Origin of the sequence: Orenia metallireducens (genome assembly GCF_003001995.1) — a bacterium.
Taxonomy (GTDB): domain Bacteria; phylum Bacillota; class Halanaerobiia; order Halobacteroidales; family Halobacteroidaceae; genus Orenia; species Orenia metallireducens_B.
In genome coordinates, this window is sequence record NZ_PVNB01000026.1 from 1 (window position 1) to 48,470 (window position 48,470).

Genomic DNA, 48,470 nt, shown 5'->3' on the forward strand with positions numbered 1-48,470 from the left:
TCGAAAGTAGCAAAATTTATTCTAAAGTTCAGAAAGCTATTAGTTCTTTTCTACGAGATGACAAGATTGCATAGTCAAACTTGTAAAGTGGTGTATTATTTTATCTTGTATAGTGAATTTTACAAGTTACCAGTCTTATACTAAATATTTAAACGCACTAAATCTTATACTTAATAGTATTATCTAACATGCTGCAGTTTTTATAAAAAAACATTGTCTTTAGGTAGTTATACTAATCATTCCCTTAAGTATACTAACATTTAGCTTACAGTAATATCCGTTTCTATTTCTCTTTAACATCTTTTATAAGATTCAATATTCTTACTAGTATTTAAACTATTAAAATTAATGTCGAACTGTATATTTTAATAAAATAAATATTATAGCTGTATAATTAACATTATTTGCTAAATTCGTTTTATCCACTTATTTGTTACCTAATAATAATTCTAACTCTCTTTGCTACTACAACATCATTTAATTTCTCATATAACAACATTTTATTTTGCCAATCATATGTTCAATAATATTTGTTAATTTTTTCTTTAAAATATAAGAGAACAAGGTACTTCTACAAATTTGTAGAAGTATCTTGTTCTTAAGTGTTTTTTATTTGATTATTTAGCATCCTTTTTAGTAATAAACTTTATCCATATTTAACTTCTAGATATATAATTTTTAACTTAGATATTGTTATAGATTAATTTTGTTCTTTCAACATATTTAAAATATCTATATTACTCATATTAGAATTTAACCCTTTTTCAGCCTCTAGCTTAACACCTTTAACCTCCTTACTATTGTTATCAATAATATCGTTTAAATCTAAACCTTTCTCTGAAAACTTATCTACATACATCTTAATTCTATCTTCATTTCTTAAAATCATAAATATTAATACTCTATGTAATCATAAATCAAAGAATATCTATATGGTCCGATACCCTTAACCTTTCTAATCTCTTTTATATTTTTAAATTTCTCATTTTCAGTTCTATAATCAATAACTCTTCTAGCACAGACTTTACCAATACCCTCTAACTTTTGAAGGGCTTCTAAGCTAATAGCATTAATATCAAGTTTCCTATAATTAACTGTAATTTCTTCTTTTATTAGGTTATATTTTCTTCGCCCAATTCCTTTAATCTTCTTTATTTCATTTATTGTTTTGAACCCATTATTATCAGTTCTATATTTAATAATTTTTTCTGCATATAAAGGGCCAACTCCTGTCAGTCTTTCTAATTCTTCTTTTGTAGCCTGATTAATATCTAATCCCTTCTTATCTTCTTTTACTTCTTCTAGCATAAATTGCTTAGATTTAGATATAATTTCTGATTTCAATCTATTATTTAAATTATCTATACCTGATAATTCTTTTAACTGATCTATATTATTTTCAATATCTCTAAATTTAAATTTTCTAATAATAGGGGTTAATTCAAAGTCAATTGTATCCTTATTTAAAGAAGAAAAATTAACTAATAAATTATATAAGTAAGCAGAAACAGAAAATAAGTTTCTTTCTGCTAAGTCTATACTACCAAAATATTCTTTATTCTTTAAATGTTTTAACCATTCATCTCTTTGCTTTTTCCAATCATCATTTGGAGTATTTAACTTATCTAACTGTGTTCCTACTACATATATCCTATCAGATTTATACTCTCTAGTTGCAAAAACATTATAAATAGTACTTAATTCTTGTCCTGTTAAAGAGTCTCCTTTAATACAGACAATTATAGCATCAGCCTTATTGATATACTTTTGGGTAATATCAGAACGATATTTTACTGGATCATCAAGTCCAGGTGTATCTACAAGCAATATATATTCAGGGTAATTTAAAGCTTTTAATCCCACCTCGACTTCCTTTACAAAATAGTGAGTATCCCCTTTAGAAGAAGTCCATCTCTTAATCTCGTTAATAAGGTCTTGGTCATTATCAAATTCCATATACTTTTCTTTAAAACCTATCCATTTACATTTTTGAGCTTCAGCATTAAGTTCAATATATTCTTCTTTAAAAATATTAGAATGTGAATTTTCGATACTTTTCCATAATTTATTCCATTCCAATTGAGTGTGAAATTTAATCTTTACATAGTCTTTTTCTTTAGATGCCCTAAATTTAGTTAAAACTGCAGTCTCAGGAGTAACGGAAACAGAAGACACTTCTTTCCCCAGTAATGTATTGATTAGAGTAGACTTTCCTGCTTTAATTGCTCCAATAAATGCTATATGAAATTCTTTAGCTTGAAATTTATCTTTAGATAAATCTGATACCATTTATGCAGTACTCCCTTCTTACCTTTTCTTAAAAATTTATTCTATATTATCTTCAATTGTATCCATTAAATCATTTACCCAAGTTATTTTAATTAGCTGCTGTATTATATCTAAAGTCTTTTGTAAATCTTGAATTTTATTCTTCTCATCTTCATTTAATTCTTTTAAATTTTCTATTTTTTTATAGTTTTCTAAGTTATAATTTTCAAATTTCTCCTCATATCCTTTCACCTTACTTAATAATTGATCTATTTGATTCTGATATTTATCTAATATTTCTTCTTTAAACATACTAATATTTTCTATAGTATTGATGTTTCCTTCTTTTAAGGAATATAAATCCTTTTTCTGCTCTTCTAACCTATCTTCCATCGTCTCAAATATCTTTTGATTACTCTTTTTAATTTCTCTTTCTAAACTATTTAATTTATCTACTAACTCTTTACTTTTAGTTTCTACTAAGTCTTGTTCTTTATTTATTATATCTATTTTAATATTATTAATATTTTTAACAAGAGATTTATTAGACTCTTTAATCAAAGAACCTAACTTTTCTTGTTGTAACTTTAATAGCTCTAATTCATTATTAGATTTAATTTCAAAAGCTTTTTCCATATTATCTATCTTATCTATAGAAACTTCAATTTTATCTTTGATTAAAGCCTTTAAATTATTATTTGTACTTAGAATTTGTTTATCTAACCCTCTATGATTTTCTTGTAATATATTCTTCAATCCACTTTCATTATGTGATATAGTTTCCTTAATATCTTTATTACCTTTTATTAAGTTATCTTCTATTACATCTAACCTATTACTATTATTCCGCATAATTCTGTCTAATTTAGCATCTAATTTCTTATAATCATCTTTACTTATCAGCCCAAACAGATTCCATAGATTCACAGCCTTCACCTCTTATAATTTAATTTCTTTAACAGCTAATTGACAAATATCTATAGTTAAATTAATTTCTGATTTTTTCATTTCATAATCTTTTCGATTACTATCAATTAGTTCTTCTATTTCTTCAACTTCAGATAATTTTTTCTTATTATTTTTAATTATTTCATCAATCTTATCATTAAAAATATCATCTAAATAATCTTGTTGTTCCTCAGTAATAACTTTGATACTATCACTTAACTCAAATAGAGTCTCTTTTATAACTTCCTTAGCAAACTCTTTCATTCTGCTTTTTTTACGTTCGCCTTTTGACATTGCTAAAATTTCACGACACTCATTGTCAGCCAAAGAGACTCTTCTAGAGATATGACGCTTTGAACTTCCTCTGATTTCTTTTTCTATATCCTTTATATATCTCTTAAACCTTCTAGTATTAATCTTAATATTATATTTTTCTTCCATTTTGTCCATCTCATCAATAAGGTAATTAAAGTACTCTTGACTCTCATTAATACAACTTTCTTCTAAAAGGTCAATCTTATCTTCTATTCTTCTTTTATACTCATCTAAAATTTTATTTATATGAATAGTTTCATTTAATTCAGCATTATTCATATCATAAGAATCAGTATTTCCTGTATCTTCCGCTAATTCATCATTCTTTTTTCCACTCCCAAAAATCATATCAAGTACCTTTTTTAAAGTACCACCTGGATTTGGCCATGGTACTGGGGAAGGCAAAGGCCCACCCGGACCAGGAAAGGGAAAAGGATTACTAATAATTTTTTTAACAACAGTTTTAGCCACATTAACTAGACCTGATAATAATCCCACTTTTTAACCTCCTAAATTTCTAATTTATTAATAGCAAACTCAGAGATATCAATTGTTAACTGTACATCCGCTTTTTTAGATTCATAACCTTTTTGGTTACTATTCATTAAACTTTCCACCTCTGAAAATTCAGACAACTTCTTCTCATTACTCTTTATTATCTCATCCATCTTATCATTTAAAACATTTTCCAAGTAATCTCTTTGTTCGGAAATTATCCCTTTGATATCTTCACTTAAATGGCTAAGACCTTCCCTAATAACCTTCCTGCTAAAATTATCCATCTTCTTTTCTTTATCTCTTCCAGAAGGCATCTTTAAAATCTTTAAACATTCACTATCATCTAAAGAGACTCTTTTAGCTAGATGTGACTTTAATTTACCTTTTATTTCTTTTTCGATTTCATTTCGATATCTGTTTATTCTTCTAGTATTAATCTTGATAATCCCTTTTTTATTCTGTTTTTCTATTTCATTCATTAGATTATCAAAGAAACTCATACTTTCTTTTATACTTTTTCTTTCTAATTCATCCATTTCATCTTTAAGTTGATTACTAAAATCTATTAATATTTTATTAATACGTTTAGTCTCTTCAACCCTAGCTCGTTCTTTATCATATTCATTAGTTCGACCAGTTTGTCGCGAAGTTTCAGTACAAACATCTTGAATAGCTCTTCCTGCATTCTCAATTGTTTCACTACCAAAAACTTCTCCTACTGTTTCTACTGCTTTTCCAACTTTTCTACCTACACTTCTAACAATATTTCCAAACCAACCCATTATAACACCTCCTAAATTAATTTAATCTATCCCTGTTTTCTCATATTTCTTATAGTTTTGTATAATTCATTAGCTCTCTTAGTAGTCACTTCTTTAATATATTCTAGTGTTTCTTCCAATTCAGCCTTCTCATTCTGACTCTCTTCTAGTTTTTGTAGACTCTGTTCTCTTTTCTTTCTTATCTCATGTATATCTTGATTAGCAGTTTCTAATAAATCTTGTTGTTCATTTCTAATATTATTAAAGAAGTTAATAAGGTCTTCTTTATTATCTAGATACCCTTGTTTAAGATCATCTAATAATATCTTTTGGTGTTTATTTATAATTTCTTCTCCTAGTTTAAAGTTTAAAGCATCCACTCTAGTTATTTCCTTTAACTTATCCATATTCTTTTCTATCTTTCTCACTCTAAACTTTCTTGCAATCGGTTCTACATCAAAATAAATAGTATCTTCATCTAACTTATCATAGTTATTTAACAAACTATATAAATAAGCTGAAACTACAACTAAGTTTTTTTCTGCTAAACTTATACTTCCAAAACAATCTTTCTGTCTTAAATGCTTTAACCATTCCCTTCTCTGTTCTTGCCAGTTCTTTTCTGGATTATTTAAAGTATCAAGCTGAGTTCCTACGATATATACTTTTTCAGGATTATATCTGGTATTAGCAAAAACACTATAAATAGTAGCTAATTCTTGTCCAGTCATAGCATCAGCCTTTACACAAACAAGAACAGCATTTGCTTTATCTATATAATCTCTAGTAATGTCAGAACGATACTTTACAGGGTCATCAAGACCTGGCGTATCAATAAATACAACCTGTTCAGGTAAATTGAAATCTTTTAAGCCAACTTCTACTTCTTTGACAAAATAATGAGTGGCCTCTTTAGAAGAAGTCCATCTTTTAATCTCATTAATAAGATTTTGGTCATTATCAAATTCTATATACTTATCTTCAGAACCTATCCATTTTCTTTTTTGATTTTCAGCATTAAGTTCAGAATATTCTTCTTTAAAGACCTCTGCATTTGAATCTTCTACACTTTTCCATAATCTATCCCATTCATATTTATTATAAAATTTAAGTTTTATATAGTCTTTACCTTTAGAAGATCTAAATTTAGTAAGTGCAGCAGTTTCAGGTGTAACGGAAGTGGATGCTAATTCTTTTCCTAACAAAGCATTAATTAAAGTAGACTTTCCTGCTTTAATTGCTCCAACAAAAGCTATATGAAATTCTGGAGTTTTACACTTTTCTACAAAAGTATCTAGATTTTTCATTAAACCATCAGTAGCATACTCTTCAATATTTTGATCTTTAAGAATTAACTTCATCTTATTCATAGTCTGAACATAATTATTCACTGTTTGATTCCACATGATTTTTTCTGAATAATTTGATAAATCATTAACTTTATTAACAACCCCCTTTAATCTCTTTTCATATTCCTTTTTAACTTCTGGATATTTATATTCCATATTATAATTCCTCCTTTATTATTTCTTCTATCAATAATTATAGCTTGTCCTATTGGACAAATAATGTCTATATAAATAACAATCACTAATTAATAGTAAAAATTAATTAATTTTTTGGTTCTCTTTCAAATGTTATGCACAATATCTTCTCTCAAATTAATTAGTCATAGTAGTTTTTGATTAATTTAGATTAGAGCATTAAATACTCTAGGTTAAGATTAATTATATTATTAAACTCTTCAGCGAAACCATTAGTTACTTTAGTTTCAAAGTAATTTACAATTTCTATTTCTCAGTTTCAAATTCCTCTTTTAGCTTCATTCAACAAGGTTATTTGAATATTAATAACTCTTTTATACCATTGATATAATGCTAATTTTACTTCATTAATATTATTTTCATTTTTGCAAGTTTATTTTTCACAAAAGTCGTGTAGGAACCTTATTTTTTAAAAATCAATCTATTGTCAATCATTGAACACACTTTAGTAAAAACTTCATCTTGATTACTTTTAGAAGTATCCAGACGGATTACATCATCTAACTCTTTTTCTAGCCAATCATAATAAGTTTTTTCTTTAAAAAAACTTTCTTTACTAACTTGGTCTAGATTTTTCCCTATATCTGTCTTAGAGTTAATCCTAGCTTCACATACTTCATAGTCAGCATCTAAGATGATAATAATATCAGGAATAGGTAAAAACTCACTACCTTTGGATACTATTGATAACAGAAAGTCGATTCGCTCAAAATCAGCAATCCAATTAACTGCTAAAGTAGACCAAAAAGAGCGATCCATAATCACAAGGTCATTGCAAGAAAGTTCATTGTCTAACTCCCTTTTTATCTCCATTGTCCCAGAGAAGAAGTATAATGCTGAAGACAGCCAAGAGGCATCAAAAATCATTCGTTTTTTTATATCATACTCCATCCATTTATCTGGTGTGCTGAAACAGTATTTAGCGTTAAATTTTTTAGAGATTCTCTTACAAAGGGTGCTCTTTCCTACACCATTTGGACCTTCCACAGCGATTAAAAAGGGACTATTTTTATCTCTATTCTCTTTTAAGACTTTGGGAATACTAAATTTATTTATGGCCAAATTATGTTCTTTTAATCTCTCCTCCATTCTTTCTCTCCCCTTTATTTATCAAATTCAGTTATTGAATATTTATTTAAAGGTGTAGTATAAATATAATCACTTCCACCTTTACTTTGATCACTAGAAACATAGCCAGCTTTATTTAAAGAATCAATAGTATCTTCTAATAACTTTAGATATTGTGATTGGCTCAGATAATCAAAGCTTATATTACGGTTTAACCCTCCATAACAGAATTCTTTGAAATCTTTAGGATCAGCAATATTAATTCCATATTTACTAGGGTTATTATAATATTCGGTACCAGGAAAAGGTATTAATTGATGAATAGAAATCTCATTTGGTTTTGTCTCCAACATTAAAGAGATTGACTTATACTGTTCTTTTAAGTCTCCTGGCAAACCATAAACCCAACCTGTTTTAACCCTTAATCCTGCTTCTTTGGCATATCTTATTCCTTGAATTATCTTATTACGGTTAAATCTTTTTCCTATATTTGTCAGTATCTTATTAGATCCTGACTCAACACCAAAATATATCTTTTCGCAATTGGCTTCTTTTAATTTATAAGCAATTTCTTCATCGATAGTATCTACTCTCATTTGGCCAATCCAACTAATATTGAAATCTTTTTCAATGATACTATTACAGAATTCTAATATTCTTGATTTTTTAAGTAAGAAGATATCATCTACAAAAAAGATATTTTTAGCCCCATAGTGTTGATTTATATAAATCATCTCTTGAATGACATTCTCTACACACCGTACTGAAAATCCTTTGTTCAACATAACCCCTGAATAATTACAACAGAATTTACATTTATAAGGGCAACCTCTCGAGCCTACCATAGAGTGATGGGTATATAAATCTAAATTATAGATACTTCGATCAATTAAAGGTAACTCATTAACATCTGTTAAAATCTGCTTCTTATTATTCTCCATAATTCTATCATTGTCTCTATAAACTATACCAGGAAAGTCAATAATGCTTTTACCAGTTTCTAAGTTCTTAGCCAAGGGAACAATTATTGTCTCTCCCTCACCTTTCATAACAATATCAAAACCATCTTCTACTAAATCTTTAGGGAATAACGTAGCATGAACCCCACCAGCAATTAAGTGTGACTCACAACCGTCAGCTTTTAATAAATCAATTATCTCTTTTGCGGTTGGGTAGGTTGGCGTAATAATTGAGAATCCTATTAAAAATGGGGCATATTTATCTAATTCTTCTACTAACCTTTTATTATTACGAAATTCTAGATTCTGATCAAAAATTCTTACTTCATATCCTGCATCTTTTAGTAAAGTACCTATATATCCAACACCCAATGGATATTCACTATAAGTTCGCTTAGGATTATAAGACCGTGGCACTACTAAAGCGATTTTTTTCATAAATCCTACCTCCATTAATTTTAAATAATTATTAGTTAATCTAGAATATTATAAATATATAATTAATATAAATCACTTATCCTTAATAGCTAATATTTCAAATTCTATTGTTCCTACTGGAACTTCAACTTTAACAATATCTCCTACTTTATTATTTAATAAAGCCTTCCCCATAGGAGTATCATTAGCTATTTTACCCTCTTCTGGGTCTGATTCTGTACTACCTACAATCATATAATCAATAGTATCACCAAATTCTAAATCTTTAACTTTAACAGTAGTTCCTATCCTAACTTTATCCGTACTAACATTAGTTGTACTAATTATTTGAGCATTTTTTAAAGTGTCTTTAAGTTCTCTTATTCTAGCTTCCACCATATTTAACTCATCTTTAGTATATAAGAATTCCGAATTTTCTCTTAGATCACCATGTTCACTTGCTTCCTTTAACTTTTTTGCCAGCTTCCTTTTCTTAGGTCCTTTTAAATATTGCAACTCTTCTTGTAATTTATTGTACCCTTCCTGTGTAACAAATACCTTATCTTCTGTCATAGATTAACATCGCTAATTTAAAGCGATTTCCTCCCTTCAAATAACTTAATATAGATTCTATAACTATAGCTAATCTTGTAAAAATTATAAATATATTCTCTTAAGAAGTGTTTATTGCAGAAAGCCTACCAAACCCCACTTCCAATTATTGTAAAAACCATGATAATCATTGAATTTATTGCCATTTATACTTATTATTCTATATATATCTTATATATCCTTTAATGCTACTATTATTAGTTAATTTAATTATAATTCCCCATCATCTTCTCCACAGTCTCTTTCATCTCCTTACGAAAACTAAGTGGCTCTATTACCTCTAAGTACTCTGCTTGACTTAATAACCACATCTTAATACCCTCTCCATAAACCTCAGCTTTTACAATATATTTATCATCTTCTTGAGCAACTATCTCTGCTGTTGGCAATCTATCTAATATAGCTTCTATAGATCTACCCCAGAACTTAAACTTAATATTCATCAATTTTCCTGTATACATAAACTGTACTCGCTTTCTAAACTCTCCTTCTTTAAAATCCTTAACATAAGGAATCCTAAATCTCTCTGCTTTAATTTCATAGTTCTGAATTCTATCTAAACGATATACTATCGGAAAATCTAAGTCTGAATCACATATATAAGCAATCAGATAAAAGTAGAATTCAGAGAATATAACTCCTACTGGCTTTAAGCATCTTTTCTTTACTTCTGAAGAGGTAGCCTTAATATAATCAACCTCTACAACCTTCTTTTCCCTAACTGCCTTACTAAAATCCCAAATAACTTCAAATAAATCCTTACCATGCTCTAGTGGATTATAATAAAAACGCTCACTTTTAATTACTTCTGTAATATGCTTCCTTTCTTCAGGCTCAGCTTGTAAAATCAACTTATCTAATAATTGATTCATCTCTGCTTCATTGAAAGAACGACTTTCTAATAATACCTTACTAATAGCAAGTATCTCTTTTTGTGTTAACCAACTACTATCCTCTCTCTTTAATCTATACCCTTTCTTCTTTCTATCATAGATTAACTTAATCTTGTCATTATAATTATAAGCACCTACAAAGTAATTTCTAATCTCCTTAATATCCCTTTGAATAGTTTTTTTATCTACCGAAAATCGCTCAGCTTCTTCGGCTTTATTTAAAATTTTACCTTGATTTAATCTTTCAAAAATAGATAATAATCTTAATGGCTTTGATGAATCTCCTCTATTAATTATACTCACCCTCTTTTTTATAATTTTATTTAAAATATCTTAACTTATTATTTGTTTATTTTTATTATAAAATTTCTATATAAAACATTAATTTCCTTTATATAAGATAAAATTAATGGCTAATATTTTGCTATTAGCCATCTCTAATTGTTATTTTAATTATTTTAGAAAATTATACTATTTTAAGATAAATTATTACAAATGTTCTTCAACCCTCTAATTAGTTTATAAATCTTTTTTTGAGAATGATTTGCCATAAATTTTATAGGATTTACAGTCCCTTCCTCATAGTACAGAGAAGATAAACTCTCAAAATCTATACCAGAAATCAAGTAATCCTCTACCCATTCTTGTGGTACTTTACATTCAACATTCTTCTGGTTATAAGTTTTTAAAGTTACTTTATAATAGATCGCCGACTCATCTAAACCTAGCTTAGAAATTATTGCTTTTTGTAAGCCACGATCAGTAAAATTAACCATCACTTGCTCTTGTAGAGAATATTTAAATCTAGTCCTCTTACTATCAACGCAGTCTTTATTATCATGATGATTCTCCTTACTTAAAACAGAATATAAATGCTTCATTGAAAATTCTAAGTCAGTAAATTGCTCTTCAAATTCTTCTCCTAAATTTATTGAATCTTTGATTTTCTTAAATCTTTCATAAAATACTCCATATTCATAACAAGCAACTTGGCATAATTTCCTCCTATAAGCCTCACCAAACATCTTATTACCCCCTTAGAATTTAATATTATTCTAGATTATCTAAGACTGAATCTATTTTTAAACTTCTGACTCTGCTTCTGATACCACTCGAAGTCTTCAAAATCAGATAGCTCTTTAGTACTACTACATATCTTAGCAGAAAGATATTCTCCTTTAGGGTTATAGCATACATTTAAGGCTACCTGACACTGCCCAAAGTGATCTCTAATTTCCTTAGGTGCATCTAACAATAGCTGATACATCTTTTGATCAAAATTATCTCTAATAAACTCCTCAATTCCAACCTCATCTTGAATATTATATAATGATTTTATAGCTTCTAAATCAATTTTACAGCCAAGATAACCTGATAACGATTCAGCAGGTAATCTATATTCTCGCTCTTGAGTATCTGTTTGTATTAAAACTTGATACCATAGCCCCTGTTCATCTACTTCTAAATTTATAATTCTCCCTTTAAACACATTACAGGATGGAAAAGTAACGATAACCTCATCACCTACACGATAATTAAAGCGAAATTCAGTCTGCTTAGTTATCTCCTCCCATCTGGTTCTGATATAGCCAGAATCAACTGTCCAACTTAATTCTGCCATCGTATACTCTAAATCATAGAGCTTATGCTTAATACCACTATCTTCTTTATCAATTTCGTCTATATACCTATGAAATTGATCATAAAACTCCATATATTCATAATAACATTCTCTGATTCTTGAATATAAACTTTCCATAAATACACCTCCACAAATTAATTAATAATTTACTATACAATCCTTACCCTTTTCTTTAGCTTGATAAAGTGCTGTATCTACTCTCCTTAAAGCATCTTCAGTCTTTATACTATTCTCATCTAATGTATAACAGCCAATAGATACTGCAAAATTTATCTCTTCATCAAAAATTGAAAGAGAGGCTTGACTAATCTTATTATGTAATTTCTCTCCTACTACCTTAGCTTCTTTGGCTGAACAGTTAAATAAGGCAATAATAAATTCATCACCTCCATACCTAGCAACTAAATCTGTTTTACGTATAACTGATTCAGCCTTATTAGCTATATCCTTAATCACCATATCTCCTACCTGATGACCATATTGGTCATTAATCTCCTTGAAATTATCTATATCTAACATAAGTAAGGAGTATGGTGTATTGTTTTTCCTTAACTTAGATACAAGATACTCATAATTATAAACTCCAGTCATTCCATCTCTAATTGCTCTTTGATACATCTTTTCAGCTTCTGTTTTATAGTAGTTAACCCTATTTCTTAACTTAAGATTATTTATGATAAGAAGTAATAAAACACCAATTAAAATAATATGATAAATCATTATAATCCACCCCAACTTATAATTTTAATAAACACATCCCCACTTCTTGATTTATATAATACCATTAGGTGATGGACAATTTATGTCTAGATCATATAATTTAAGTAATTTTTATATAATTAGCAGAATAAAATGGGCACCGCCCAGTATTTTATAATTAAAATCTTCAAAGATTAATTCAAAATATTTTTTTGCAACCAATCTCGCCAATTTACACGAATTTAAACCAAGACCTTTTTAAAAACCTAATTTAAATTGAACTTTATTTTTAATTCGTACAATTCGCGTTAATTCGTTGCTACTTTCTCTTTGTTTTAAATACTTTAAAAAGTTATCCACAATCTCTAAAAATGCATACTTTCCTGATATTATAAAATATTAATATCAATAAAAAAGGACTCTATTAATAGAGTCCTTTTGCAAAAATTTTAATCTTTACCTAGTTATGTATTTGAACTTTTTATAAATTCACCCTTCTCTATATCTCTTTCAACCTCTCACCTTTCTCACCATCGACAAGATAAAGATATCCCTTTACTTCTTCCTGTCCACCTATCTCTTTAACTACCTGTTGATATATCTTGACTTGTTCTCTATAATTCTCTAATAAATAAGTTATATCTTCTGGCTTATTAATTTTATTCGTCTTCCAATCAACTACCGCTAATCTTCCATCTTCATCTTTAAAGATTAAATCGATGGTTCCTCTAATCTTCTTGTCTTCAGTTTCTAAATAAAATGGCACTTCTTCTCTGTACTTAGCCTGAATTATCCTCTTAAATTCATCACACTCTTCTAGTCTAGAGATTGTCTTAACTACTTCTCCTCTTAGATTTGTATACTCTTGATGTTGAGGATATAAGTTAAAAAGATAATCTAAATCTACTTCTAAACCTTTGGCCATTAATTCAATAGCTTTATGAACAATACTGCCTTTTAATCCTCCATAATTATTATTTAATAACGATAGATTAAGAGTTTGATTGCCTTCAACTTCCCCTTTATTCTTTAATAATTGGGAAGGGGTCACGACCTCTTTACCATAGTTAAAGTCCTCGGACAGATCTAAGCTAATCTCTTCCTTAAAATCTTCCTCTTTTGCATCTTCGCCCAAATCTAGCTCCTTTTTACCTTTACTAATCTCTATAAACAACTCTCTATCTTTTACCTTAATTTCAATCCTATCACTATTCTCTTCACCGGCTAGAAATTCTGCTAAATCATACTTTAACCCATCCTCTATTAACCACCTAAAGCTATTGTAGAACTTAGGCTTATCCTGATCTACTACCCCTGATAAAAATAGCATCTCTTCTGATCTAGTAACTCCTACATAGAAGATCCGCTTTTCTTCCATCAATTCTTTATCTTCTATTTCTTTTCTTAAGATACCATAAGCAAAGTTCTTTTCTTTATGCAGTTGATCATTATAATACCTTAAACCTAGATAATCTTTATTTTCTACCTCATCACAGATAATAGGAGAGGCATTAATTCTTGGTTTACTACTAATATTAGCTAAAAACACTACAGGAAACTCCTTACCCTTAGAGGCATGAACAGTCATTAATTTAACCTTGCCCCTCTCACTTCTATCTTCAACCTCTCCTGTTCCTTCCTTCTCCTCACTATTAATTAAAAGTTCTAGCTCTTTAAGAAATTTATATAAATCTCCTTCACTACGATAACTAAAATCAGCAGCCTCATTTAATAGTTTCTCTATATTAGCCAAACGTTGCTCACCTTTAGCCCCTGCTAAATAACTACCATAGGCTCCACAATCTATTAAAATAATATTGATTAAACGGTCTATACTCACTTTATTCTTTAATTCCGACCATTTATTAAATTTCTCTTTAACCTCTGGTTTTACCTTAAAGACTCGCTCTAACAAACTATCATCTGTAAATCCATAACCTTTACTATCAACGGTCAAGCTAAATAACTGATCATCACTTAAAGCAAATAATGGACTTCTCATTAGTCCAAAAGAATTTAAATCATCTTGAGGAAAGACTAAACTCTTTAAGGCTACGTAGATATCATAGATCTCCTGTTGCTGATAAAAACCTAAGCCGCCTACTGTTTGATAAGGAATATCATACTCTTCTAAAGCTGCCTCATACTCTTTTAATCTACTTCTACTTCTCATTAAGATAGCTATATCTCCATAAGTAACAGGTACTTGCTCTTTTTCTTTAGCTATCTTCTTACCTGAATTAGTAACTAACCACTTTATCTTTTTTGCAATATTTTCTCCTTCTATTTCTGCACTACTATAATCATCATCACTATCAGGCTTACTAGTAACTAATATCTCTAAATGCGACTCTAAGTTCTCCCTAATTTCCTTAGAAAATGTAACACCGCGACCATATTCAAGGCCTTCATAGGCAACATCATAGTCATTCTCTTCTATCATTATCTCTTTAAAGACAGTATTTACAAAGTCAATAATCCCTTGATTAGAACGAAAGTTATCCTTAAGCTTTATAATTCTATCTTCAGTTCTATCTGGTGAAATCTGATCTAAGACTTGATTAAAAATTCTAATATCTGCCCTTCTAAAGCCATAAATACTTTGCTTAGGATCTCCTACTACAAATAGCTTGTTTTCATCTAATTTCTTATAGTCACCATCCCTAGTGACCAAAGGACTAATAATCTTCCATTGTAGTGGGTTAGTATCTTGAAACTCATCAACCATAATAAAGCTAAGCTCATTTCTTAACTCTTCTACCAAATCATAATTTTCCTCGAATAGTTGTACAGTCTTTTCTTCTAAATCTAAATAATCTAAATATCCTTTGCTATCCTTTAAACCCTGATACTCTTCTTTAATCAATTGATAAATCTCCAAAAGTGACTCTAATATTTCAGGATCTACTAAAGTATCATTATCTTCATCAACTATAATTGGAGTTTTATTATTCTTAGGCATTAAAGCTAAGATAGTACTCTTAAACTCTTTATGTAAATTATTAACAGCTTTCTTGCTCTCATTACCACCTTCCCAGTCCCCAGCTTTCATCTTTCTATAAATACTCAGTTCTTTTCCTTTATCAAAATCATAACAACATCTAATCAAGCCAAAGTGTAATTCTAATAATTCTAGCTTGGTTTCAGTTTTCTGATTCTTAGAGTACTTACTTAGCTTCTTAGCTATCTTGGGATATAAATCAATTATCTGATTAACTACCATAACCCCTTCTGATTCTTCTTTAGGATAGTAGTCTCCTAAAGCTTTGACAATTTCTTGAACTTCTTCCTTCTGTAAATAATTTTTTATCACTCTCATATTAATACTATAAACTAGCTCTGCTAAATCACCGTTGACATTAGCAATATCTCTACTGCTCAAGACTCCATCTAATCTATCTCTTATACCTAACATACTCTTAAAAATATTAATTAACCTTGCTTTGCCATAGATAAAAGTTAAGTACCAGAGTTTTTGATAAAGCTCTTTATCTGATGAATTTCTAATCTTATCTACAACATTGATAATTGCCTCATCTTCTAAAGCTCTCTCCTCTACACCTTCTAAGACTTTGAAATCTGATCTAAGCTTCGCCTTAAAGAAATATTTCCTTAAAGTTTCACTACAAAAAGAGTGGATAGTAGAGATTCTCCCTTGATTCAAATTATCTAAGATATAAAATACCCATTCTGACTCCTTTGAGCTTAAATCACCTCTATTTTCGCTAAGATACTTCTCAAACCTCTTTCTAATTCTATCCTTCATCTCTCCTGCTGCTTTTCTAGTAAAGGTAATCGCCATAATCTTATTTAAAGCCTCGGGCTGATACATTAAACCGCCTTCTTCAACAGGTCTTAATAATATCTCTAGATAACGTTCAGTCAAAACTCTAGTCTTACCACTACCTGCTCCTGCATTGATTGCTAAATTCTTATCTAAAGTAAGTACTGCTTGTGCCTGTTTATCAGTAAAGACCATCCCTCGAATCTCTTGGACCATTTAGAACTCCTCCCTTCTACAGATCATCTGACTTTGACAATAGCTACATCCACTCTGTTTATCTCCAATGGAGTAGTGACCACCTTTTATCCCCTTAATACAAGCTTTAATTAACTCTTTAGTCTCTTCTAATTTTTCTCTAAATTCTTCATTTCTCTTCTCTTGATTACTCTTTTGCATTACTCCACTATGGATTACATTCTTATAACCGATCTGATCATCAGGTTTTAATCCATAATAGCTACCAAAGGCAACCTCTTTCTCAAATCTTTTCTCTACTGCTAGAATATAAAGAGGAATTTGAATCGGGTTAGTAGTTAGGGTTTTATTTGAAACTTTACCACTCTTATAATCGATTACACCATATGAACCCTTATCTTCGCTATGGTCTATCCGATCGACCCTTCCTGTAAACTTATAACCTTCAATTATCTCTAAGTCTTTAAATTCCCACTCTGCTCGTTCAAAGCTAAAGTCATCAATCTTTGTTCTTCCTAACTTGGCCTTCTGCTCTGCTTTTAAAAATTCTTCAAATACGGGACCTAACTGATTTTCCTGTAAATAACGGTGCCCTTCTGCTTGCCAATAAAAATTATGTTTAAATAATGGATAAGAGGAAATGACCTCATTAGCCACCTTAAATAGCTTCTCTTGAGCTTGCTTGTAATTGTCCTGATTGACCCGCTCACCTAACTGATCATAGAACTTCTCTACTATCTCATGTAAAATAGCTCCTCTTTCAATAGGGTGTAGTTCTTCCTCATACTCTACCTCACCCAATTTAAAGATATAATCAAAGAGAAAGGCAAAGGGACAGCTTCCATAGCTCTCTAATAAATAGGCAGAATAATTAAAGTCCTTATCAAATTTATCCTCTAACCACTTTAGATTATCTTCATCTTGAAGTATTCCTTGATAATGACTAAAGTCTTCGCTCTTTCTCTCTTTATTTAACTTCAAGCTCTTCTTTAAATTTTTAAGCCACTGATATTCTTCAGCTAATTGTACTTTAGCTTCTTTATCCAACCTAGTTCCTATAGCCCTTTGAGCCTCCTTGATAGAATAAAAGACTTCATCCTCCCTTTTATATTTCAGCAGAATCTCTTGACTGTCTACTACTCTAAAGAGTTCTTGTAAATATGAAGTCAATAAAGGCTCGTCCTCATCTTGAGCTGCAGAATAGGTAACAACTACCTCTTTTTTAGCAGCTAAGATATTGTTAAAGAGGATATATCTATCTTTAACCTGCTTATCCTCTAAATGAATCTCTAATAAATCTAAATATCGCTGTAATGGATTTTTAATTAATGCAGGGTATTGGCTATGGCTCATCCCGATTAAAAAGATATAATCAAAGTCACCTGCCCTTAGCTCTAAATTACCTGTAACAGTAATCCCTTGCTTATCTGTTAGCTTGTATTTACCTTCTAGGATAGCTACCTTTAATAGATCAATCCATTCTCCCAGTTCCTTCTGCTCTGTTACAAATACCTTATTTAAGCTTTCAATTGCCCCTTGTATTCCTTTCCAAGCCGCTAATAAATCATCATTCTCTTCTAAACCTACTTTTATTCCAAAGTTTAAAGAGGTCAATAGCCCACTTATCTCTTCAATACATTGGCTAAAACTAACTTTCTCTTTTAAGTCCCACTCTAGATAATCTCTAAATAGCTTTAATATCTCTTTTATTTCTTCTTGTTCAACCTTTTCACTTTCCACTTCCATTTTACTAACTAGGTTCCAGCCTTTGACCTCAAACCTTAATCTTTTTAGTATCAGCTCTAGCTCATCAGTCAGTGGTTTTTCTAAGCCAAAATCTATAAGACTATTATCTACTACAACCAATAATGCATCGTTATCAAAGTTCCCATCTAAAACCTCCAATAAAGCTAAGACTGCTTTAGATAATGGAGAAGATATCAAAGGAAGAGAAATGCCATTAGTATAAGGTAACTGATAATCACTGAATACCCTAGCCAAATTTGGTAGATAATCTTCTGGACGTGAAAAAGCTACTCCAATCCTATCAAGTGCTACACCTTCTTTCGCCAATCTCCAGATTTCTCTAGCCACAAAGTTCAATTCAGCGATACGACTATTAGCCTCTACTATCTTAAATTCATTCTCTAGATATTCTTGCCACTTGTACTTCTCTTCTTTGATCTGATTGGAGAAGATATCTTCTAGCAAGAGATTACCTTGACTAGTTTTATTATCTATAATAAATCCTTCTGCTTTTAATCTAGCTACTACACTATCTAGATTAGCAAATAGTTTCTTTTTATGTTGATGATAATCTAGTAAGATTACGCAATTCTCTACATACTCTGCTACCTTCAAAATTAACTCTAGTTCTATTGCTCTAATCACATAAAATCTATCTAAAAATATCACCTCAATACTAGGGTATAGATATCTAAAATCTTCTTCTGTTAACTTATCTAATAGCAAACAATAGGCTTGCCATTTGCTAATCAACCCTTCCTCTTCCAATCTCTTTTTAAATGAATGATAAATCTCTACCATCTCTGTTAATACTGAATCTTCAATTTTATAGCCTGACAAGTCTATCAACTCTGCATCAATATTATTGATAAAATCTAATAGATACTTAGTAGAATTCTGATCAAAATAAACATACTCTTTCTCTACTAATACTTCTTCTAATATATATTTAAGCTCATTATCCTCTAATATTTGATAGCTACCATCAACTTTGAAATATAACTCTTTAAACAGATGGTCAATAGAAGTGATACTCTTTACTTCTACCCCTTCTCTAGCATTATTTCTTAAGACCTTTTCTTCGATGGTATTCTCCATCTCATAATAAGGTACTACATATAATAAATTATCTTCTTTTAAATAATAATCCAATCCTATATCTTGCAATGGATTAATATCACTATAGATTAATTTTTTCACCAAATAGATCACCTCTTATAGTATTTCTAAGAATATTATCTTTCCTTACCCTCCAAATTCTATACTTTGATTAATTATCCTGTTAAAAGATTACCCTTAAAAATAACTTAATCAGCCTAAATAATAATCAAAAGGAATCCCACATTCTTTAAAGATAGCAGATAATCCTGATATATACTGCATTATTTTAAATTCCCTTCTACTTGTTACTGTGAAAATATTGCCTTGTTTATGGTGTAAACTAGATATTTTATAAAATTTTCTCCAAAACATCTGCTCATTCCTAAGTTCTAAACTTAAACCTAAAATCTTATCAATTTCTTTCTGCAACACCTTCTCTTTAAACTCTTTTAATAATTCTTTCCTAGCAATCTCTATTTTTTCTTCTCCTTTTTTCAAAGTTAACCTTATTCCCTCAGACTCTAATTGATAATTTAATTTCCTTGCAACCTTATCATAATTCATTATATAAACTCCTTTTTTTCCATGTATAATCTTTACTGACACTTATAAACCATCCATTGTTATTAACTTATCATTATGTAGTATATAATTATAAAAAATTATCTTATATAGTTAAATTTTGTTCTTAAAATAGATAATTTCCTGCTACTAAGAAGTAGCTTTTTAGATTTTGATAATATTTTATTGATAAAAGTAAGAAAAACCAAGGATATTAGCTATTCAAGCTACAAATTTATTATATTATTAATATGCTCTGCTAAATAAACAGAACCATGAGGTAAACTCATGGCATCAAACTTTCTTTATAAATTATTTGATTTTACTTAAATTCTTTTCTTAACTCACCTTTAACTAATGAAAGATATTTTTCAAATCCCTTCTCCATTCTTCTATATATTTTCCACCTCTTTTTCTGCTTAACTTAATACCCTTATCTCTTAGTAATTGAGAATTTTGTTTTATTTTATTATTTATATAGTTAAATATCTACCGGTCACTTTCAATATCGTAATTGTATCCCAAAGTATCAAGAAATTGATTACTTACTGTAGCCCAATACTCATTCACATATTCACTATACTCAAAATCTCTTTCTTTAGCATCTTTTAAAGCCTTCTTTGATAGTCTAAATCATATCCTCCTCAATCACTTAATATCTGATATAATCTCATCCTTAATCTCTTTCTCTAACCTCTTATTAGGTACAATGATACTCTGAGCTAAGCCTTTTTTCTCTTGCAATAATCGATTTAATTTCTCTTCTATAGTCTCTAAACTAGAAGATGTAACTATCGGATAATATACTTGAACATCCTTTTTTTGTCCAATTCTATAAGCTCTATCTGTAGCCTGAGCTTCTACTGCAGGATTCCACCAGCGAGTATAATGAACTACATGATTAGCACCAGTAATATTCAATCCCGTTCCTGCTGCTTTAGGTGAAAGTAACATGCACCCAAACCCCTTACTATCATTAAATTTATTAACAGTCTCTACCCTTCTTTTACTAGAACCATTAATAATCGGTATCCAGTCTAATTTAAACTTTTCTCGGACAACACGCTGAATAATATATTGCATATCTCTATAAATAGTAAAGATTAAGACCTTCTCATCTTTAGATTTTATCTTCTCTAGTATCTCAATCAGTTTTTGGAGTTTTGGTCCTTCTGTTATTAATTCCTTAACACTTTTAGTCTCCCAATCCTTTTCTACCAATCCAGGATGAGAGCAGAGACTTAATAATTGTTGTAATGCAGGAAGATAACTATGTCCTTCACTATCTTTAACCATTAATCTAATGTTATCATACAGATACTCTTGCTTTTTACTCATTGATGTTCTACACTCTATTTCATTTTTCTCAGGTAAGTTATCCTTTAACTCACCTTCTTTTGTTCGCCGTAAATAAATTGGTTTTATCTTAGCTTTAAGTTCTTTTTCATAATTTCCTAATTCCTTTTGATCATCAGAGTTTTCGATAACTTCAACAAATTCTTTCTGAAAGGTATTATAGCTATCTAATAAGCCAGGTTGTACATAATCTACAATAGACCATAAATCACTAAGGCCATTCTCTATCGGCGTTCCTGTCAAAGCTAACCTCATCTCTGCCTTTTGAGCCTTAACTGCATGGGAAGCTAATGTAGACCTATTTTTAATATGCTGTACTTCATCACAAACAAGCAATTTCCAATCTATCTCTCCTAAAATAACCTGATCCCTTACTAAAGTCTGATAAGTAGTTAATACTACCTCAGATTTTTTAATAGTTCGACTATCCTTAGTTCTATTAGAACCACGGTGTTTATAGATTCTATCAATAGTTGGACAGAATTTATGAATCTCACCTTTCCAATTATCCAATAAGGTAGCAGGAGCCACCACTAAAGAAGGTCCTAGCCCTTCTTTTTCTTTAAGCTTGGCCATTAATGATATTACCTGCAAAGTCTTACCTAAGCCCATATCATCAGCCAATAATCCACCTAAAGAGGCAGCTTTAAGCCTATTTAGCCATACATATCCATCCTGTTGATAAGGATATAATTTATACTTGGGGTTTAATAATCTAGGTCTTTGATAGCTTAATCCACCTACTTCTTTAAGCCTTTTCTTTAGATCTAAGAGAGTAAGATTGTACTCTAAACGGTCTACATTCTCGTAAATATCAAATACATAGGGCATTTTAGTCTGATTTACTCTTCCTTCTTCTTTAAGCTCTTCTACTTCTTTTGTAGCCTTAACAAATTTTTCACTATCCTTGGGAATTTTAATCCACTTATCATCCCATAAGACATACTCTTCTCCCTCTTCTTTAGCTTCTTGGACTAATTTATCAAAGTCATCAATAGCCAACTCATTCTCCTTATCTTCAGAACTTGGAGTAGAAGCCAGTTGATCATCTTCTTGTACTAAATCAATTCCTATATCTAACTCAAACCAGTCCATCTCATCAGAGTTTTTAACTCGAACATAGGGTTGTGCTTCATAGACTCTCTCCTTTAAACCTTTGACTCGGTCGCTAAATCGCTCTAAATCAACTGATTCTGGTAAGAAAGAAGCAGGATTATTAATAAATTTAGGAACATCTGATCCTTTGATATCCTTATTATCTTCTAACTCTTGATAATCTCTTTTTATATTATCATCAAAAAAAATTCTTCTGCTCTTACCCTTTTGGTTCTTTCTGACACCATAGCTACTTCCATCTTTTAATGACTTATTAGCTTCATCATTTAATTCATCATCTAGATCATTAAATCTAGGCTTTAATTCTAAATGGTCTATTGATTTTTCTTCAACTTCGGCATCTAACTCTTCAGGAAAGTAGTAATCTTCACTCTCTAAATACCCATCAAAACTAGCCCCTATTTTCTGAGCCAACTTCTTAACCTTAGCTAAATATCTAGGTTGCTCGGCTCTCTTACTTGGTGCTTCCTCTACAAGCTCTAGCAACTTGACTAATTCAGCACTTAATAAGACTCCTTGTTCATTATCTACAGGATAAAAGCTACCTTGGCGTTGGTTGAAGTTACTGATATATCCATAATCTTGATGATATAATTGACAGTCCAAAGAAAAGTTTTTAGAGCCTACAGATAATTTTGAATTTATCTTTACCTCTAATTGATCATCTTTAATAAAACCTAATAACTTAATGAATTCATCTTCAAAATCATAAATATCCTCAGTCTTAATTAAATAATCCCCTTCTTTAACTTGCTCTAACTGACCGCTATTCCATAAATCTTCTAAAATCTGTAATGGTAAATAAAAATCCTTTTTTACTAAATTTCTAAGATTAAAATAATCAGTATAAGCAATAGGAAAAGATAGCTTTTCTTTACCTTTACTATCTTCTTTGTAAATAGCAAACTGAATACCGATCTTAGTAAATAATCGCTTGATTAAAATATCAGGTTCTTTAGCTCCGAGTTTATTTCTTATCCAATCAAAGATAGTATCCACCTCCATTCTATCTCAATAAAACCTTAACCTTATTATCGGCTTTTTGTTCCCAATAACCACTAGTAGTATCACGATGAATAATTCTATTATCCTCACTACCTACAAATTTTTCCATTTTATGCTTTAACCTGTTATTATTAACTGAGTTATAATCATTCATATAATTAGCAAAATGTTTATTAAAATAAACTTTATCATAAATATAAGCTGCATTTCCTTTTTCACCAAATTCAATCACAACAAACTTATCAAATACTAAAAATAATTGTAATCTATATCTAATATATTTAACCTTCTCTATAGATTCATTATAATTTTGCCAATATTCAAATCTTCTTTGTGCTTCTTCTTCATTAGCATCTATACTGGCAAAGAACTCCTTCATCTCTTTATTATTAAACCACTGTCTTGCCTTTCTTCTAGCTACTTCACTCATATCATTCCAACTACTTAAATAATTCTCTACTGGATCTCCAATTCTGTCTTTGAATAGCTCCATTAGCTCTTCATCAAATTCATAGACATTAAAAATCTCTAAGTAATTCTCGGCTGATTTACGAAAGGATTCTGTTCTCAAGCTTGAAAATAGTTTTAAGAGTAATAAGTTATCTTCTTGCTCAAAGATTCTTCTATTAGCTTTAATAAATAGCCTACCAATAACACTCTGCACCAATTGACTCTTTTCAGTTAACTGAAAATACTCTATCCATTTACTATAACTAAAACCTAAATCAATAATGTAATCTATTATCCAATCAATAGGATCTGGAGTACTAAAAATCCTTACTAATAAACTATAAGGAGTATTAGAAAATTTAATAACTTTGACTCTATTTATAGTATCATTAAAGAAAGAAGTAATTGCTCGATTATCAGGATTCTTACAAAAATTACCCCACATAACTTTGACCATACTCTTTTTAAAACGATAGACCAGAATACTCTTCACCACTTCATGTAATTCTTCTGGAATTTGATTGAAATTATAAGCTAAAGAATATACCTCTCTATTTTTTAACTGACCAGCATAACTCCTAACTTCACTATTTTTCCACTTTCTAATCCTTGCTAACAGCTCTTCTAAATCTACCTGCTGATATTTATTCTTTCGCTCTTGAGCCAACTGGTTAGTTGAAGGAAATCTCCTCTTTATATCTTCAGCAGTATCTATCAACTTTTGAGGAGTAAACTTAAATACAAACTTTTTCATTTAAATCACTCCTTAGATTCCAAAGTTCTTTGTAACTCTTTAATCATATCTTTATCCTTTAATCTAAATTTAAATTCAACTCGCCGTGACCTCTCTCGATCAATTGAGTTGTCTGCTTTATATATAGGTTGGCTATAAGAACGACCATTAGCAGTTAAGTATTCTAGTAAGATCTTCTTATACTTAAAATCTGAAAATCTATCTCCATAGATCTCTTTAACTACCTCTAAAGCACGACCTTGGGAAAGTTCTAAGTTATACATATAACTTCCTTGATCATCTGTATGCCCTTCTACAATAATTTGGGAAATATGCTTTCTAAAATTATCTCCTAATAATACTGCTACATAATTAGGTACAAACTCCTTTAGATTCTTAATCCCGTCTGTGCTTACCTCGGTACTATCAATCTCAAAAAATACCTCACCAGGGATTCGAATTGCCCCAGTCTCATTATCTATCTCTAACTTTAAATCTGTATCTGAAAATTCTTCTTTTAAAGCCTCCACAATATCTTTACGTACTCCAAGCATCTCTTCTATCTTACCCTGCTTCTCTTCTATCATAGTTTGCTTTTCCTCGATCATAACCTGCTTAGATTCAATCTCTCTAGTCTTCTCAGCTAAGGTATCCTTATAATCAAGAATAACCACCATCAGTAATAGTATAAACATCAATAACAATCCTGCCATAATATCTGCATAAGATGTCCAAAAATTAGGCTTCTCTTCTTTATCTATATTGTCTGAAGTTCTTTGTAGCCAGTTCATAATTATCAGCCCCCAAACCTAGCAAAGAGACTCTGCTTATCATCCTGTTTTAATTTTTGGTCTATCTCCTTTAATATCTCTTCTTTAATTTGAGATAAATCTTCTCCTAATTTATTGGATAAATCTTGAATATCACCTTCAACTATATTTTCAATTTTTGTTAATCTGGCTTCCAAGTTGGCTAAATCATTCTTAGATAACTTATCTTTTAAATTTTTATAAATTATCTCCTTAATCTTATTCTGACTCTCTTTATCTCTAGCTTCTAATTTAGCAACTACATCATTAAATCCACTTTGGAAAATCTTATTCTGCTCTGTGAAATTATTCATAATCTCTTCACGGTCAATAATAAACTCTTCTAATAACCCTGTTAACTTAGTAAAAGTATTTGGCATTTCCTCTAACATCTCATCAAGTTCAGTAATAGTTACTCCTAATCGGTTAGCTATCTCCGCCAAATTATCATCAAAGCTCTGGAAGGTTCTCTCTAAACCTTTATGAGTATTCTCAGCAAATTGATTCATACCATCAGTTAAATTATTATTTAACTTAGTAAAGTTATTCTCAATAGAAGACCAGTAACTTTCAATCTTATTCACCTGTTTATTCATACTAACCATATGACTTCTTCTCATCTCTTCAAATTCTTGTTGACTATTGATTAATTTATCTAGTTTATCACCGGTCATCTCTTCTAAAGTAATTAATTTTGAACCTACATCATTTAATTTACTTACATTTTTATTTAAGTTTTGATTTACCTGCTCAAATTCAGTGATATAAGTTGATAGATTAGATAACGCCTCTTCAGTAGAGTGTAATAACTCATTCTGTTGCTTAGCTCCTTGACTGACTACCTCAATCAATCCTTCTGTCTCTTTTTTAGTCTCTTTCTGCCACTCAATAACATCTTCTAGGGTATCCCTTAATGCTTCAAATTGGTGATCAAAAGCTTCATTAAAGGTACTTAAAAACTTGTTGACCATCTTGTCTATACTTTCAGCCTGTTTGTCCATAGAGAACCCAGCTAAATCATCCATAATATTACGCATCTGAGCAATGTGGGGAACAAGATTGTCATTCATAGCCGACTCTATACTATTCACCATATCCTCTCTACTTGCAGCTGATTCATCAACAAAACTTTCAATATTAGAGTTCATACTCTGTATAGAAGGAGCTATTGACTGCTCTACTGCTTCTTGTAAACCATTGACCAGTTCAGGAATTAAGGTATCACTAACAAATTCCTTAGTGGTATTAATATGCTCCCGTTGATTATCAACTATCTCATCTAATAAGTTACTTTCGATTCTAATCGGTAACACTCTATGTAATTCATCATTTAATTCTTCAATCTTTCTTTTGGTATGGCTGATTAAAACCTTATCTAATAAAGTCCATAATAATGAAAAACCGATTGCATATAAAGAAGAAGTAAAAGCTACTCTCATCCCAGAAATTAAAACTGTAATCTGTTGTTTAATCAGATCTACATCAGCGATATTATCTAAACCATCTAATCCCTTAACTAACCCTAAAAAAGTACCTAAAATCCCAATTCCTGTTAACAGACCAGGAATTGCATTAGCCAAAGTCCTATTAGAATATTTATTAACTAGTTTATTAACTCCTAAATAATAATTTGTATCTAATATCTTATTGGGATTAGCTTTACTATTTACTATATTGTAGTAATTTTTCCAATCTTCTTTTAATACATTACTACTTTCATTAAAAATTTTATTAATATTTACTATATTATTCTCTGAATTAGAAACTTCTCTTTTTAACTTCTTTATTTCAGAATTCACTTTCCACAATTTTTTATTAGTTCCAAAAAAACTTATTATTGCAAAACCTACAATAAGTATTTTAAATATTGTTACAATCTTTTCTACTGAATTTGCCTCTGATTGATTTGAAATAATTAAAATTAGAATTAATGAGATTACTAAACTAGCCCCATAAAATCTAAGAACACTATTTCTAACCCTATCCTCCTCATCTTTCCACCATAAAGATAATCTAGGATTAATCAACCCTATAATTATGAATATAATTGACCCTAAAAGCAATAAAGATAATAATAATTCCATTTTACAACTCCCCCTTAACTACTAATTCAAAAATTATATCATAAATACCTAACAAGTAATATTATATTTCATTTACCTTGAATTACATATTTCGCTACTATCTATTATTTCCCTGCAAAAATTTAGCTAAAAACAAAAAGAGAGTCAAAAAACTCTCTTTAGCCATTAATTATTATTAATTTTTTAAAATACCTCGATATTTATTTACTTATCCTATTATAAATCTCTGGCAAATCCCAGACCGTAATAATCTTCAATAAACTATCTGTAACCTTAGCATTCTGAGTAACCAATATCGCCTCTAACCTTTCCCCACTCTTTTCTCCCTCTTCAAAGATTTCAATCACATCTAATAAGCTATCATTTCGTGATAAGAATTTATATTTAAAGGCTTCTTCCCTATATTCCAACACATCTTCAACTTTAGAATTAGCCAATAGAATAAACTCTTCATCCTTATCTGCTTCAGAACCTAAATAACGAGTAATAGTATTGCTAGTCAGCAAATCCATAAACTTCTCATCATTATAAACAGGAACTTGAGAATAAGAGTTTTCATACATTACTTTGACTGCATCCATAACTGAATCATCAATACCTAATGTAAGTACTTTATCTAAGCCAAGAGAATCGATCCTAGGTGGGTTAGTTAACAAAATATGAACATCACTGATCTTTTTAACTATTTCATCATTAGGTTCAGCAATTATATCCCCTGTACTCTGATGAACAATAGCATTTCTTAAATAAGCAAACTGTATCAGATCATCTTTATAATTTTTAACCTTCCAATTACCTGCTTTACTTAAACCTTTAACTAAGCTCACAAAGGATTCTTTAGTAGTTGTATTTGCACTCTGAGCTAAAAATTTATATATCTTATTGAAATAATTTAAGAAATTATTAGAGTTTGACATGATGTCACTCCCTTTATTTTTACAAGGACTACAAACAAATATAATGTTACCAAGATTTTTTTAGTTTTTCTAACTTAGATTTTTCATCTAAAACCTTAGTACAAATTTCCCAATCACTTGTTACAACTTGTTCTTTATATCTAATCTCAAATGGATGCTTTTCAGGTACATAGTCGATAACTTTTTTTGCTTCTTCTTTTTTTCCTATTGCAATATTAATCCATACATCCTTTAAAACATCAGGTAACTGTCCAAAAATCTCTGTAATACTTTTTAATCGCTTAGATAATAACTCATGTACTCTATCTTCAACAGAATCCTTATACCTCATATTATATAGATATATTTTACTAAATCTTTGTCCCCCTCTTTGAATACGACCTTTTCTCTGTTCTAGCCTAGTAGGGTTCCAAGGCATATCAATATTAATAAGTCTTCTTAAAACCTGTAAGTTTAAGCCTTCTGCTGCAGAGTCGGTTCCTATTAAAATTTTCAAGTTATAATTTGTTACCATTTCTTTAATATCATCTTTGGTTTTTCTGTGAAATTGGTCATTAAGAAAATATCCAGATTTATTTCCACCAGCATAGATACCTATCTTTTCACCTTTAAAATCTTTTGATAGTTTATTAGCAACCCATTTAGCTGTATCATAGTACTGAGAAAATATTATAACCCCTTCTTCTATCCATTTCTCACTTCTTAATAACTCTAACAATTTATTATATTTAGGATCTTCAGCTTTATTAGAAGTCAAAGAATATACATATTTACAAAGAACTTGGTACTCTTCTTCAGTTAAATCCTTAATCTCACTATAATTCTCTTCCTCTTCTTCAAAAACTGAGTCTAAGTTGCCACCCCAGTCGTTCTTCAGTTTCAAACCTGTATTTTTCCCTGCTTCAATAGAACTTCCTATCCTTTTCAAAAGAAGTGTCTTTAAAAATCCACCACCTTTTACCCTGTTAGAAATCATCTCACAAAATTCTTCTGCATATTTGTATGCCTCACTCATATAACCAGTTAATAGTAATGGAGCTTCATCTATAACCTCTACTTCAATCTTATCTAAATAAGGCTCTCCTGTTTTAGGGTTTGTTTCATTTTCTAAATACTTTCTTTCTCTTCTTACTACGTGCCTTATATAAGGATTATAAAGGCTAAAAAAATCTCCCATTAAAAAATCAGCATATCCTTTATTATGTATTTCTAATTCATTATAACCTTTAGGAAAAACAACAACTTCATCATCAATATCTTCAGAAACTCTAAGCATTTGAATATTCAAGCCTTCATTAGATGGTGGAAAAGGGTTCTTAATCCAACGCCATTTTTCAGTAGGACTTAAACCTTCACCATTCGTTTTTATTAAATTCAGACCTTCATCTATCTTTCCTTTTTTTCTCCAGAAAGAATTTTGCGAACCCAATACTTTATCAGTTCCTTGTGATAAAACATTTAATAAATCCCAAAGCTCTATTGGATGAAGCTGAATTGGAGTAGCAGTTGCTAATAACATACTCTTAGTTCTAGGAGCAATTTCTAACAAGTATTCATATAAATTATTGCCTTGAAAAGAATGAAAATTTCCATTCTTATCAATCTTTTTTCTCCTTGCATGATGAGCTTCATCAACTATAATACATTCATATTTTTTACTTAAGAGATAATCAACAGAATCAGATTTTGCAGTAATAAGACCCTGAGATATAATACCAATTCTTCTTGGACACTTAATAATATCTTCTTTTCCTTGACTTGGATATTTCATATCATTTTCATCAATCCAGTTCCTACCATCCCACCTTGCAGTTGGTAAGTGTAATAACTTTTTTAGTTCATCCTGCCATTGAGTCATTAATGTCTTTGGAGCAATAATCAAAACAGGTTTATCTCCATATAAAGCCATTAATTCTGCACTCATAGCTAACTGAATAGTCTTTCCTAAACCCACTGGATCAGCTAAGACATACCTAGCCCCATAAGGTTTCTTATGATCTTTAAAAGCCTTATTAATAAAATACTTTTGATGTTCCCATAAGCCAAAGTTTTGGCGATATATAGGCGATTCTACACTGACAGAAGCAGGTAGTTCCTCATCATCCTTTATATCTTCTATATCAGCAACAACTTCTCTCTCAGCAAGCCTTTTTATATCTTTTATAATAAAATCAGGCATTTTAATTGCTGCGGGACTATTCCATAAAGCATCAAATTCTTCTTGAACCCATTTAACTGCTTCTGCAGAGTTATCTTCCCATACTAACTCATAATTTAACTTCCAAGCACTTTTAGATTCATTAGCACTACCTAAAAATGAAGTTTTCTCACCATTCTCTAAAGTAATAACTCCTGCTTTACCATGAATCAATCCAAACTCTTTATTAGGTAAAACTCGAACTTCTAATCTATCCGACACCAAATAATCATATAATTTCTTTAAACGAAAATGACCATTTTCTAACTTTTCCGGCTCACTTTCACACCATTCCCTACGAATTGCTTTCTGTGCATTCTTAGCAGTTTCAACATCTTCAGGTTGTAAATCAGAGTTACAAACAATTCTAATTTTGCCCTCTATAGAATCAAGAGCTTCTCCTGCGACTTCAAAAATAGAGCTACTAAAATATCCTGCAATTCTATCATATGACTTTGCATTCTCTAATCTTTTATTAAGAAGAGAGTCCGATATGGACTCTCTTCTTGAAGAATATCTCTTTATCATATTCTCACCCTATACCCCTTCATTTTTTAATGACTCTCTAAGTAACTTAGCATACTTAGCATCTTGATGCCAATGTTCCATAGTATCTATCATCTCTAATTTAGAAATAAAAGTTAGTATCTCATTCATAAGTGGTTTTTTATACCAATAATCTTGACTTTGATTAAATACACTTTTGATATAACTACGCCCTGAAGCTGTAGATTGATTTTTAGCAGCTTCATAAATAGCAACTAATAAGTGCCTTACTAATGACCCCTTAAAATCATTGTCATTTAATTTATTATCAAGGTAACTCATCTTATACTCTAATGGTGCTTTTAAACGAGCATTATTAGCTTCAAAGCTATAAAACATATCTTTATAATCTTTAACTCCAAAGCCTTTAGCTAATTCTTGATAGGCACCTATACTATGTTCATTATTCATTTCAAGTTCTAAACCTCGGATAAAATATCTTTCAGTATTTGATAACTCAAACCAATGATTCTTTTCAAATTCATCAGGGATCAAATAACTGTTTGCTACATCTCGTGCTTTTTTGATTAATTTTTCAACTGGATTCTCTTCACTTCTATCACCTGCTAACCAATAATCAATATCTATACCATCAATCTCTCCATAACTGGTCAATACTTTCAATGCTGCAGCATATGAAGCCAGTAAATAATCTGCATCAGTAAAATCAGGCAGATCTTTATAATCAATCCCTTTCATAGAATCAATCATACTCTGAACTTCATATTGGATCTCATCATATACTTCATCCTGAAAGGCAAAATCATCAGAAGTCTGCTTCTGTAATACTAATAAAACAGTACCTTTAACATAATTACCCTGTTTAATACCACTAGAACTAGTTTCAGTTGATATATTCCATGCTGAAGCTACCTTTAAACCTGCTAACCATAGAATCATTGTTAACTCTGACCAAACCTTTACATCTTGATGGGTAAACATCACCACTTGGTATCCATTATCAGGCATATTATCGGATAAGTTTTTATAAATTTCAACCATACCTTCATTAAAAGATTGTCCCGTTCCTTTAACGGCCAATATCCTTTTAGAATCAGTATACCATTCGGGGAAAGTATTTTTTAGTAATGACTTATCCCAAACTAAGAAAAATTCAGATAATTCATGGTAATTAACTGCATCTGCATACGGAGGGTCTGTTATCCAAATATCCTGTTTTTCATTAATATTTCTTGCATCCATTGGTCTTACTTTGCTTTTACTTTCAAATTCATAATTATTAATATTATAAAACCAACTATTACTTAACATAGATAAACTTCTTGTACTATAACAAAACAAAGTATTTAAAGCTTGATTATAAAAAGTAGATGAACCTTTTTCATTTGCCGAACTAGAATCCCAAAAACTTAATTTTGAATTCCAAGTAGAACATTTGTAAACACCCAATAAACTAATAACCTTATCTTTTTGAGTCTTAGCTTTTTCATGAGCAACTTTTATTAAAAGCCCATTAATTAATAATTGCCTATGATTAAATAATTGATGCCAATATTGCCAACCTCTAGTCCTAATTGGTTCATCAGTTTTTTCACCTGATTTAATTTTATCAATAGGAATATATCCTTTTTTTTGCCATTTATCAAAGCGTTCTGATAATAACTCAATAGATTTTTCTTCTCTTTCTAAATCTTCTTTTGTTGGACTAGTATAATACCTTTCTCCTTCATTATCAATATATTTTATAGCATATAGCCTTTCTTTAAAAATATCATCTTCAGCAGACATAAATTTTTCTTTTTCCCAAGCTTCTACTCCATAAATAATTTCATTACTAGTCTTTTTATCTTTTCTAATGCTTGTTATAGGTGTTTTACTATCGCAATGAGGACAATATACTTTATTGCTTACAACTGTAGATAATTTATCAGCTTCTTTCATCTGCTTCTTACTTGCACCTTGAATAATTTCAATATCAAAATTATTATTATTGCCATTTTCTTTTAATAAAGCTACAGTTTTGGTACCTTTACCAATAATCCATGAAGGAGCTAAGGGAACATCATAACCACATTCAGGACATTCTACTTCAGCACAATAAAGATATGAGTCAGCACGATGCCCCTGTTCATTATGTTCAATTCCCCATTCAATAATCTGTTTATCAACCTCATCATAAACTTTTTGTTGAAATTCTTTTAACTCTTCAACCTTTTCATCTGAACACCCTGTAATATTTAATGAAGCCCAAGTTAAAAGTGAAGCTGCTGGGTTTAAATCTGAAGCAAATACATCAGCCCCCATACGCCCTGCTTCAAAAGGAATAGATCCCCCACCTGCAAAACAATCTCCAACTTTAGGTGTATGACCAAAACGCTTTTCACCTAACTGCTGTATCAACTCTTGCAAGTTAGAAGCATTAGTTTCTAAATGTTCATTGATCTCTTTCCAGGCTTTCTCATTGATTAATTCAACTTCTTCAGGTCTTTTACAATAACTTAACTTATCATCATAAGATAATCTATTAAAAGCTATTCTTTGTAACTCATCTTTCATCTTCTTTTTATTTTCTCTCTTCATACCTAATGGATATTTAGGCTTTTTAGCAGTAGATCCTTCCCTGAAAAATTCTTTTCTCTCTTCTTCATTAGTTAGTTTCCATAAATCTTTTTTTGATATATTATCTTTCTTTCTTAACCACAATCCATCATCATCCATAGTCATAATCTTAAGAAATATTTCTCTATCCTTAGAATAATCATTTGATACAGGCATTAAAACCCCTAATAAAGTAGCCCTAACTAAAACTAATGGTTTTCTTCCCCACCATTTACCTAGTCCTGTTAAAGTTTGTCCTAAATTCGCTTTTCTTTCTTTATAACTTTCTTTAGATATTCTAGAAACTGGAAATTGAACCTCTATAAATGATTTGCTATAATCTAACAAATTAATCCTCCTTTTATTTCTTCATAAAAATCTTATTAAAATAACCTTTGAACAAAGCTACCAACCAATTTATTATCGACTGGGTTTTCAGTTAGTGCATACCTTAGAGCCACTCTCCAACCTCTCTTATCACCATAATGACCAGTTGAAGCATTGGTCATGGTAAAGAGCCACCAACGCTCTTCAGGAGATAAACCCAACCAATTTTTTATTGCTAAATCAATTGCTGCTACTTCAGCATCTTCGATAGCCCAAAGTAAAAGCACCAACTCTTTTCCTAATAACCTCTCAAAAGGAATTAAGTAATTATCAAAATCACCGCTATTTAAACCATCTTGTTTTAACCTTCTATTGAACTCTTTTTTTATAATATTTTTTACTTTATTCCATTTACCTTTATCTAATATTATCTTTTTATCCCTATTATCCATATCATTTATTTGCTCTTCATCATCCCAAGTGAACCTTTCATAAATTACAATTTTTTTATTTCCTTTAGGAAGTTCTAATAAAAAATGATGATTGGTTTCTTTTGGATTAAAACCAAATCCAAATGTTTCAATTGTACTCAAAAAACCATCTCCTTAAGATTGATAAAACTTATTTTTAAATTCTTTTAAATTAAAACCATTTTTAGTAAGCCAATTCTGAAAATCTCTTCCTCTTTTAAACCTAATACCATCAATAATAGCATTAATATCATACTTTTTGCCTTGAATTAAATTATTTGTAATATTTTTAAGTTCATCTTCAATAATATCCATATCATCTATTTCCATATTATTAACCGTTAAAGTTATTGAAAATTGCTCTCCACCTCTACCATTAACTATTACTTGTAACTTCTCAATAGATGCATCTGTTTCTTTTAGGAATTTTAATGCTTCATAAGTATATTTAGTGCCTGACGGTCTTAAGTCTCTATTTAATTTAACTGACTTATCCATATCAATTGTTACTTCAACATCTTTGACCTTATATTGTAAAACCTCTGAGCGAATATCATACTTTTGGTTTATTGCTATAGCTTGTATGAATTTTGCACCTTTGGGGATTCTAAAAGCTTCTTTATAAACTCCTCCATTAGCTTCTGGAGAGGAACCATCTGTAGTATATTTAATCTCACAGTCATTTGTTGAAGCCTCTAATTCCATATAGTCATGTCCATCTTTTGTGAACTCTTTATATTTTAAATCAATATCATTTTCCCATCGAATTGCTTCTCCAGTCTCACTAACACCCGATGAATCTATTGCTAAGAAATAATAAACAAGTTCTTCGGCTTTAAAGGCAGATAAATTATCTATTGCTTTAGACGCATCACCTGGTTCTTCTCCAATTTCATACAATACCTTATCAGCATTCATAGGTGATAGTTGAAGCATAACGGTTCCATCATCTTCCCTATTAATTTCATTAATATTAACACTTGTTATTTTTGCAGGTGGTGTACTATCAATGTAGTTCCCATCTTCAAACCAAATCTCTTTATGGAGAGAATCTTCTTTCAGATCATTAAGAGCACTAGGCTTATGCCATAACCAGTTTGTTTCTGTTGCAGTTCTTTCCATTAGTTCATTCCATGTCATTCTATCCCTAGTAAAAATCACTTTATTAAATCGTCTTCTTAATTTATCAGGCTCAATATCTCTAGTAAATTTCATTTCTTCTTCAAGGGTTTGAGCAACTTCTTTTTCTGCATTAAAATTATTCTGAGCAAACTTCATGGTTAAATTTTTATTTTTTAACCTTTTACTTCGAGGATAATAGATAGTTGTAAAAGTTTCTCTTAAATTAGAATATAACCTTGCAGCAGACTTATCTCTTAAAGTTAATCCTTGCTGCATCTCACTATCTCGCTCACTTACATTATCAGCTTGCATCCTAGTGATAATACTCTTTATTGCCTTTACTCTTTTTCCAACCTCTAAGAGATTATTCATAACATTCTTTTGACCTGTCAAGAACATTACTCTATTTTTATATTCACATTCTTCATAAAATTGATGAAGCTCTTTCTTTAACCCATCACTATCATCACTTGGCTCAGCAATTATTAATGTTATTTTATTTTTATCTAAAGTAATTTCTTCAATTGAAGGAAACACCATTAATTTTTGGTAACAGTCTTTAGCTACTGGCTCAAAATGTTCTTTTAATAAACCTTTTATATATAACTTAGACTGTTCTCTTGATATATTCTTTATTTCATCTTGCATTTCAGCTACTATATTTTTTGTCTGTCTAAAAAGTAATTTATTATGATGCTTGTATAAATACCAGGCTCTTTGTTGTAACTCATCGATACCACTTCTTATTTTAGTAATATCATTATCTGGTCCTGCCAGATATGTAAAAATTTCATTTATAGATAAACCAATTATTGCTTCAGTTGCTTTAGATAAAGAAGACATTAAAATTAACTTAGCTACATTTTGGATATCTTCAGACTCTGCTAATTTATCTAATCTTTCTGCCACAGCATGTCCATTACTTGCAATATCATGACTTATTGCATTAACAAATTCAGGCTTAATGGACTTTATTTCATTAGCCATTTCAGAATCATTTAAATTAATATCATAAGGATTAATTAAATAATTACTAGCTGCCTTATCAGAATCTTTAAAAATACCTTTTAACATTTTTTTGGTTAATCTAATAACTCCTCTTGTCTTTTGAAAACCTTGATTTTCTTTAAAGCGTTCAACTAACTCTTTAAAAGAAGGATGAAATGGATATGTATCTCTTATCATAGAAGAAAATTCACTTGGTATTTCATCTGTATAACCCATTTCAACTGCTTCTTTTATGCTTTTACGATACCCTTTAACAACTTTTTCAATCTCAGCTTCACTTGGTAACTCTTCAAACATTCTAGTCTTTAAAATTTCATATAAATCATTAGTATTACTTGATACAGGTTCAAGATTTAAAGAAAAACGACTAATTTCACCATCAAGTTCTTTAAACATTCCTTTGATTACTTCAGATTCTTCTTCATATGTTGCTTCTAAATCAGATATTACAAGACAAACATTAGATAACTCTTTCTTATTTATTGCATTAAGTAAATTAGCTATAGCTGTTGTTTCAATATCTAAAAGTGTTCCTTGTCCATACTCTCGAGTCTTAGCATTATTTAAATATGGAGGTAATTCATCCAGTAAAATTAATGTTGGAGTAGAACTTTCAAGTAAATTAATCCATGCTGTTTGACCTGGAGCTTTAAGAGGAGAATAGTATTCATTAAAAAGTTCTTTTCGTTTTAATTGCTTTGCAATCTCCCCCCAAGTTCCAAATTCCATATCAGATTCTCTTCCAGTAATAGAAACCGTTCTGATTTTTCCTTCTACATCATTATATTTACCATCTAATATTTTCCTTCTCAATTCAGGGTTTTGTGCAAGTAATCCCAAGGCAATCATATTATGAGTTTTACCTCCACCCATTGCCTGAGTTAATTTAATTATACTATTACCCGATCTATTTCTAAACTTATTCATTGCTGTATCGAATAGTATTTCCATATTTTCTGTTATAAATGTTTCTTCAAAAAATCTTTCTGCATTTATAGAATCATTCCTTAAATCAGATAAATCAAGAACTTCATCTTTCATTTCTTTACTATAAACGCTTTCTCTAACTTTTACAGCCTTATTAAGTTTTTTCATTATAAAATTATTCCTCCTTCTATTTAATAACTCATCATAATCTTATCATATCTTTAGTTAAGTATGTAGCTCACCAATGTCTTTAAAAGAATAAAGATACTTTAACCAATTTTCAACCTCTTATTATTACACTTAACTATTAGAAATAATCTAACTTTCCTAATATTCACTTCTATTATAGATATTACTTCTATACTTATCCTTATTTTCCTGTTAAAAATAAAGCAATTATTCCTTATCTTTCTTTATTCTAACTAATATAATTTATAAATTTTTTCACTCAACTCAACAGCACTATACCTAGTCCATAATAACATCGTCCATTTTCTCTGCTCTTTACTTAAATCTAATTTCTGTAATTTCTCTATCATATCCCAATAAGTTATAATCTTAAACTTTTCACTTCCTCTTTTTAATATACTTTGAAACTCTTGAGCTTCTTTAATCTTATGCCCTTCAGGAGTAAACAAACCTGTTACTATATAATCATACTTACCACTACTTAAAGCCTTTTCAGCAATTAATTGATTTCTAAATAATTGATTAAACTTTTTACTCTCTACATAATCTTCATAATCCTTTAAGAATTCACTCCTTGAATTACTGAATATTCTAAAATAATTATCGTAATTCTTATTTCCCTTTTGACCATAATATAATTTGCTATTACTCGGCTTAGCACTAAAATCATCAATATATTTAACTTCTAAACCAAATAGCCCCAACCCATCACCAATTTTAAATTCAAAAACAACATCAAAAGCTGAATTATCTCCTATCTCAGCAAACTTTGGAACATATTCAAACTTAACATCTAAAACCTCTGTTACTTCAGGTATATAGTATTCCAGAAAACTTTTAGCTAACACTTTATCTAATTTAAACTCTGCAAAAAAATTAAAAGTTGCTGGCTGACTAGATAGTAAATTATTATGTAATCTTTTAGTATTCATAATTCCAGAATCATATTTATCTCTAGATTCTAAAGTTTCTCTAACTACTTGCCTAATATTCTTAGTCAAGAAATTTACCTTACTACCTTCTCCATTCTTCATTACATTACAAGCTGGATTATCTTTACTACTCTCCCCTTCTTCTTCACCTAAAACAAAAGTTCTCCACCATCCCTGATGAACTCTCATCCTTTTGCTAGTCTTTCTTGAGGTCCCTACTAAAGTTTTGAAAGTTTCTTTCATTGTTTAAATACCTCCTTATTTAATCAATCTTCTCACCCCAACTATCTTACCTTCCCCATCCTTAACTACTGAATCTGCACAGGTATCGGGAGCAACTAAATCCATTCTATGATTTAAAGTATTCTTTACAAAACCACTTACAATATAGATAATTCCTGGTCTAGGACTTGGCAGATTACTAACTATACGAGTATTCTTGGTTATAACTGGTACTCCTCCAACCTTCATCTTCTCTTCTTTCTTCTGTGATACTCTAGCAGGATTTTTGATACCTTTTAAATCTAATAAAACTTTATTATTATCACCCAGCACCCTTATCTGATGAGGAGTACAATTAACAAACTCTACTTTATTACACTGCTGTAAGTTTCTTTTGTATTCCATCTTAACTCGATTCACATCTTTTTCTAATAAGCATCTACTAAATACCTGAGTAAGACCATAATCTACTTCTGAATTAAAGCTATCTAAAAAAACTTGTGACTTATCATCAACTTCTAACAAGAATTCATCTTCAAGCTTTTTTATTGCTCCCATTTTATCCCCTCCACAGATAGATTAATTGTACATTATTTTAGATACACTATTAATAAACTATTTTTTTATATCTCTTATTACTTTTAAAAGTTCTATAGCTTGCTCTTTATTCTCTTTATCATGAGCATTTTCATCTATAAATTCAATTAAATAATTTATACATTTATCAAATCTTGTCTCTCTTGTCTTAACCTTTTCTCCTTCAAAATAATTTGCACTACTATGCCTACTATTACCACCAAACATTGGCCATGGCGAATCACCAATTCCTACACTATCACCCCTAATAGCATATAACTTTCCGTTATCAGTACTAACGTAAATAGTCCCATCTATCCCTAATACAGGACTTGAAGATATTTCACTTTCTAAACTAATACTCCACTTTTTAATTCCATCAGGATTAATAGCATATATTTTCTTTCTATTAGCGAGATAAACAGTTCCATCTTCTGCTACTGCCGGAGTAGTCTCAACATAATCTTCTTCGCTTAATTTATAATCCCACTTTAGAGTGCCATCTGAATTTATAGCATGCAATTTTTGCCCATAGTCCCCACTACTGCAAATATAAACTGTACCTTGAGGACCAATAACTGGACTAGCTTTCTCAATAACTGTTCCTAAACCACCAAGATTTGTACTCCACCTCTCACTACCATCTGGATTGAGAGCATGTACTTCTCCATTAGAAGTTCCAAAATAAATATTACCCTTATTATCAATTGCAGGAGTTGACTCAATATTTCCTCCAAATTTAGGAAAAAATGCATTACCATCTGTATCATAGCTCCATTTTATATCTCCTTTAGGTAAAACAGCATGTAGTATATTGTTATCACCACCAATATAAACTACTCCATTTAATCCAACTGATGGACCTGCCAAATCAAGATAAGTTAAATTTTTAACCCACTTTATTTTCCCATTACTATTTAGAACATATAAATTTCCTTCTTTATCTCCAGCATAAATACTCCCTGCTTTACCTAAAGCTAAATTATACTTCAAACTATTTGTGAAAATATCTTTTATAAGACGTAATTTCCATTTGAAAGTTCCATCTTTATTTATAGCAGCTATGTACCTTGATGTAGTAACATAAATAGTTCCATCCATAGTTACTGCTGGATAACCATAATTAAAAAATTCTACATCACCAAATTTTAAATCTCCAATAATCTCTTTAGAACTAATACTCCAAATCTTTTCTCCAAAAGGATTTATAGCATATAATTTTTCAAAGGTAGTAATATACAACTTTCCTTCTGGTCCAATTGCTACAGGAGATAAAGACATATCACCTAGCTGTATACTCCACTTTATTCTATTTTGAGCTTCTGATAATTCAAAATTTACCCCAACTACAATAACTATTAAACAAATAATCAGTACTAACTTTTTAATAATCATCACTCCTTATAAAGCTGATTGTATTCTCCTAACCAGATACTATCAAAATCATCATTTATCCTTAACTTAATCCTATCCTCTATACTTTTAGGACCACCTTGCTCCTTAATCTCTTCAACCTCTGCTTTGAACTTCTCATAATTACCCCACTGAGCATTACCTCCATTGCTCAGCCCTCCATCAACTCCAACACCAAAAGGACTAACCAACACTCTCTTCTGATCCCAGTACTTCTTGATAGGATAATCAATCAATAACTCATTACCAACTACCCCTCCACAAACCTCTAAATACAGATCATAATCTTCATCATCCCAAAAGTTATACTTACCAAACTTATCTTGAAACTTTACGTATATCTCTTCAAAGTTACTAAACTCCTCATAAGTACAGAAACCTCTAAAGAACCACTCAACATCTTGATGATCTCTTTTAGGTCCTTTAGGCAACTCTCTTCTACCGATAAAGATTATACCATCAATCTCCTCTTGGAAGTATTCAATTACTGAGCTATTCGCCTTCATTAGTTCTTTTATATTATCTAAATCATCCTCTATCATTATCTCTTTACATACCTTGTTAGCTTCCTTTATTAATTCTTTAGACTCTTCTAACTCTGGATTTCTAACCGCTTTTTTCAAAGTAATATCAATCTCTTGAACCCGATTAGTCAACCTCTTCTCTACCAAACTCTGTTCACTCATCAAATCATCCTCCTCTATTTGTTATTTCAACCTTAATCTAGAAATCCTCTATCCTCTGCAAAACAATCCATCAACATCTCTGATAATTTTCTATCCTCATCCTTACAACTCTCGTATCCTTTAATAATTTCCTCATAAACCCCTCTAATTTCTTTACTTATCCTTTGCTGCACTTCTTGATTAGGCAGTAGAATCTTCATATCTAACAGAGAATCCAAATTGATATTCTTATGAGCCACGCCCCCAGAATACCTTTCAAATTGTTTCTTAGCTAATTCACTATTTAGGAATATCACTATATAATAAGGGATTACATCATCTTTTAACCTTAAACGGTAAATATGATTATTAAAACTTAAACCCTCACCTTCCTTATTAACCACAGTAGCATATCCCAACTTATAACCAGCATTAACTATTAATATATCTCCAGTACTTAACCTTGCATATTCCTTTTCTTTTAAGTTGCCATTATTCAATTTTCTCAAATCCAATTCAAACCTATTAATATTTCTACTACTGATATAAAGCAACTTACCTTTAGCATTACTAGTCAGTGACGAACCTATAGTCAAATCCTCAACTACTTCTCTTAATTTTATACTCTGGTATTGACTATCTTCCATTACTTGATCAACTACTAAATGTTCAGGCTTATAAAATGATGGATGTAAATTCTCCTCTCTTAAAAGCTCTCCTTTAACTTTAAAATTATTTTTGTAATCTACACTATCCAACTTAACTCCTAACAAATCTAAGAATCTCTTCTCTATTTCTACAAAACGATTATCATATCTCTGTATCAATGATTCTTTTCTTTCCTTAAAAATCTCTACCCTACTCTCTAATATACTCTTTAAATCTGCTGGTGTAGGAATAGGAATTCTAATCCTCTTAAAATCACTATTTGATATCCTTACAGCTGTAGCACCATAACCATATCGCTGAAACTGTTTAATAATATCATCTAATTTCAAAATATAAGCTAACAAATCTGAAGAAATATCTATCCTAGGTCTTATAATCATAAAAGCATTAGTTGCTACACACCCATCATGCTCTTCACCGACAACTACAACTGTATAATTTTCAACCAACTTAGAAACAATTATATCTCCTCTTCTGACAACCTTCTTAGCTCTACTAGGCAGATTCTCATAACTATACTCCTCTAATTTATCAACCTCTTCTATCTTTCCAGTATTTTTATTAATAGATCCCAACTCAATATAACGATATTTTTTTCCTTTCTTTGGCTTTCTGTTTATAATTTCACTTACTTCTCCTAACTTTTTTAGAAAAACCTCACTAAAAGAAGTATCTTTAAATTTAGGATGATGAAACATCGGATCCATCCTATCTACAAATAAATCACTATCAAAATCAACCAAATAACTTATCTTATCATCCACCAAAGATACCTCCCCACCTCTTTAATTCTAAGATAACATCCTTTAACTCTTCTACATTTTCAGGAGTAGCCATAAAAACTTCATCCTGCTTTTCATCTTCAAACCCCTTATTTTTAACAATAACCAAACTTGTATTAATAGCAGTATAAGGTCTATAAATTCCCTCTGGCAAGCTAATTACAGCTTTCAAAATAAACTTATCTAGAATAAATCCTCTAATATCTTTATCTCTACTATTAGTCAAGATCCCATCAGGTAGAACAATTCCTAAATATCCACCTTCTTTAAGTAAACTCTGATATAATTCTAAATATAATGCTTCAATCTTAGTACTTCTTCCTTGACCTAATTCATATTCTGATAGCAAATCCTTGTCTCTAATCTTTAAACCAAACATAGGACTAGATAATATTAAATCCAAACCATCAGTTAATCCCTCTAATTGAGATTTATCAGACCTTAACTTCAAAGTATCTCCGACTAAAAATTTATTATCCTGTCCTAAAATCAAAGACCTAAGCTCTGCTAAATTAATTAATCTATGATTATTATCCATCCCAAAAACTTTAATATCATTATTAATAACTTTAGCATCAGTTAATAACCGACCACTTCTTGCCACCCCATCAAAGATATTAGATATCTTTTCAAAATAATCTTCAAAAATATCTCTCATAGAATTTGATATCTCTTGGGGAAGAAAATATTCTCCAAAGGCTTTGCTTTTATTTTCAAACAATTGACTATCTAAAATTTTCATCAATTCCACTCTATCCACATTTTTAAAATCTATATTATTAAATTCATCAACCACTTCTTTCAATGCCTTAGAACTTAACTTAATATCACCTTCAAATTTATTCCCATCCTTTCTTATCAGCTCACAATATAAATCCTTTATATTGTCTATTGTAAATCTATTATCAACAGCTTCTAAATTTCCATTATCTAACTCTAACTTAATCAGAACTAACTTATAAAGCTCTATAAATAATTCCAAAATAGAAAATGATTCAATACTATAAATTCTATCCAAGACTTCTTCTATCCACTTAGTTATCTCATCTATTCTTGATTCCTTTACTTCTTGTAATATAGGCATCTTATTTAAAGTAGAGATATTACCTCCAATCAATTGATACCAGTTCCACTCTTCTCTTTCTAGATTAAAAAACCCATAATAATTGATCTGATCAACTTGACTTAATTTAGCTAAAATACCAACTCCCTTTTCAGAACCACCTTCACTTATATCAACTCCTACAGTTGCCTCTCCCTTTATGTAACCAACCAAATCAAAAGCTATCTTATCATCAACTTCTATAAAAACCTCTTTTTTTATCTCTTCACAACCAATCGCTTTCAACTTATCAATTCCTATTTTCAAAAAGAACACCTCCAGTTCACTCGTTATGTTTATTATATCTTTATTCATTCTTTATGTCAAGTTTTAATAATCACCTTTTATGTTTAACCTGATATTCACTTGATATGTTTTGTAAAATGGTGCTGTTTTAAATACAAATACCTTCTAAGTAATTACTCAGAAGGTATTTTAAAAAATCTATTTTATTCTATTTAATATTGAATATATTATATGCTGAATTAATTTTATTATTTAATTATAAAATAGTCATATAGATGTGAATTCACATCTATATGACTATAAAATCACCTTGAATTTATGTTAATTATATTAATTTATCTAGTAATTTTTATTTTACAAATTATAAATTTCATACTCTAATGGACTCTTTAATTTGATTGTACTTAATCTCCAACCATCTATAGGAATATAATCATATATAATTTTAAATTCTCCTACAAACAATTTTTTGTCATATTCCAACTTAATTTGAGCAATAATCAACCTTTTCTTTCCTTTATCATTAATTTTCTGATCAATAACTTTTAAATCCCTAACCTGCCCTTCATTGATCTTCCATTTTGAAAAAACATTATAAGAAAACTCATGATTAACTATATCTTTTTTTACTTGTTCTATATCCATTGATCTATCATTAACAAATTCATGATCAAAATCATTAATTAACTCGATTTTTTCTATCTTCCAGTGGTCATGATTAAATACATAAATTAATTTTAAATTTCCACTTACCTTTAGCATTTCATTTTTTAACCTTAAATTAATAATGACTTCATCTGTTTTTTGATTTATATCAGTATTTTGCTCAACAATATCTATTTTACTAATTTCATCTTTATTTAAAGACCATAGCCGATTCCAAAAACCTATAGATCCATACCATTCACCAATATTAATGTTCTGATTAATTAAAGACTCTTTTATCTGGGCTTCATTTATACCACCAATAAGAGTATATGAAAAGTTCTTATCTAAGTTCTTGCTTACATCATCAAGTACCCAGCCCCCTTTATCGTAATAGTTATAAGTTAACTTTAATTCTCCTTCAGATTGAATTCCACCATCTACTAAAGTTACTCTAATAAAAGATTTATCATTTTTATCTTTCTTATTTGTTTGTCTTCTAACTATTTCTATATCTTTAATATTATTTTCATTAATATTGGTATATCCTATGCTAACTAGTTTATTTGATAATTCTTGCTTCATTACCTGTGAATTCGGGGGGGAGCTAATAGTACACCCACTAATACTAATCATCAATACTAAACTGATTAAACAAATAAATTTAAACTTATTCTCCATCCTTTACGCCTCCATAATTACTTTTTATAATAGTATAGTTTACAAAAATTATAATAATATTAGTTTTATTGTATTATTGTTTATTAAATACATAAAATCCTATTTTAATATTTTTGGCTATTAAAAGATTTTTTATTATTTCTAATTACTTTGGATATAATAATACTCTGAGAAAGGAGTGATATTTTGACTTATAAAACTCATAAAACAGTAGGATTATTTCTCGCTATGGCATTTATTATAGGCAATAATATAAGTAATCATCTTATAAACTCAAATATATCCAGTAATGTAGTAGCTATAAATTTAACCAACCCTACAGTAACAAATAGTATCCCTGGTGGGCTAATCTTTTTCTTAGAAGTCTTTTACTATCTATACCTTGCATATTTAGGATCATTATATCCTGATATAGACCATATAGGCAGTCATCTTGGCCATAGGCGTAAAGTACTATCCTATTACATAGCAATGAAATTTGGTCATAGAACCATCACCCACAGTCTTTTAGGAATGCTTATAGGCACCTTACCCGTCTTCTTAATTAGCCAAACCACCTGGATATTCTTTAACTTTGGAAAAATAGCCTGGTTCTACTTTACCATAGGATATTTTAGTCATCTCTTTACAGATACTATGAATCCTAAAGGCATCCCTTGGTTATATCCTAAAAAGACTATGTACTCTTTAAATCATTTCCAAATGGGTACTAGCTCAGAAGAATGGATGAACGTTGGAACAGGAGGATTCTTATTAGCCTCTTCCTTTCTATTCCCAACTCCAATCTCTTATGCTTTATTTGTATATCTATTGATTTTAGTAATAAAATAAGTATATATTTACAGAAATTAAAAGTAACTTCAGGATATTACCCATCTCAACTGAACCTTTAATCAAAAACTAGTAAAAATTTTTATACATATAAAAAGACCTCCTAAGGATTTCTCCTCAGGAGGCCATCATCAAAACTCACCACCATATTTAATCTTATACTCTCCTTTATCAAACTCCAACTTCACCCCATCTTCCTTCTTCACCTTAGCCTTCAACCTATTCTCAATTTTCTTCTTATTTTTATTACTAACCTCATAACCAGCCTCCTCTAACTCACTTAACACTTTATCTAACAAATCATTAATGCTATTCAGCGACTTATTATCAGGAAACTCCAATAAAATACCATCAATCACATCATCAACCTCAGCCAAAATAAAAGCTCCCGTTCTAAAATAAGGATCCAGCCCTGGTTTCCACTTCCTTAATCCTATAATCAATATACTCAACAATGATAACCATCCTATTGCCTTAGCTACCAAGTCAATAATAATATCTTGCATCTCAATCCCCCTCTGATTCTATCATTTTTTATCTCTTGACCCTAACTGTCAATTGTACATTGTAAACTATAAACTGCTTTCAATCCCCTTAACAACCGCCAAAGCTAACTTCAACTGATACTCTGCTGAATTAAGTAACTTCTCTTCATATTGGTTAGTTATAAAGCCAACTTCAACTAACACCGCAGGACACTTGGTTCTCTTCAGCACATATAAATCATCATTATCCTTAACAAGTCTATCTACACTCTCAGTCACCTTAATCAAACTTTTATGAATTGATTGAGCCAATTGCTTACCTTGCTTACTACCAACATAATAAAAAGTCTCAATCCCTTGAGCAGACTCATTAGGAGCACCATTACAATGGATTGAAATGAAAATATCTTCCTCGCTAGACTCAACTCTCTCAGCCCAGATTGGAAGACAATTTTTATCCCTTGTTAACTTAACCTCATATCCTAAATGCTCTAACAAGAATTCAATTAATTTAGCTAGTTTCAAGTTAATATCCTTCTCACAAGAAAACTCACCAACAGCACCAGCATCTTTACCTCCATGCCCTGGGTCTATAATAATTTTCACCTATTAACCCTCCTTCTACAGAATAAATTGGGGCTATTGCCTCTACAGGTTCAAACTACTAAACCTTTCGTGCAAGTTTATCCACTCTTCTATAATCAAAATCTTTAAAACTAATTCAAAACAATTTTCTGCCACAGATATTCACGAATTTACACGGATTAGTTCAAGACCTTCTTTGAAACCTAATTTTATAATTATGAATCCTTTATTTTATTAAATTACTGACTAAATGACTAACTTATCTTTTGATTTTATTCGTGTTTCATCCGTGTTAATTCGTGGCTAAAATAATCTTTGGAATTTAAATTTGATTATATTTTATTCTTCATTCCTAAGTTGCTTTAAGGCTTTTCTCAATGAATCAGGAATCGGAACCCCAGCCTCGCCCAAATTCTCCAAAGCACTAATCCCCTCCTTAGAGATATAAAACCAAATTGCCATCTGCCTAACCATTCCCCCACTCCCTAACACTTGGTCCACCAAATGAGCTATAGCCACAGTAAAAAATAGCCCCACCTTACGGGCTATCCCCTCTCTACCAATATCACTATCCAACTCCTTCAAGACATAAGCAGATAACAATCCAGTAATATAATCAATCACTACCATCCACATTAAAACTTCTAAACCCTTATCATATCCACCCACTCCATAGCAGATAAAACCACCTACTAGCCCCACAATATAATGAAAATAATTCAATAACCTTTCAAAAACAATCACCCCACTTAAGAGCAGTTTACAGTGGACAGTTGACAGTGAACAGTAAAAGAACTAAAAATATTAAAG

At 30.2% G+C, this 48,470-nt stretch carries 36 protein-coding genes; 1 reads left to right on the forward strand and 35 read right to left on the reverse strand.

From position 1 onward, the window contains the following. Positions 1 to 700: 700 nt before the first annotated feature. The 32 genes from BX659_RS14875 to BX659_RS15030 form a co-directional block, all read right to left on the reverse strand. A complete protein-coding gene (locus tag BX659_RS14875) occupies positions 701 to 889 on the reverse strand; it encodes a hypothetical protein (RefSeq protein ID WP_097019064.1) in 189 nt (62 codons plus the stop codon). Positions 890 to 894: 5 nt separating this feature from the next. Continuing rightward, a complete protein-coding gene (locus tag BX659_RS14880) occupies positions 895 to 2,289 on the reverse strand; it encodes a helix-hairpin-helix domain-containing protein (RefSeq protein ID WP_097019065.1) in 1,395 nt (464 codons plus the stop codon). Between the two features lie 36 nt (positions 2,290 to 2,325). Beyond that, positions 2,326 to 3,195, reverse strand: a complete 870-nt coding sequence (locus BX659_RS14885; RefSeq protein ID WP_097019066.1) for a hypothetical protein — start codon at positions 3,193 to 3,195, stop codon at positions 2,326 to 2,328. Between the two features lie 12 nt (positions 3,196 to 3,207). Continuing rightward, positions 3,208 to 4,029: a hypothetical protein gene (locus BX659_RS14890; RefSeq protein WP_097019067.1), complete on the reverse strand. Its 822-nt coding sequence runs from the start codon at positions 4,027 to 4,029 to the stop codon at positions 3,208 to 3,210. 11 nt (positions 4,030 to 4,040) lie between these two features. After that, entirely contained in the window at positions 4,041 to 4,811 is a 771-nt protein-coding gene (locus BX659_RS14895) for a hypothetical protein (RefSeq protein WP_097019068.1), read from the reverse strand. Positions 4,812 to 4,837: 26 nt separating this feature from the next. Then, positions 4,838 to 6,295 carry a dynamin family protein gene (locus BX659_RS14900; protein WP_097019069.1) on the reverse strand — a complete coding sequence of 486 codons (1,458 nt, stop codon included), beginning with the start codon at positions 6,293 to 6,295 and terminating at the stop codon, positions 4,838 to 4,840. Positions 6,296 to 6,736: 441 nt separating this feature from the next. Beyond that, positions 6,737 to 7,423, reverse strand: a complete 687-nt coding sequence (locus BX659_RS14905) for a deoxynucleoside kinase (RefSeq protein ID WP_097019070.1) — start codon at positions 7,421 to 7,423, stop codon at positions 6,737 to 6,739. Positions 7,424 to 7,437: 14 nt separating this feature from the next. Beyond that, on the reverse strand, positions 7,438 to 8,799 hold the full coding sequence (locus BX659_RS14910) for a B12-binding domain-containing radical SAM protein (RefSeq protein WP_172431977.1): 1,362 nt from the start codon (positions 8,797 to 8,799) through the stop codon (positions 7,438 to 7,440). 72 nt (positions 8,800 to 8,871) lie between these two features. Then, complete coding sequence (gene greA / locus BX659_RS14915) at positions 8,872 to 9,351, reverse strand: transcription elongation factor GreA (RefSeq protein ID WP_097019072.1); 480 nt, start codon at positions 9,349 to 9,351, stop codon at positions 8,872 to 8,874. Positions 9,352 to 9,596: 245 nt separating this feature from the next. Continuing rightward, complete coding sequence (locus BX659_RS14920) at positions 9,597 to 10,586, reverse strand: helix-turn-helix transcriptional regulator (RefSeq protein WP_097019073.1); 990 nt, start codon at positions 10,584 to 10,586, stop codon at positions 9,597 to 9,599. A gap of 173 nt (positions 10,587 to 10,759) precedes the next feature. Continuing rightward, the gene (locus tag BX659_RS14925; RefSeq protein ID WP_097019074.1) at positions 10,760 to 11,308 is read right to left on the reverse strand and encodes a hypothetical protein; all 549 of its coding nucleotides are present in this window, start codon (positions 11,306 to 11,308) and stop codon (positions 10,760 to 10,762) included. 35 nt (positions 11,309 to 11,343) lie between these two features. Next, the gene (locus tag BX659_RS14930) at positions 11,344 to 12,042 is read right to left on the reverse strand and encodes a hypothetical protein (RefSeq protein ID WP_097019075.1); all 699 of its coding nucleotides are present in this window, start codon (positions 12,040 to 12,042) and stop codon (positions 11,344 to 11,346) included. Between the two features lie 21 nt (positions 12,043 to 12,063). Then, positions 12,064 to 12,645, reverse strand: a complete 582-nt coding sequence (locus BX659_RS14935) for a GGDEF domain-containing protein (protein ID WP_097019076.1) — start codon at positions 12,643 to 12,645, stop codon at positions 12,064 to 12,066. Positions 12,646 to 13,123: 478 nt separating this feature from the next. Next, a complete protein-coding gene (locus BX659_RS14940; RefSeq protein WP_097019077.1) occupies positions 13,124 to 16,624 on the reverse strand; it encodes a UvrD-helicase domain-containing protein in 3,501 nt (1,166 codons plus the stop codon). Continuing rightward, complete coding sequence (locus BX659_RS14945) at positions 16,625 to 19,549, reverse strand: PD-(D/E)XK nuclease family protein (RefSeq protein ID WP_106231937.1); 2,925 nt, start codon at positions 19,547 to 19,549, stop codon at positions 16,625 to 16,627. Between the two features lie 111 nt (positions 19,550 to 19,660). After that, positions 19,661 to 20,014: a hypothetical protein gene (locus BX659_RS14950; protein WP_097019079.1), complete on the reverse strand. Its 354-nt coding sequence runs from the start codon at positions 20,012 to 20,014 to the stop codon at positions 19,661 to 19,663. Between the two features lie 645 nt (positions 20,015 to 20,659). Further along, positions 20,660 to 23,488 carry a DEAD/DEAH box helicase gene (locus tag BX659_RS14955; protein ID WP_097019080.1) on the reverse strand — a complete coding sequence of 943 codons (2,829 nt, stop codon included), beginning with the start codon at positions 23,486 to 23,488 and terminating at the stop codon, positions 20,660 to 20,662. Between the two features lies 1 nt (position 23,489). Next, positions 23,490 to 24,692, reverse strand: coding sequence for an EH signature domain-containing protein (locus tag BX659_RS14960; protein WP_097019081.1), 1,203 nt, complete (start codon positions 24,690 to 24,692; stop codon positions 23,490 to 23,492). 5 nt (positions 24,693 to 24,697) lie between these two features. Then, on the reverse strand, positions 24,698 to 25,462 hold the full coding sequence (locus BX659_RS14965) for an OmpA family protein (protein ID WP_097019082.1): 765 nt from the start codon (positions 25,460 to 25,462) through the stop codon (positions 24,698 to 24,700). A 5-nt stretch (positions 25,463 to 25,467) separates the two neighbouring features. Further along, on the reverse strand, positions 25,468 to 27,564 hold the full coding sequence (gene zorA / locus BX659_RS14970; protein ID WP_097019083.1) for an anti-phage ZorAB system protein ZorA: 2,097 nt from the start codon (positions 27,562 to 27,564) through the stop codon (positions 25,468 to 25,470). A 200-nt stretch (positions 27,565 to 27,764) separates the two neighbouring features. Further along, a complete protein-coding gene (locus tag BX659_RS14975; protein ID WP_097019084.1) occupies positions 27,765 to 28,481 on the reverse strand; it encodes a CBS domain-containing protein in 717 nt (238 codons plus the stop codon). A 46-nt stretch (positions 28,482 to 28,527) separates the two neighbouring features. Next, positions 28,528 to 31,206 carry a phospholipase D-like domain-containing anti-phage protein gene (locus tag BX659_RS14980; RefSeq protein WP_097019085.1) on the reverse strand — a complete coding sequence of 893 codons (2,679 nt, stop codon included), beginning with the start codon at positions 31,204 to 31,206 and terminating at the stop codon, positions 28,528 to 28,530. 9 nt (positions 31,207 to 31,215) lie between these two features. Next, the gene (locus BX659_RS14985) at positions 31,216 to 34,131 is read right to left on the reverse strand and encodes an anti-phage-associated DUF1156 domain-containing protein (RefSeq protein ID WP_097019086.1); all 2,916 of its coding nucleotides are present in this window, start codon (positions 34,129 to 34,131) and stop codon (positions 31,216 to 31,218) included. Between the two features lie 35 nt (positions 34,132 to 34,166). Then, positions 34,167 to 34,703, reverse strand: coding sequence for a DUF3780 domain-containing protein (locus tag BX659_RS14990; protein ID WP_097019087.1), 537 nt, complete (start codon positions 34,701 to 34,703; stop codon positions 34,167 to 34,169). A gap of 12 nt (positions 34,704 to 34,715) precedes the next feature. Beyond that, positions 34,716 to 37,805, reverse strand: a complete 3,090-nt coding sequence (locus tag BX659_RS14995; protein WP_097019088.1) for a DUF499 domain-containing protein — start codon at positions 37,803 to 37,805, stop codon at positions 34,716 to 34,718. Positions 37,806 to 38,059: 254 nt separating this feature from the next. Next, positions 38,060 to 39,001: a PGN_0703 family putative restriction endonuclease gene (locus BX659_RS15000; protein WP_097019089.1), complete on the reverse strand. Its 942-nt coding sequence runs from the start codon at positions 38,999 to 39,001 to the stop codon at positions 38,060 to 38,062. Between the two features lie 15 nt (positions 39,002 to 39,016). Further along, positions 39,017 to 39,538 carry a hypothetical protein gene (locus BX659_RS15005; protein WP_097019090.1) on the reverse strand — a complete coding sequence of 174 codons (522 nt, stop codon included), beginning with the start codon at positions 39,536 to 39,538 and terminating at the stop codon, positions 39,017 to 39,019. Positions 39,539 to 39,595: 57 nt separating this feature from the next. Next, a complete protein-coding gene (locus tag BX659_RS15010) occupies positions 39,596 to 40,951 on the reverse strand; it encodes an outer membrane protein assembly factor BamB family protein (RefSeq protein WP_097019091.1) in 1,356 nt (451 codons plus the stop codon). After that, positions 40,951 to 41,655 (reverse strand): hypothetical protein, encoded by a 705-nt coding sequence (locus BX659_RS15015; RefSeq protein ID WP_097019092.1) that lies wholly within the window; start codon positions 41,653 to 41,655, stop codon positions 40,951 to 40,953. The genes BX659_RS15010 and BX659_RS15015 overlap by 1 nt, the downstream gene beginning before the upstream one ends. Positions 41,656 to 41,687: 32 nt before the next feature. After that, on the reverse strand, positions 41,688 to 43,067 hold the full coding sequence (locus BX659_RS15020) for a restriction endonuclease subunit S (protein WP_106231939.1): 1,380 nt from the start codon (positions 43,065 to 43,067) through the stop codon (positions 41,688 to 41,690). Then, positions 43,060 to 44,454 carry an N-6 DNA methylase gene (locus BX659_RS15025; RefSeq protein WP_172431978.1) on the reverse strand — a complete coding sequence of 465 codons (1,395 nt, stop codon included), beginning with the start codon at positions 44,452 to 44,454 and terminating at the stop codon, positions 43,060 to 43,062. Before BX659_RS15025 ends, BX659_RS15020 begins: the two co-directional genes overlap by 8 nt. Positions 44,455 to 44,787: 333 nt before the next feature. Next, complete coding sequence (locus BX659_RS15030; protein ID WP_097019095.1) at positions 44,788 to 45,759, reverse strand: hypothetical protein; 972 nt, start codon at positions 45,757 to 45,759, stop codon at positions 44,788 to 44,790. Between the two features lie 186 nt (positions 45,760 to 45,945). Between BX659_RS15030 and BX659_RS15035 the strand changes: the two genes are divergently transcribed. Continuing rightward, complete coding sequence (locus BX659_RS15035; protein WP_097019096.1) at positions 45,946 to 46,590, forward strand: metal-dependent hydrolase; 645 nt, start codon at positions 45,946 to 45,948, stop codon at positions 46,588 to 46,590. Between the two features lie 131 nt (positions 46,591 to 46,721). On the opposite strand, the gene BX659_RS15040 is transcribed toward BX659_RS15035, so the two are convergent. From BX659_RS15040 to BX659_RS15050, 3 genes are all read right to left on the reverse strand, one after another. Continuing rightward, on the reverse strand, positions 46,722 to 47,096 hold the full coding sequence (locus tag BX659_RS15040; RefSeq protein WP_253250792.1) for a hypothetical protein: 375 nt from the start codon (positions 47,094 to 47,096) through the stop codon (positions 46,722 to 46,724). A gap of 66 nt (positions 47,097 to 47,162) precedes the next feature. Next, positions 47,163 to 47,681 (reverse strand): N-acetylmuramoyl-L-alanine amidase, encoded by a 519-nt coding sequence (locus BX659_RS15045; protein WP_097019097.1) that lies wholly within the window; start codon positions 47,679 to 47,681, stop codon positions 47,163 to 47,165. 318 nt (positions 47,682 to 47,999) lie between these two features. Beyond that, on the reverse strand, positions 48,000 to 48,383 hold the full coding sequence (locus BX659_RS15050) for a phage holin family protein (protein ID WP_097019099.1): 384 nt from the start codon (positions 48,381 to 48,383) through the stop codon (positions 48,000 to 48,002). Between the last annotated feature and the right edge of the window lie 87 nt (positions 48,384 to 48,470).

Bases quoted from the DNA above. Each gene is read 5' to 3' on its own strand.
- BX659_RS14875 (WP_097019064.1), bottom strand. From the start codon at position 889: ATGATTTTAAGAAATGAAGATAGAATTAAGATGTATGTAGATAAGTTT.
- BX659_RS14880 (WP_097019065.1), bottom strand. From the start codon at position 2,289: ATGGTATCAGATTTATCTAAAGATAAATTTCAAGCTAAAGAATTTCAT.
- BX659_RS14895 (WP_097019068.1), bottom strand. From the start codon at position 4,811: ATGGGTTGGTTTGGAAATATTGTTAGAAGTGTAGGTAGAAAAGTTGGA.
- BX659_RS14900 (WP_097019069.1), bottom strand. From the start codon at position 6,295: ATGGAATATAAATATCCAGAAGTTAAAAAGGAATATGAAAAGAGATTA.
- BX659_RS14905 (WP_097019070.1), bottom strand. From the start codon at position 7,423: ATGGAGGAGAGATTAAAAGAACATAATTTGGCCATAAATAAATTTAGT.
- BX659_RS14910 (WP_172431977.1), bottom strand. From the start codon at position 8,799: ATGAAAAAAATCGCTTTAGTAGTGCCACGGTCTTATAATCCTAAGCGA.
- greA (WP_097019072.1), bottom strand. From the start codon at position 9,351: ATGACAGAAGATAAGGTATTTGTTACACAGGAAGGGTACAATAAATTA.
- BX659_RS14925 (WP_097019074.1), bottom strand. From the start codon at position 11,308: ATGTTTGGTGAGGCTTATAGGAGGAAATTATGCCAAGTTGCTTGTTAT.
- BX659_RS14930 (WP_097019075.1), bottom strand. From the start codon at position 12,042: ATGGAAAGTTTATATTCAAGAATCAGAGAATGTTATTATGAATATATG.
- BX659_RS14935 (WP_097019076.1), bottom strand. From the start codon at position 12,645: ATGATTTATCATATTATTTTAATTGGTGTTTTATTACTTCTTATCATA.
- BX659_RS14940 (WP_097019077.1), bottom strand. From the start codon at position 16,624: ATGGTCCAAGAGATTCGAGGGATGGTCTTTACTGATAAACAGGCACAA.
- BX659_RS14950 (WP_097019079.1), bottom strand. From the start codon at position 20,014: ATGAATTATGATAAGGTTGCAAGGAAATTAAATTATCAATTAGAGTCT.
- BX659_RS14955 (WP_097019080.1), bottom strand. From the start codon at position 23,488: ATGGAGGTGGATACTATCTTTGATTGGATAAGAAATAAACTCGGAGCT.
- BX659_RS14960 (WP_097019081.1), bottom strand. From the start codon at position 24,692: ATGAAAAAGTTTGTATTTAAGTTTACTCCTCAAAAGTTGATAGATACT.
- BX659_RS14965 (WP_097019082.1), bottom strand. From the start codon at position 25,462: ATGAACTGGCTACAAAGAACTTCAGACAATATAGATAAAGAAGAGAAG.
- zorA (WP_097019083.1), bottom strand. From the start codon at position 27,564: ATGGAATTATTATTATCTTTATTGCTTTTAGGGTCAATTATATTCATA.
- BX659_RS14975 (WP_097019084.1), bottom strand. From the start codon at position 28,481: ATGTCAAACTCTAATAATTTCTTAAATTATTTCAATAAGATATATAAA.
- BX659_RS14980 (WP_097019085.1), bottom strand. From the start codon at position 31,206: ATGATAAAGAGATATTCTTCAAGAAGAGAGTCCATATCGGACTCTCTT.
- BX659_RS14995 (WP_097019088.1), bottom strand. From the start codon at position 37,805: ATGAAAAAACTTAATAAGGCTGTAAAAGTTAGAGAAAGCGTTTATAGT.
- BX659_RS15000 (WP_097019089.1), bottom strand. From the start codon at position 39,001: ATGAAAGAAACTTTCAAAACTTTAGTAGGGACCTCAAGAAAGACTAGC.
- BX659_RS15005 (WP_097019090.1), bottom strand. From the start codon at position 39,538: ATGGGAGCAATAAAAAAGCTTGAAGATGAATTCTTGTTAGAAGTTGAT.
- BX659_RS15010 (WP_097019091.1), bottom strand. From the start codon at position 40,951: ATGATTATTAAAAAGTTAGTACTGATTATTTGTTTAATAGTTATTGTA.
- BX659_RS15015 (WP_097019092.1), bottom strand. From the start codon at position 41,655: ATGAGTGAACAGAGTTTGGTAGAGAAGAGGTTGACTAATCGGGTTCAA.
- BX659_RS15030 (WP_097019095.1), bottom strand. From the start codon at position 45,759: ATGGAGAATAAGTTTAAATTTATTTGTTTAATCAGTTTAGTATTGATG.
- BX659_RS15040 (WP_253250792.1), bottom strand. From the start codon at position 47,096: ATGCAAGATATTATTATTGACTTGGTAGCTAAGGCAATAGGATGGTTA.